We start from the raw sequence: 55,459 nt of genomic DNA, 5'->3' as shown, positions 1-55,459 counted from the left end.
AAGCCGTTATTTGCAACGGGTAGGCATATATCCGGCACGCCGCTTTTAAGTCCGGCCGCCTTTAATATTCCGCCATTGCTCCTTTTGCCCTCGTTTGGCACATGGTACATCAACGCCAATTCCGGCAATATGCTTTCTGTCCGCTTCGCCCAATTGAAAAGGGCTATTTGCTCCGTTGTTTCGCTTCTCTTCATGTTCTGCATACTCATGTTTCATATTCCGCCTTTTCTTTCCGGTATTTGCAGTAATGCCACACGCAATTTACCTTGTATTGATTTTCGTTGTATTTCTCGCTTGCACACGTTCCGTTGTCCCTGGAATAAATACACCTTTTGCAATAATCCGGGTGCGTGGGGAATAATATAATTTTCCCCATACCCGTTTAATCTTCCTCTAAGGCATATTCACGTTTACGGCGTTTGCAATCTTCCAACATCCGTTCCAAAATGCCCGTTTCCTCTTCGGAAAGATAGATATAATATTTTTCAAGCATTTTTACGGCGTGTAATTTCTTGGCATTTGCCTTTTCTTCCTCGGATGTGTCGGTATCTGACACATTTTGTTCCTTGGCTATGTCCTCGGCGGTCTTACGCTTCTTTTTCTTCTCCTCGGACATCTGTTTTATCTCTTCGCTCTTTATATCCGCCCCGGCTTCAACTGCTGCCGCAACCTCTTTTTGTGCATCCTCGGATAATCTGCTTGTTTCATAGGCACTTGTAATTTTCATATTGCCTTTTTCAAACTGCTCTTTTACCTCTTCCGTGGCATTGTTGTTAATTGCTTCCAACTGTGCAATCTTGGTTGGTTTTTCCCCCAGGACTGCCGCCACATAATCCCTAACCCTTTTTCCCTCTTCCAGAACTAACAATTTTTCCTTTCTCGCCTGGGTCAATACCTCTTTCCAATCTGCCGCCTGGTTCATCAAATCGTAATCGGTCATTTTTCGGTTAAAGGTATTGCCGATTAGCAAGGATAATCTAAATTGCGTTTCCGTCATGTCCTTAAAGCGGCACGGGATGTTCTGCGTAATCTCCGTGTGTCCCTCGTTCTGCAAAATAACAAGGGCTTCACGCCGTCTATGTCCACCGGAAAGAAGATACTCCCCATTTACCCGGCCAATGATTAACGGCTCTTGCAATCCGTCCATAAGAATTGATGTTGCCAATTCTTCCAAATCGTCCATGCTATAACGGTTGTGCTTCGTAACTTTGATTTCGTCCAGGTTAAGGGTTATTGCTTCGTAGTTGTCTACGCCCTCAACTGCTGCCCTGGTTGCTCCGTTCATAAGGTCCATAATATTAAAGCCCATGTTATCCCCTCTCTTTCTGCTCTGCTACCATGTGTGGTTTATTCATGTATTCCAGGATGAAATTTTTATATCCTTGTGCCGCTCCGCTTCTCACGCAATAGGCTATTGGCGTTTTGTGGTAAAATGTACTGTCTTTTACTTTCTTGGAATGGCGTATGATTGTATTAAATACGGGCAATCCGCTTTTTTCTCTCAACCATGTTTCCGCCGCTTCGCTTGTGTCTGATTTCTCATAGTCCGTAATAAGCACCCCGGCAATGTGGGCTTTGCGGTTCAACTGCCTAACATTGTTTACCTGGTCCACCAATTCTTCCAATCCGTCCAGGGAATAGCAATCTAAATTCACGGGTATAACAATTTCATCCGCTGCCACAAGGGCGTTTATTACATTCATGCCTAAATCCGGGGCGTTGTCTATGATGCAGTAATCATAATTTCCAAATGGCGGCGTATTTTTTAATTCTTCAAATGCCCGGCGGTATCTGTCATGTTGTGGCGTTTCCGTGTCCGCCTTAATCTCCAATTCCGCCAACTCCATAAAATAATTGCATGGTACAATGTCCAAATTCTCAATTTTCGTGTGTCTTATTGTGTTTCCCCGGAATGTGGCTCTTTTTAATACTGCTGCCGCCGGGGCTTCTGTGTCCCCCAGGTATTGATTAAATAAGCGGCTTGCGTTTCCTTGCTTGTCATTGTCGAACAAAAGGACTTTTCCCGGCTCAACTGCTCCACGCTTTGATTTAAACCCGGTTGCTAATAATTCCGCCATACTGACCGCCGTTGTGGTCTTGGCACATCCGCCCTTTAGGTTTAGTGTGCAAATAATTTTCATGCTTTGTTCCCTCGCTTTCTTTTTTGTGGCTTGCCTTTCGGCTTCTCGCCCTTTTTAACCATACGGGCGTATATGTAAAAGGCTGCGTTTACTCCGTTGTGCTTTACCTCTGCATCCAGGAACGTAAAGCCCGGATATGCCTTTTCCATTTCTGCTTGTAACACGCTACTATCAAAGGCCATTTTCTCCACCTTTGCTTTTCTGAATTTTGAGTAACTGCGTTTTGGTTCATCCGGTTTTTTCAAATTCTTGGACGGACACCAACGCTTTGTTCCGTGTGGGTTCTGTGTTATGTATGTAGCAAGTCCGGTTAATAAAAAATTCTCGTCCGGGCTTATGTTCCTGGTGTTTGGTCTATCGCACTTTCCCCACATTCTTTCTAACTCGTCACGGTCTATTCCGCCGGATATGAGTAAATGAAAATGTGGGCGTGTGTATTCCTCAAATGCGATTATGTAAATATACTTTGCATTTTCTAACCCTAACTTTTTACGCTTGCGGTTTATGCGGCGTATGAAATTAACCACATCTTTTTTTGCATCCTCGTAGGTTTCCGGCAATAACCCATTATTCCAACCAAACGTAGCCCATATATCCCCTTTTCCAAAATTGATATTGGCTAAACGGATTAAATACCGTCTTGCGTTCTTATCGTTGAGGTTTGATTGTGACGGGCTTGTTTCTCTCTTCTTTTCCGTCTTTGGCATATCTGCTTTGAATTTAAAGGACGGGTACACCATACTTTCAAGCAATGTTGTGTTGCTCTCTGTATTGGTGCTTTTGTATGTGGATGTTCTGTATAGGCAGTTTACCCACCCCTCTTTCATCCACCTTTCCATTTCTGCTTCCTCTAACTTCTTGCACTGCTCCTTGTATGCTTCCTCATAATCGTAATTGTCATAATATCTTTTACCCATTGCCCCACCTTTTCACTTATCTATCTAAAACCCACCTATCCAGGCAGATATAAAACATATATTTCTATAATGGTTGATATGTTAAGGCCCATTACAAGGACGGCTAAACCCGGTTGCACCGTCAAAAAAAATTAAAATCTACGGTCCCAATCTTCAAAAAGCCACGCCCACGCCTGGCGGACTTTCAAAAATCCTATGAACCATAAAGCAGCAAGCGTGAAAAATCCCGTTGCCGTAACTGCTGCAATTATGGTAATAATCCTTACGACCATGTAAAACCAACCTTTCCAATGCGGTTTCTTCCTATATATAGAAAAACCGCATTTACAAACACTATATATTGTGCTATACTCTCTTTGTTGAGTTCCAACCCCTATTGTTTTAGGTCCCCACCTTTGCAATAGGGGTTCGCTTTTTCTATGCTTCCGGTATTTCTTCAAACTCTGTTTCGTAAATATCCGGTGCATATCTCATTAAAAGGCTTTTTGCTTCCTCTTCTGTTATGGCGTGTCCTACTTTCTTGTTGTAGTCCTCTGTATGCGTCAAAAGCCAATTTCCTTTTTCACTTCTCCACAATTCACAATCGTATGTAGTTCCTACTTCTCTATTTCCGTAAATTGCCTTAACAAGTGGGCTATTGGTTTCATACCATTTCTTCACATTCGCTATTTTCTTCATTTTATCCGTATCGTACTTTAATCCCTGGATAACAAACTTCATTACTGCACCCCTCTTTCCGCCTTTTCCTCACATCTCCAATAATATTTATTGATAACCAACATTTCTTTGGATAAAAGCATGGATAACCCTAAAGGAACGGTTATAAATGCTATTGTTGCATCCCCCTCTAAAATCTTGATTGCTACGGCCGTGAAAATCAGCAACGCAACGCCGTTTAACTTCTGCATGGCAAAATACTTTTTTCTTTCCCGGCGTTCCCTGGCGGCTCTTCTGCGGCTTCTCTCCTGGTTCATGGCATCCGTGTAGCCTATCATATAGGCCCGGTCCAACATTGCTTTATATGGGCTATTCTGTTCGCTTATCTTCTGTACTGCTGCCGTCTGCATCATGTTGTGTTCCCTCGCTTTCTGTTTCTTCCGCTCTGCTTTTGTCCCCACATAATGGCAGAATTAGTAATTTGCTTAATATTGCGTTTTCTGCTTCTCTGTTTTCTCTGATTACCCTTAATTCTTCAATCCGGTTTTTGCTTAAATCATCTATAAGCCTATGTAATCCGTCCGCTGCACTCTCAACGCCGTTTTCTTTCTCCCAGGCTTCAAAAATTGATACCACCGCCCCGGTTATCTGCTCATATTCCGTTCTAAATCCCGTTTCCTCTTCCTCTGCATCCAGGGTATTAAGAAAATCCGGCTTTTTTCCGGTAATCATTGCTTGGATGTAATACCCCGGCACTTCCGCATTGACCGCATTTGTGATTAACTCCGCTTTGGCTGCTTCTTTTGTCATTACGTAATAATCCGGCTGCTTTACCGTTACCGGGCTATCTGATGTAAAATTGTCCATAAATCCCATTTATTTATCCTCGCTTTCTGCATCTTCAAAAAAGAAACTTCCTAATCTATTTTCATTTCCCAAATCATCCGTGAAAATAAAGTCCGAAACATCCCCGTAGCCATTTACCGCATGGATTTCATAAACCTTTCCAATCGTCACATCTTCCACCTGGCTAAAGTTTGGCGTTCCGTCAAAAAACTTTCTTATGTACTCGGTGTTTTTAATTCTTGCTTTGAACGGCATTGATAGTTTTCTTAATCCCGTAAAAGGGTGTTCGTCCAAATCCATATAATCTTTAAACTGTCCCATGTTGTGTTCCCTCGCTTTCTACTCTGCCATTTCTTCCATAATCTCTTTTATTTGGTTCATGGTGCTTTCCGCTTGGGCTATTGTCATGTTCTTATCGTCTATGTAATAATCCGCATAGATTTTTCTTGTATCATTGCCCCACCGCTTTATCTGCTCCGGTAATGGCTCATTCACGGCATCAAATACAATCCCTTGCAATCTGCACCACTCCACGGCATTTTCCAGGTCTGCCCCGGCTCTGCTTGTCCATAATATTATTTTGTGTCCCTGGGCTTTTACCGTTTTCGCAAAAGCAACCATTTTTTTATTGGGGGCTATGATTTCCGGGAAACGGGTAATAGCCAACGTGTTATCAAAATCAATTGCATATATTGCCATTATTCGCCCTCTCTTTCTGCTGCCAGGTTAAGGCTCATTTCATATTTCATAAGCATAGCGGCCGTCTGTACGGCTTCGCACGCAAGGTTAATTGCGTAATCTGCAATTTTAAGCGGTGTTATCTCTTCTTTCAGATAACGAGGCGTTTCTTTCCCTCTCACATCATCCCATAAGCACTTAAAGGATGCTTCTAACTCTTCAAGGGCTTCTTTGCTCTCTTCCAATTCCTCATAGGCAACCGCCACGCCCTCATGTTTTGATGTAAATAACGGGAATTGCTCATTTGCCCGGTTTAATTCTCTGTTGGCTGCTGCCGTGATTTCTTCTTTTAATTTCTGCATCATGTTGCGTTCCCTCGCTTTCTGTACTGCTGCACCCTAAACCATGTAAGGGGCTGCAAATTCATATACCGGCCTATCTGCTGCCGGGTTCATCTGCTCCGGTTTGGTATAAAGTTTTAATGTGATTGCCGGGTTTCCGTCTGCATCCGTTCCCCGTGGGTTGAAATTGTACTTAAATCCCAAATGGCTATTCATGGATGCACCTTTTAAGGTAAAGGCAAAATTACTTAATTCCCTTGCCCCAATCGTCACGCCCTGGGTGTTTAAATCTCTCCACCGCTTAAAGGTGCTTTTGATGTGTTCTAAAAAATCCGGCTCAATCTGATTGTTAATAGGCATCATTGTTTTTTCTTCCATGTGTTATTCCTCACTTTCTTTGTCCTTGCGTGATTTCTCCAGGCACGCCGCCTTTGGATTTTCTCGTACCTCTTCAATAACCTTTGGATTTTTGGCATATCCAAAACGGTAATTTCCAATTTTCCAATTTCTGCCACGTCTTATTCCTCACTTTTCAATATGATTTCCCGATATATAGTCAACTGCAAATCCGAAAAACTGTAATTTGGTGTTTCTTCCGGGTGTAACGGCTGCATTAGCCCCAATTCCTTATACCTTTTATGGGTTATGTCCACTTTTTCTTTTATCCGTGTGACCTCTTCCGCCATAAGTGCTTCATATTCTGCCATGTGTACCAAATTACCCAAATATCCGGCAAATAATTCCACTCTGCCTTTTGTAATCCGCACACGGTCCGGGCCGGACATAACGCCCACAATGTCCGCCAATGTCATACGCCGCACCTACCTTGTGGCTTCTACAATGGCGTTGTATAAATCCGGTGTTCTTTCTCCGGCTTCCAACCGCTCTTTTAATGGGGTAAGTAATGGATAAATGATTTTCCCCATATATCCGCCCGGTGCATATTTTGAAAGCATATCATTGACGGCGTTTTGTGCCGCTTCCCAATCTCTCAATATCTCTGGTGCTTCCCCAATCGTCATTCCGTCCAATTCCTCTTTAATGTGCTTTGCAAACATCTTTTCTGTTTCATCTGTCACGCACGCACTCGCTACAATTCCACTATCAAGAAGAAAATGTAACATCCCGGCGGCTAATGCGTCCGGCGTTATGGTTTCCTCTGCCGGAATTGCAGTTTTAGTTGTTTCTTCCTGGCTTGCTGCCGCCTGGGCTTCTGCTACCGTCAAAACGCTTTCCGCCGTTGGCTTCTCTTCCGGTTCATTCATCCCGGTAAAATTCTTGTTTTCTGCTTCCATGTTTTGTTCCTCGCTTTCTTCTGCTGCATAAATGCTTTTTGCTATCTCTTCCGCTATTGCGGTAAATACCGTTGTGGTTACTGCATTGCCAAATTGTTTATATGCCTGGCTATCTGAAACAACTTGTTTCCAATCGTCCATAGGGAACGCTTGTAAAATTCCGTATTCTTTAGGGGTCAACTTTCGCACCCTCAACCGCTTTGTATCAAATATTTTCACTTCCCTTTGCCCCCCCACCCGGATGTTGTAAGGGTTGGTGCTATTCCGTCCACGGAATACACCCGGCGGCATTGGTCTTGTCCTTTTATGTCAAGCATCCCCACCATTTGGCAACCCTGGTTATTGGTTCTTTCCATTGTCTTGTTCCTTTCGCTTTTCTATCACTAACGGCGGTTGTTTATAGTCTGATGAAAGAAGAGTTGGTGCAACTGCTACAAACGTGCCGCATCCGTTCTTTTGCGCTTGGATTATTCCGTTTTCAAACGGACATTCTCTATTGTCATTACTTTTATCCCCTCGCCCTTGTTGGTTGTAAGCGTTGGGGCTAATCCCTCGGCAAAGTATACGCTTCCGTTCATCCCATGACCGGACGGGTTTGTGTTCGCAACATTTATTATCTGTGGTTGTCTGCTGCCCCCCCCCCCGTGCTTTCCTCTTTTTTTTATCTTCCAGGATGATAACGCCGTGTAAATCCTGGGCGGTAAGTGTAAACATTGGCTCGTCCTCTGCCTTTGCCCTCGGTCCGTTCTGCCGCTTGTTGATACGGTCCGGCGTAATGCACGCATGGCACTTTCCCATTTTCTCTAATTTCTCCATTGCCTGGGCTATAATGGTTTGTGCTTTTTCATCCGGCAAGTAATATTTTTCCGGCACGTCTTTTTCCAGGTAATCCGATAATTTCGGTACAAATTCGTGTTGCTCTTTTGGAAATGTAAATGATAGGTTCTTTTTGTTCCTGGTCCCTACTACTGCGTAACGGTCCCGGTTCTGTGGCACGTTCCAATATTTGGAATTAAACATTTCAATATGTGCCGTGTACCCGTGGCGTTCATATTCCAGGCGTAACACTGGCAGATATGGGCGTAACCCTCGCACATTCTCCGCAATGATAACGGCCGGCATGGCGTGTTCTCTCTCTCTCTGTTTCTTCAAGTAATCGCATCATTTCAAAGAAACATCCGCTACGGCTCGCCGCCTTAAAATTGTTACTGCTACACTTGGGGCAAATGGTGTTGCCCGTGTACTCTTCCGGGTTTATCTCTATTTCCTCGCCGCAATCCTCGCATTTTAAAATCATGCCCCGTTGCTTTCCGGCAACGCTCAAATCCTGGCAAGGAAAGCCAAACGCCCACACATCCGCTTGTGGTATGTCTGCTTGGTGCAATTCCTTTATGTCTGCTTTCTGTACATGGTCCCCTACGTTTGCCCGGTAACTCTCCACGGCGTATTTATCAAAGTCCCATGCCCCGGCTATTTCATACCCGGCATTTTTAAATGCAATACCCATTCCGCCGCATCCACAAAAGAAGTCATTAACCTTTAATTTTCTTTTCATCTGCTGCCACCTACGCTTCCCGGAATAACGGTTTTGCTTCTACTGCAACCATTGCTGAATACTCCACCTTATAACCCGTTACCTTATCCCCTCTCATCTGCGGCACTACTGCCGTTTGATATTGAACCGTTGGCGTATGGAAAAATGATTTTACCTTTTCCACCTCTTCCAACTGCTTATTTATCTTTTCTTCCAATGTTTCCGGGTCTGTCCCTCGTAATATCCACACTTCCATGTTGAGTTCCTTTCTATACTGCTGCCGCCTGGCATTTATAAACTTCTCTGTGCTACTTCTGCCCGGTATGGTGTTCCCCCACGCTTCAATTCGTTATAAATCGTTGCTCTGTGAAATCCAACCGCCTTTGCAATATCTGTAACCTTTGCCCCGGTTCGCTCCATTGCTTCAATCTTCTGTCTGTCGGCGTATGTAATACGCTTATCTCCTTTTTTCACGTTTCCGCCCACCTTTCCTTAAAAATTGGCAAAATAAAAGTGCTACAAGAGTTTTTAATTCTCTTGTAGCACTCATATTTTCCACAATAAAAAATCAAGTGCGATAGAGCTATTAACCCTTGTCGCACTTGATTTTACAACTTAGCCAAATACAAACCACCATATCCGGTACCTGTCTTCCCACAGTTCAGAAAACCTGCTTCCCCCGGAGGTGGGAGACAATTACGAAAACGAGCTCATGGAATATAACCGGGCCTATCTTCCTGTGGATGAATGGGAAGAAACTACCCGTCTTATGAGCCTTGACAATGTAATAAAGGAGCTGGAACAAAACAAAGAATACATCCTTTACTCCCGAACCATCCAGAATGGTATCCTCAGGGATAAAAAGCTGCGCTACAGTTACTACAACCGTCAGCGGAAGATCATCCTTCTGACCCGCTCCGACATCACGGAAATCAGGGAGGAAAAACGCCAGAAGGAGCTTTTGCAGGATGCCCTCAACGCTGCCCAGGTGGCCAACCAGGCCAAAAGCACCTTTCTGTCCAGAATGAGCCATGATATCCGCACCCCCATGAACGCCATCATCGGGCTGACAGCCATCGCTGCCTCCTGCGCCGATGATCCGGACCGGGTGATAGATTGTCTAGGAAAAATCACCAGTTCCTCCAAGCTTCTTCTCTCACTGATTAATGAGGTTCTGGACATGTCAAAGATAGAAAGCGGGCGTATCGTCCTGTCTGAGGAGGACTTTCTTCTGGATTCCCTCTTTAAGGATGTTATCTCCATGATACAGCCAGACTTAAAGCGCAGAGGCCACACTCTCAATATCCATATAGAAACACTGGAACACGAGGCTGTGTGCGGTGATATGCAGCGGCTTCAGCAAATCATCAATAATCTTCTGTCCAATGCCATCAAATACACGCCCCACGGCGGGACCATTACGCTGGAGCTGTCAGAAACACGCAGTCCGCAGCAGGGTTACAGCACCTACCGGCTGGTATGTGAGGACAACGGGGTGGGAATATCGCCTGAATTCATAGAGCGCGTCTTTGAGCCTTTTGAAAGAGCTGAGGATGAACGAATCCGGAGTGTTCAGGGAACCGGCCTGGGTATGGCTATCACCCGCAACATAGCCAGGATGATGGACGGCGACATTTGGGTAGAGAGTACGCCCGGCCGTGGTTCCCGTTTTACAGTTACCTTTAACCTGAGACTGAGAAACCAGATTCTGCCAGATTCCTCGGTCCTTACCGAGCTCCCGGTCCTTGTGGCGGATGATGACAGAATCGTATGCGAGGAGACATGCCGGTGTCTGAACCAGATTGGCATGAACAGCTCCTTTGTGACATCCGGCAGGGAGGCTGTCTCCAGAGTGGTTTCCGCCCACCGTGACCTAAAAGGATTTTTTGCTGTCATCGTGGATTTGCGTATGCCTGACATGGACGGCATCGAGGTGACCAGACAAATCCGTGCCCAGGCAGGCTGTCACGTTCCCATTATCGTTATCTCAGCCTATGACACTGCTGAATACGAGGCCGCCGCAAAAGAAGCCGGAGCCAACGGATTCATTTCCAAGCCCCTGTTTCCCTCCAAGCTCATATGCATGCTGCGGCGCTTTGCCCTCCATGAGGAGGAAGAAACCGCTGCAGCCTCCCTTCCCGGGCTTCCCAACGCTGATTTTTCCCGCAAGCGGATTCTGCTGGCGGAAGACAATCCCCTGAACCAGGAAATAGCCATGGCTTTCCTGCAGAACACCGGGGCCCATGTAGAGACAGCCATGGATGGCCGGGAGGCAGTTGAAATGTTCGCGGCCTCCTTTACAGGATACTATGACCTTATCTTCATGGATATACAGATGCCCCACATGGACGGTTACCAGGCCACCCGGAGGATTCGTGCCATGGAACGTTCGGACGCAGCCTCCATCCCCATCGTGGCTATGACTGCAAATGCGTTTACCGAAGACATTAAGCTGGCTCTGGAAGCCGGTATGAACCAGCATATGGCAAAGCCCATTGATATCCGACAGCTGGAGACCATCATGTTTCGCTGGCTGGGCTGAGAGCTCACACAAAGGCAGAGAGGCTGTACCCGCAAAGTCCGGCAGCCTCTCTGTTTTTTCGTATCCAGCTTATTTTCATATCTGGCTCTTATAATGTTATTTTCTGAATATATCCACATCCACGTTGCCTGTGGAATAGATCCCGGTCCGTTTCTCAGCACTCCTGAAGCCGGCTGCCATGGCAGCCTCTGTTATTTCATTCTTCTTCACTCCAAGGTTATATCCCTGCATATTATACGGAAGCCAGCCCAGCATCATGTCCCATGGTCCGGAGCCATCCCGCTCGATTCCCTCTGAATAGCAAAGCAGCACGCCGCCCGGATTCATGGCCTTGTAAAGTTTCTTCATCAGGCCGGCCATCTCCTGTTCAACAAAGCTTAAGGTGGCAATGGCCAAAACCAGGTCATAGCCACTTCCTATATCATCCGTCAGATAATCTCCTGTCATAGGTACCGCTCTCTCTTCCAGGCCTGACAGACGGATGGACTCCCGGATTGCCGGTTCCATAGCTGGCCGGTCATAGAGGATACCGTACACATCCTCCCGTTCTCCAATCACGCCAAGGCCCAGCAGTCCCGTTGCACAGCCTAAATCCAAAATCTTCCGGATTTCCGGATATTCCGGAAGTTCCTTTACCATTTTCTGTATCTCGGTCTGGCGGAAGCCCAGTTGGGAATCCCGCATGTTCTGTACGTACTGCTCAAAGGCCAGCTTCCCCTCCGGTTGGCTGTCTCCGCCGGGCCCCTCTTCAACCAGCCTCTTAATATCCCTGCATCCCATACAATCCTCTGCGCAGTGAAAAGCCAGATGTCCTCCGATGTATTCCGGTCTGCCTTTTACAAGATAACGGTCCGTTTCCCTGCAGTTGCAGTACATTCCATCCCTTTTCCAAATAAATCCAAGACAGTAAAGGGCGTCCAGGAAATACCGCGTGTTATCTTCATTCCACCCTCTCTCCTCTGAAAGCTCCCTGACGCTCTTACGCTGGGTAAGGTCCGAAAAAACGTCCAGCTCTACCGCCGCGTTCAATACTCCCACATACAGCGGGAGATAGGGAAGCCTGATAAGCCTCCGCAAAATCCCTTCTGATGAAAATGAATCCATAGGCATTGATTTCCCCTCCAATCCCCCATATACAGTTTATGCTGATTCCCTCCTCCATAATAGTATATGTCTGTATCTTCGGATTGTCCTACTGGCCTGACGGTATATAGGCTCCCAGCACATCCCTGGATTTTCTGACCACCAGGCCGCTTCCTCCGGCATTCTTCACATCTTCCACCATGCTGACCATAAGAACCGGCTTCTGTATGTCCTTATCCGCCGTGTAAACGGCAAACCATCCCAGTTCCGTGCCGCTTGTATCTTCCTTGGATGCTTTTATCTCAGCCGTTCCTGTCTTTCCTGCCAGAGTAATGTCTGAACGCATGGCTGCATGTCCTGTGCCGTGTTCCGAACTGATTACAGCCTTCATTGCGTCCTCCACGGTCTCTGCTGTTTCCTGTGTACAGGCGTCCTCAATCCAGATCTCCGGCACCGGTGTATCCTTGTATATAAGATAGGGTTTCAGAACCTTTCCCTGGTTGGGGAACATGGTATAAAGGGATGCCAGATGGATGGGATTCACCAGCACCTGGCCCTGACCGTATCCGCTGTCCGCCAGCTGGATTTCCGTTTCAATCCGGTCAGCATTGGAGTACTGGGATTCAGCCACCGAGATTTCAAAGGGAAGCTTCTGGTTAAAGCCCAGCCGGTCCAGTCCTGCCATGAAATCATCATATCCGATTTTCAGGGCTGCTTTAGCAAAATATATGTTATCCGAGTAGATATAGGCATTTTTAAGGTTGACCGGACTGTAACCGTGAAGGGTGGTAACGTGATAGCCGCCCCAGCCGGCATCCTTCTGCCAGCTTAGTCCTGCTGCGTCCTCCCCAAAATTCTCATCCGGCGTAAGGACGCCTGCTGTAAGGCCGATAACGCCTGTGATGGGCTTAAAGGAGGAGCCTGGGGCAAAGCGCTGCCTGAAACGGTTTAACATAGGCTTTCTCTCATCCTCATTCAGTCCGGTCCAGGTTTCCTCCGACATGCCCAGGATAAAGTCATTGTTATCATAGCTGGGCGTGTTCACCAGAGCAAGAACCTCTCCTGTGTAGGGATTCATGGCCACGGTGCAGCTTTTACTGTCCCGGAATGCATCATACACCAACTCCTGCAGGCTGCTGTCTATGGTGAGGGTGATATCCTGACCGTCAATTCTGGGAATGGCTGCCAAAACCTGCTTTTCTTCTCCCTGGGATGTAACAATGGATATAATGCGGCCATTCTGTCCCTTTAGCTCCTTCTCAAACAGACCTTCCATGCCGCTCCTGCCGATGACGCTGTCCGACAGGTATCCTTCTCCCTTGTGCTCCTCAAGATCCTCTGCCGTTACATTCTGTACATAACCCACCAGATGGGCAGCCTTTTCGCCCAGGGGATAATATCTGACAGGCGTATCTGTGATCATGACGCCCGGAATGGTCAGAAGTTCGTCCTGAAGCGCCCTGTTCTGTACATTCTCATCCTCAGGGAGAGCGGATTGGAGATTGAGCTCATCCACCTTCTTTAATGTTTTAATGGGAACAAGGGAATCATCCTTCACCCAGTTAGCCGACAGCTTTTTGCGGATACTGTCAGCGGAAACACCTAAAAGCTCTGAAAGCATGTTTATTTCGTCCTCTGAATAATTGTCTGCCTCACGGCTCATCTTTCCCGGCACAAGTCCCACCATGGACGCGCTTCCCTTTCCGGCCAGCATAATACCGTTTCGGTCCAGGACGCTTCCCCTTACGGCCTTATCCGTGGTGACCCTTACCTTATCGTTCCAGCTCAGGTTGGGAAATATGACGCGGTCGTTCCAGATCAATCTGTATTCTTCGTCTTTTGCTTCCTTCCTTTTCTTTCCTGCCTTTTCACTGTCATGGCTGTCTGTCCCGGCAGCCCCTGAGGATGCCTCCAGCTTAAAATCCGCCTGGTTGAAAAAATGGATGGTGCCTGCCAGGCTCTCCATGCTGGTCTCATAGCTGACCGTCTGAATACCCTGGTCCTCCTTTTCCTCCACTCCGGTAATATCCACCCGGATGGAGGAGGCGCCGATGCCCTCATATATCTTCTTATTCCTGGTGATAAAATCCTCCTGGCTGATGTCCATTCGGCTCCCGGAATCCAGCATCCGGTACATGGCTTCGTAATTCCCCTCGGTCAGATATCCTGTATACTCCATGAACCGTTCATCCGGCGCAGCCTGCCTTACACCCGCCTGTCCCTTTGCAAACCATAAAAATGCCATGCCCGCAGCAGCGGCCATAAGACACACCAAAACCAGGGGAATGATAATAACCGCCCTTGATCTTCTCCGTCTCCTTCTGCTTCTCATTTTATGTTCCTCTCTTAAATATCCATCATGATAACGGCCCAGACATACTGCCGCTGAATCCATCTATAAATTATTGCACATGAAGCAGGCAAAATCAATAGCACAACCGGATAATTAAGAAAAAAGGAAGAAGATTCTGCAAACAGTCTCCTCCTTTTTATCCGGTCACATCTGTACCGGCAGTACAAACTCCTGGTTCCATCCGTAGGTGGGCCTTTGAAGCTGCAGACGGATTACAGATTCCCCCTCCTCATATAATGCCTTGAACCCGGCCAGCTCACCTGCGTTATATTTATCTGCCCCCGCCATATCCGCCAGTGCGTATACGGTTTTTATGGGATCACCGGAGCTGCCCTCCTGGCCTTCCTCCGGCTGTACTGCATTTACGTAGTACAAATTCTTATCCGCATCCCTCATCTCTGCCCTGGCATTGATGTAGACCATATGCCTGGTAAGAGGGTCTCCGTTGTCATCCGTACCATATTCATAAAGCTCATCCATGGGACTGATGCCGGTCAGATATATCCTGCAGTCCCTGAATTCCACCACCATATCCAAAGGCTGCCGCTCTCCGGGAATGGGAATTTCCAGCACACTTCCCTGTTCCGGCGATATGACAACAGGTTTCTCTGCATGCAGGGATGCTTCCGTAACCACAGTACCCTCCGGTCTCCTGTAAAGTGTCTCCTGGATGCTTCTGGGCTGTATGCCGGACAGCTGGTCCAGGGATGTGGTCAGCTGTTCCCCCAGCACAGGGACCAGTTCGGCAGTCCTTCCGTCTGACAGTGTAGCCATCAGTTTTCCGCGGCTGAACCCAATCCTATATCCATCTTCTGAGTAGGTATAGGTGGTAAGCCTGAGTCCGTCCTCCTCCACGATTCCCTCTGCCATCCCATAAAATCCTTCATGGTTCACCATTCCCTTTATATCCTCCAGTGAATCATAGGCAGGCGCTTTTTTAAAGACGATTTTTATGGGGTCTTTAAAGCCGTTCAGCCAGAGTTCATAGACCCCCTCCGGTTCATCCAGTGTAAACCTGTCCTTACCTATGGTATTCTCTGACACTTGGGATATATAGAAGCCGCCTTTTCCATTGTCTTTGTAAGATGTGCTGTTCCTCTGCCGGGTAAAACCCAGTCCGTCTATACCCTTTCCTTTAATCCGGTCAAAGGTAACGGCCCTTGCGCCCTGCGCCTTCTGCTCTTTCTTCTCCGCCCGGATTCTGTCCTGAAACGCACTGCGGCCGTAAATGTTCTTTTCGCTGTCAATACAGAAATAACTGTCATCCCATTGTACGCTAATTCCCTGATCCTGTTTTTTCCGGTTTTCCTCCTCCTGTTTCAGAATCTCCTTTACCTTCTCATCCGGTATCAGTGTCACGGTATCATCCTTAAATTTCACCCTGACGCTGATTACATTGTCCTGAAACACCGCAGAAAGAAGCCTGGCGCTGACTCCTTTCTCATCTGTTTTCATCTGGCTTGCGTCCATGTCCAATACATACAGGACTGGTTCTCCCTTTTTGCATATGCCGTATCCAGGAACCATCTGCCACTGGTCCGCTGTCATCAAACCGTCCTCCCCCTGCTGCTCCGCGGCTGTCTCCTGTCCGGCTTCCATATCCGGTGTATCCGGTACAACTTCCTGCCCCCGGGGTGTCCCTGTGTCCTGGGCGTTTTCTCCTTTTGCGGCATGATTCTCCTGGTCTGTCTGTCCTGCGCCGTCCTGTTCCCGGACAGCCGCGATGTTCTCTTTCTGTCCCCCGGTCCCGCTGTCCGCTGATTGGCAGGCCGCCAGGCTTACAGCCATGAACACAAGACATGCCGCAAATCCCGGAGCTGTCATTCTGTGAATTCGTATTTTGCAGATTCTTTTTCTGTGAGTTAATATTTCATGGATTTTTTTCATATTAATCCTCCTCGTTTAGAACGCTGCGCCACGTCAGAAAACGTCCGGCATAATTCCTATCCTAATTCTACCATATCCCCATTTTCCAGTGCTGAACTTTTCTTTAATAATCCTTACAATTACGCCGACCGCTTTGTTATGCTAAAATTTTAACGCCCTATATGTCTTGTCACATGTAAATATATGTGTTATACTGTTGCGGACGTAAACAAAAAGCCAATTTAAAAAGGCCGGCGCTGCAATACCGGCAGAACAGGGGAAATTATGACTAAGCAGGAAGAAATAAAACAGTTAAAAGCAGAGCAGGATGCCGTCATCCTGGCCCATTATTATGTGGATCCCCAGGTACAGGAACTGGCGGATTACATAGGAGATTCTTTCTATTTGAGCAAGGTGGCGGCCGGTCTTGAAAACAGAACGCTTGTGTTCTGCGGAGTCTCCTTTATGGGCGAAAGCGGAAAGCTCCTGAGTCCCGACAAGGTGGTCCTGATGCCCGACGCCCAGGCAGACTGCCCCATGGCCCACATGGTAACCAAGGAGGAAGTGGAGCAATACAGAAAAGAATATCCCGGCCTTGCAGTGGTCTGTTACATCAATTCCACAGCCGAAATCAAGTCCTGGTCCGATGTGTGCGTCACATCTGCCAATGCGGTACAGATTGTAAGGAACCTGCCAAACCAGGACATCCTTTTCATACCGGATAAGAATCTGGGCCGGTACGTGGCCAGCCAGGTACCTGAAAAGCATGTGATGCTGGTAAAAGGCTGCTGCCCTGTCCACGACCAAATGTCCCCCAAGGAGGTATCCGGCTTAAAGAAAATACATCCAAATGCCCTGGTACTGGCCCACCCGGAATGCAATGCCCAGGTGCTTGAGCTGGCTGATTATATCGGTTCCACCACCGGGATTCTCAAATATGCTGCCGGCAGCACCTCCCGGGAATTCATTATCTGCACAGAAATTGGCGTGCGTCATGAGCTGGAACAGCAGAATCCGGACAAACAGTTTTATTTTCCTGATACAGAACCAATCTGCCGGGATATGAAAAAGATAACCCTGGACAAAATCATCCATGTCCTGCGCACAGGGCAAAACCAGGCATTTGTCCCCGAAGCCTATGTCCCGTCAGCCGGCAGGGCGCTGGAGCAGATGCTTAAGCTTGCACGGTAGCTGCCGGGATGCAGATTTCAGGCAGCCGATTCCAGGTAGCCGATTCCAAAAGGAGGCATAGGAAATGACAAAACATATATACTGTGATGTGGTGATTGCAGGCTGCGGGGTGGCAGGATTATACACTGCCCTGAACCTGCCGGAGGACCTGCATGTCCTGATGATATGCAAGGAGGATATGGATACCTGTGATTCCATGCTGGCTCAGGGAGGCATCTGTGTGCTCCGGGGAGAGGATGACTATGAGCCGTACTTTGAGGACACCATGAGAGCTGGCCATTACGAAAACCGGAAGGAAAGCGTGGATTTGATGATACGCACCAGCCCCGGTATCATCCGGCATCTGTTAGAGCTTGGGGTAGGGTTTGACAAGAACCCGGATGGTAGTTTAAAATATACAAAGGAAGGCGCCCATTCCAGGCCCAGAATCTGTTTTCATGAGGATATCACCGGTAAGGCCATCACCACGGTACTCCAGGAACGGACAGCCGCGCTCCCCAATGTGGATATCATGGAATATACCGTTATGACAGATATTCTGACCGCAAACGGAGCCTGTGCCGGCATCCAGGCCAGGACAAGGGACAACAGCTCCCTCTTCATCCATGCCCGTGACACGGTCATGGCCACCGGAGGCATTGGAGGGCTCTATCAGCATTCCACTAATTTTCCCTGTCTCACAGGCGACGCACTGACCGTTGCCCAAAAGCATGGCGTAAAGCTGGAACACCTGGATTACGTCCAGATTCATCCCACCAGCCTTTACACGGAAAAGCCCGGCAGGTCCTTTCTCATCTCGGAATCAGCCCGCGGCGAAGGGGCTGTGCTCTTAAACGGCAAAGGCGAACGCTTTGTCAATGAGCTGCTGCCCAGGGACGCGGTATCCCAGTCCATTGAAGCAGAGATGAAAAAAGAGGGAAGCTGCCATGTATGGCTGTCATTTGCGCCCATACCCCAAAAAACCATACTGGAACATTTTCCCCACATATATGAAACATGTCTTGAGGAGGGTTATGACATCACAAAAGAGCCTATCCCGGTGGTGCCTGCCCAGCATTATTTTATGGGAGGCGTGTGGGTGGACCTGGATTCCAGAACCTCCATGGAGCATCTGTACGCAGTGGGTGAAACCAGCTGCAACGGGGTTCACGGAAAGAACCGCCTGGCCAGCAACAGCCTGTTGGAAAGCCTGGTGTTTGCCGGAAAAGCCGCAAAAAGAATAGAGAACAGCCAGAAAGGGAGAATACATTATGAATCCAATTACCATGCAGCTTATTGCTGACAAATACATACGTCTTGCCCTGGAGGAGGATATCAGCAGCGAGGACGTATCCACCAACGCAGTCATGCCTGAGTATAAAAAGGGTCAGGTACAGCTTATCTGCAAGGAAGACGGCATCATTGCCGGGTTACAGATTTTTAAGCGCGTATTTACGCTTCTGGATCCTGAAACCAAGGTGGTATTTGATGTCAGGGACGGAGAACAAGTAAAAAAGGGCCAGCATCTGGCCACGGTCACAGGAGATGTGCGCGTCCTTTTATCCGGCGAACGGACCGCGTTAAATTATCTGCAGCGTTTAAGCGGCATTGCCACTTATACCCATACGGTTGCAGGGATGCTTGAAGGGACCCGGACAAAGCTTCTGGACACCCGGAAAACCACTCCCTGCATGCGTGTTTTTGAAAAATATGCTGTCCGGATTGGCGGCGGACAGAATCACCGCTATAACCTGTCTGACGGCGTTCTCTTAAAGGATAACCACATTGACGCAGCCGGAGGCGTCAGGGAGGCGGTTGCCGCTGCAAAGGCATACGCTCCCTTTGTCCGTAAGATTGAGGTAGAGACAGAGAACCTTGACATGGTAAAGGACGCAGTGGATGCAGGCGCCGACATTATCATGCTGGATAACATGACTCCGGAACAGATGGCTGAAGCCATACGCTTAATTGACGGCCGGGCCAAAACCGAGTGCTCCGGCAACATGACAAAAGAAAATATCCGGACCGTCACGGAGCTGGGCGTGGATTATGTATCCAGCGGCGCACTGACCCACTCTGCCCCGATTCTGGATATCAGTTTGAAGCACTTGAAGGTGCTGACGGATTAAATCGTAACTATGTTTTGCAGGAGGGAATGAGAAATGGAAAATGCGATGAACGGAACGCAGAGACGCAGGAAGCTTCTGGATATGATGAGGCTGGCTTCCGCCCCTTTATCCGGCGGGGCCCTTGGCAGGGAAACAGGTGTCAGCCGCCAGGTGGTGGTCCAGGATATTGCTCTCCTGCGCACCATGGGGTATCCCATTCTCTCCACTGCCCGCGGGTATGTTCTCAATGTATCCAAGCATGCGTCACGTTTTTTTAAGGTCTGCCACACCAATGAGCAGACAGAGGATGAACTGGTCACCATCGTGGACCTGGGCGGGACCGTGGTGGATGTCATGGTCAATCACCGGGTATACGGAAAAATGTCAGCTCCTCTCAACATCAAGAACCGCCGCGACGTACAGCTGTTCATGAACAATATAAAAACCGGAAAATCCACCCCGCTCATGAATGTCACTTCCGGCTACCACTTCCACCATGTCTGCGCCGAGCAGGAGGAGATACTGGACGAGATAGAGGAGGCTCTGAGGAAAAAGCACTATCTGGCAGAGCTGCTGCCCTATGAGATGTCCGATGATGAGTAAACAGGAGCCTGATATGCAGAAAAAAACACATGCTGTAAACCCATTTTACTGCGGTCTTACCGTACACCGTTATACGGAATACTCTAAAAAGATTACAAAACACCTGCGGGCAGCGCTGATAACAGATCTGCACAGCACCATATACGGCAGCGCCCAGGAGCCGCTTCTGACGGCCGTACACAGCCACAGCCCCGACCTGATTCTCATGGCAGGCGATATTGCTGATCACAAAGTCCCCCACAAAGGGACTTTACTGCTTTTAGAGGGTTTAAAGGGACAGTACCCCTGTTACTATGTTACGGGAAATCATGAGCATTGGATTCACCAGATACCTGACATCAAGAAAATGTTCACCGGATATGGGGTCACTGTCCTTGGAGGCCGGACAATCCGAACAGCCATCAAAGGGCAGCCTCTGATCATAGGAGGAGTGGATGACCCTCATGCATTTACCGACTCCCACCACTCCGTTAAACTGGACTCCCGATGGAAGGAACAGTTCTGGCGCTGCTGTTCCCGCACCTCCCCTGACATCTACTCCATCCTGCTGTCACACCGGCCGGAGCTCACCAAATATTACAGGGACAGCGGGTTTGACCTGATTGTGGCCGGTCATGCCCATGGGGGGCAGTTCCGCATGCCCGGCTGCCCTGGCGGGCTTCTGGCGCCTCACCAGGGCTTCTTTCCCCGATATGCAGGGGGACAGTATGCCCTGGGTTCCACATCTCTGATTGTCAGCCGGGGGCTGTGTATCAACAGGCTGCCCCGCATTTATAATCCTCCGGAATTGGTCCTGGTGGACCTGAAGCCCATTTCATAGAACGCCCGCCCGCTCCAGTCCCATTCCTTTGGAACTGCATCCATGAACCTCTCCCCGCCATGCTGGAAAAAACCAGTGACGCCTGCATATGGTTCGCACTGGACCACATTCTCCATGAACACCTTGGAAGAACCTGCTTTAGTCAGCCTCACAAGATCAGGCGCCTCCTGAGAACTGCCGCAAAATGCAAAATATTCCTCTTCTTTGTCTCCCGACACAAACAAGGTTCCCGGACAATAGTCATCCCAATTGCATATCCCTCTGCCGCGCATTCCGAGAGACTGCTGAGCTTATTGTCTGTCAGAGCAAATCTGTACATACGGCTTTCGGCCGGCTGGAACACATCGTCCACCTTTGCCACCGTCATATACTGAGCTCCGATTCCCTCTGTCATATACCAGGAATATTCCTGACAGCGGCACAGGGCCTGTCCATCCGTATTTTCACCCAGCCTGGTAAAGCAGAAACTCTCACCTTTTTGTACAGGATAAAAGCCATAGATATTAGGAACAGCCAGTTTCTTTCCCTCCCCGGGCCTATAGGAATAGAGATTGATTTTTAAATTCTCCGAAAAGATATCCCCTGTATCCGGCTCCTGAATAAACAGGGTGCTGCCGCACATGTCAGTAACCGCATCGCCCTCCATGATAATCTCTGTTCTCCCATCTTCTTCCCTGACAGAAATCAGTTTTTCGTCAAAGGCATCCGCTGCCAGCTGTGCACATCTGGTTCTGCGTCTCTTGTCCTGGATGATACGGGTCCTTTTCCTCATGTTCTTATCTCCCCGGAACGGCAGATTTTATTAAGGTTTTTCTAATTTTTCTTACAGTTGCCTCAGGCATCTTTACATTTTCCAATGGGATGATTACTATACAGTTTAAAGGAGGAGAACCTATGATTCAAATGATGAAACGCGATTTCCAGCTGTCCCTGTTCTGCTGCTGCCTTGGAAAACTGACCATGGCCAGCTGGCTGTTGACAAATACCATGTTTCTTTTGGCCAGTCATGTGCCCTTTGTGACATTGGACTTTGTGAGACAGATTTCACTGGAAAGCTTCTTGGGCATCTGGCTCGGAATCTTTCTCTGCATGGCCATTCCCTATGTACTTCCCTGCGGCCGCTCCCGGATTCATTTTTCCCTGACTCCCAGCGTGCTCATGTACATTGCCACTCTGATGATAAAGGAAACATTTATACTATGATAAAAACCATAGAACAATGGCTGACCGGCAAAAGGCTGCTGATAATCCTCACCATGGCAGCGGCTGTCTGGTTCTCGTTCACCGCCGTCATGACCGTGCTGCGGTACCGGCTGAATTACGCGTCTGCTTATGATTTCGGAATCTTTTCACAGATGTATTACTACATGGATAAAGGCCTGTCTCCTCTTACCACATGTGAGCGCGACGGGCTTTTATCCCATTTTGCGGTCCATCTCTCACCTGTCTTTTATGTACTGCTGCCCTTTTACAAATTAGTCCCCCGTCCTGAGACCCTGCTGGTGCTCCAGTCCCTTGTTGTCATAAGCGGAATGGTTCCCTTGTGTCTTTTGGCCAGGACATTTTGCTTCACCCGCCTGCAAACCCTGTGTTTCGGTCTGATGTACTGTTTTTACCCGGCGTTTATGGGCGGATGTTTTTACGATTTCCACGAAAATAAATTCCTGGCCGTCATCATTCTCTGGTGCATGTACTTTTTGGAAACAGGCCATTTTAAATCCATGCTGGCCTCTGCCGCACTTCTCCTTATGGTGAAGGAGGATGCTCCTGTCTATGCGGCCTGTATCGGACTTTACCTGTTCCTTTGGAAAAAACAGTACCGTTGGGGAGCCATTGTCTTTCTTGCGTCATGCGCATATTTCTGCATGGCTGTCTGGTATATCAACCGGTTTGGGGACGGGGCCATGATTAACCGGTTTGACAATTTCATATCGGACAAACGTCTGGGCTTGGCCAGCATGTTTAAAACCATACTGGTCAATCCTGCCTATGTGCTGTCCCAGATTGCGGTGAAGGATAAAATCATGTTCTTCCTTGAAATGCTCCTTCCGCTGGGTTTCCTTCCGCTCATGACAAAAGACTGGCAGAAATGGACACTGCTCATCCCCTTTGTACTCATCAACCTGATGTCCAATTATATATACCAGCACTCCATATACTTTCAGTATACCTACGGTTCAGGAGCCCTGCTCATTTATCTGGCGTTGGTGAATTTCCGGGATATAAAAAATGCACCCGGCCGCAGGCGCAAAGGAGGTGACGGGTATGACGGACGGCTTCCGGCCACTGTCTGTGCCTGGGGCCTGCTGTGCGGCCTCGTCCTCATGGGAGGCGTGATGTACAGTAAGTCAAAATATGCCGTCCTGTATCACCGCCATCATGAGGAAGCTGCCCAGGCCAGGACTCTTCTGGACCAGATTCCTCCGGATGCCTCTGTAAAATCCTCCACCTTCTTCCTCCCCCAGCTTTCCATGCGGGATGAAGTCTATCTTCTCACAAGCAGCCATCCGGCTGACTATATGGTGGTGGACTTAAGAAAGGGTTATGAAAAGGACCTGGAACAGATTCTGGCAGACTGCCGGGAACAGGGATATGAGCCCGCAGGAACCGTGGACGGCTATGTGGCCCTGTTAAAGCAGGATGTGGAATGATGGTTCAATTTTCACAGGTTCCTTTTTACGGGCAGCGGGTGTGAGGGAGGGCGGTCCCATCCGGCCTGCCCACGGTCCCCCATGCCTTTAAAATACTGCCGCTTTCTCTTCTCATACTTTTTTATATAGTAGTCTTTGCCTATAGTCGGGCATTCATATATCAATGATTCTGCCGGTGTATCCGGTCTGCTGCCGCAAAAACAGCAGTCCGGGTCACCGCATTTTTCATCAATCCATTGGTTGCATTGGGGACAGCAGACAGCATCGTATCTGAAAATAAGGACAAGCGGCTGATTGCAGCATTCACAATGTCCGCCTGCATAGACACCGGCCCGCAGCCATCTCCTCAAATATCCCTGTCGGCGGCGCTTCGGGTTCTTCATAATGCATCACCTTCATGTTTTGGACCTTTTACAGTCATCCGTCTTTACTCATCGGTTACAGGTATTCCATTTCAGATATTCCGTTTCAGGTATTCCGGCTTTACACGTTTTGTCAGCCATACCCCGTTTTGTGATATGTAAAAATGTTCACCATCCCGGCTCATGCGGCCGGAGTCCACCTCAAATACCACCGGATTTCCATGCCTTCTTCCCACCGTTAATGCTGTCTTGGCATCCCCGGACAAGTGTACATAAAGACGGCTCATAGGCTTTAAGCCCTGTTCCAGAATGGCCTGCTCAAAACGGCTGGCAGTCCCATGATAAAGGACCTGAGGCGGTGCTGTCTCTGTCAGCTCCACATCCACTGGTATACTGTGCCCCTGGTTGGCGCGTATCAGAGTCCGGTCTTCATTGAAACTGTACCGGCCCTTTTCATCCGTCCTGACGATATCCTCCAGCAGCTCCATATCCATCGGTCTGCCTGTGCCGCTGATGCCCTGAATCAAATCCTCCACATCTGCCCATCCGTGTTCGTCCAATGTGATACCGGCTGCTTCCGGCTGATGCCGCAGCACAAGACTCAGGAATACGCTCAGCCTTTCTTCGCTGCTTCCTGCTTTTTTATTTCCCATATTCTCTCCTGTTTTTCAAATGATTATAAACCGGCAATCCCCTCTGTCTTCTATTTCCACCAGATAACGTACCCTGTACATCTATGCTTTCCTCATTCCCTGTTCCTCATTCGGTACACCTTACACTGAAAAAAATGTCCTGGTGGTTTCCAAGGCAATCTTCTTCACAGTCTCCACATCCACTCCCTTGATTTCAGCAATCCGTTCCGCCACATACACGATATTGGAGGGTACATTTCTCCTTGACAGGCCCCGGATATTCAGAGGCGTAAGATAGGGCGCGTCTGTCTCTATCATCAGCCGTTCCAAAGGAATCACCCTGACTGCCTCCACCACATCCCTGTTCCTCCGATCATCGCATATCCATCCTGTGATTCCGATATAACAGCCAAGCTGCAGGTACCTGTAAGCGGTCTCCCTGGTGCCGGTAAAGCAATGAACCACGGATCTCCTGCACAATTCACGGCGGTTCTTCAACAGCCTGATAAAATCCTGCTCCGCTGCCCGCTCATGCAGAAACAGCGGGAGGTCCAGGTCACCGGCCATCTCCAGGATATCAGAAAAACATTTCTTTTGGTTTTCCCTGGCCGAAAACATCCTGTCATAATCAAGTCCGGCTTCTCCCAGCGCCACGATGCTCTGGCGGTTACGGCGAATCAGGGCTTCCAGCTTGCTGCGGTAATCATCATTCCATCTGTCGGCATTGTGGGGATGGATACCGCAGGTACACCAGGTTTTCTCAGGCATCTTCTCCCCTATATAGTCAACCGCTGCCTGGTTTGATTTCAGATCAGTACCTGTTATGATTAGCCCCACTCCCTCCTTAAGGGAATCACGGACCACCTCCTCCCGATCCTTGTCAAACTGTTTTCCCATCAGGTTCACACCTATGTCTATATAACGTAAATCCATATTACCATACCCCTATCCGGCGCGTTCTGGCGCCCTGTCTATTGCTTTTAAAAATCTTTATCCCCATAGCTAAAAACCGTAATTTGTGTGTAAATCCCTTCACATCCGCGAAGCGTTGGTTTCCCGTTCGCTCTTTAAATGATATTGTACCATTTTTCTCCATTATACCAAATCCATTTACAGAATTCCATTGAATCGTACCGATAATTCCCACATCACTTTATACGGCAGGCCGCCGCAGCTCCTGTATGGCCCATGATTCCCCTTCCGAGTTTCTGCGCCAGATACAGAATCAGCACAATGCATGCCCCGCCTGCCAGACAGAGAAGCCTGTTTTCAATGGCCGTGGATGTATCTAAGAGCACCAGAGACGCGTTGATGGCGCTCACTGCATTGACAATCTGCTTATATTTATATTCTGAGGTAAAAAAACTGATATATCCCAAAAACAATACCATGCCAAAAGCCCAGCTCTCAGGCACCAGCATGCGGAATACCACCACAAAGAACAGAATGCCCAGGACATTTCCGAGAAAGCGGTGGCGTATGCGCTCCAATGTTTCATGGTAATGCAGCTGAGTCAGGGACATTACCACAATACTAATCCACAGGGGCTTTCTCAGGTGAAGGACCATACCTATAAACATAGCTGCCGCTATCCCCATAGACATCCGCAATATATAGCCTTTCCGTACCGTGCACAGCCTTATCTGTTCCTTTAAACCGCGTCCTTCCTTCCCGTGTCCCTGCCAATACCACTTGATAACCGTAGTAACCGCCACCGCTGCAGCACCTGCTGCTGCGCCTGCCAGACGCATAGGAAATGCCGCTGGCGGTACAGGTGTGGACTGTGCGAACACGAAGCACAGCAGGAAACTGATAGCTGGTTTGTACATGGTGGGTTCACAGGTCAGGGCCATAATAAGAAGGACAAAAAGAAAATCAATCACAAGGGCTGCTGCCGGCAGCATCAGGGCTGTCTGCCCGGCAATAACACAGCCGCAGTACAATCCTATGATAATCCCCGCCATGGTCACGGGCCTCACCCCGATATATCCATCCGGGAACATGGTCATGCCCACACTGATAGCCACCCCCGGAAGCACATTCTGTACACCAAATATGGATTGAAATATAAATACAAAGGCCAGGTTAAATGCAAAATGGAGCGCATTTTCCACGGCCTGTTCCCATAAAGTTCTCTTTTTCTTTTCATTTTCCGCCATTCTTATCCTTCTTCCCCTTGATTCTGTTTTAAAAATGTTGTAATCTAAAAGCAGTCATTAAGTACACTTTAATAGATAGTCCACTTTGGTTTACTAATTATTATAAACATATCCAGTCTGTTTGTCAATGACCGGATAAGGCGGCCCTATCCGGTTGCGCAGGATGGCTTTATCCCGCCGGCTTTATCCCGGCCTTCAGCAGAATGGCTGCAGATGGATCAAGGAGGTCAGAAAATGAATAACAAAAACTTCACCGAGGAACTGCTCCGTCTGCTCCCCTATTGGCATTACAGGATTGATAAACCCTTCAAGGCATTTATGAAGGATAAGATGAGTCTGGAAACCTATTACTGTCTGCAGGTACTGCTCCGCAAAGGTCCCATGACCATGACAGAGCTCACCCGGCACTTAAATGTCAGCAAACAACAGGCAACCAAGCTCATAGAAATCCTGTGCAGCCACGACTTTGTCAGAAGGCTTCCAACAGAACACGACCGGCGCTGCATCGTCATAGAAGTGACTGAACGCGCCAAGGATTATATGATAAATACGATTTATAAAGACACCTCTTTTGCAGATAAACTGAAACAGGAACTGGGGTCTGAAGATATGGAGCGGCTGGAGCAGGCTGTGCTGACACTGTCAGACGTGCTCTCCAGGCTGGACTGACACGCTCAGCTGTACTCCCAGGCTGCCGGAAACCACCAGCTCCAGACACACACTACAGACCTTTCACATACTCAATGAATGCGTCCAGCGGCAGAGGCCTGCTGTAATAGTATCCCTGGTAAATGCTGCATCCCAGCTTCTCCAGCATCTGAATCTGCTCCGGCGTCTCCACGCACTCAGCCACTGTGCTGACTCCCAGAATCCGGGACATGTTCATAATGTTGCCCACCAGTTCACATGTCTGGGTATGTTCCGGCAGGCGCCGGATAAGGGATCCGTCAATCTTAACCTCGTCATAATGGGCAGAATTCAGATAGTTAAGGGAACCATGGCCCATTCCAAAGTCATCCATGCTGATACGCACCCGGGACTCTCTCAGTTTCTCCAACTGGCGTTCCAGATTGGGGCCGGGATTCAGCGCCACCTGCTCTGTCAGTTCAATGGTCAAATTACTGCCCTCCACACCGGTATCCTTCAAAATTCTCAAAACATGATCTGCAAAGGACGGATCCTCCAGCTCCAGAGGCAGGATATTTACGGAAAAGGATACCGGGCAGCCTGCCTGAGTGTGCGCCCCCGCCATGTCACGGCAGGCCTTCTCTACAATATACATGCCCAGAGATCCGATGAAATCCCCCTGGACAGCCAGCGCAATGATAAGGGGCGGATACACAAAGCCCTGGCCCATGTAGTTCCAACGCAGCAGTGCCTCGCATCCATAGAGGGTTCCGTCACGTTTCACCTGGGGCTGGTAGTATAACTCCAGCGCTCCCTTGGACAGGGCATATTCCAGGTCTGACGCCAGCAGCTTGGCTGTCTGCTGGTTTTCGTAGGTATTCCAGCGGAAATCCCTGACCCAAACCGAGCGTTCATCCTCATTCATGGATGCCTCCAGTCTCTTGATTTTTCCCAGAAATTCACGGTCCTGGACCCGTTCGCTCTGTTTAATAAAGGGAATATAAATCATGGTACCCACAATCAGGTTAAAGGCTTGTAGCAGGCTTCCGCTTACACTTCCTGTTGCCAGATAGCCGCTGGCAAGCACCGGCACAGTCCATTCCACACTCCGGGAAGCCACGGGCACCAGGCCAAACCACATGGCAAAACTGCTGATGACCGACAGAACCATAGGAGTCAGTATAAAAGGCAGAATCATATCTGCACTGAATATGATGGGAAATCCAAACAATACCAACTCATTGATATTGAATACAACCGCAGGAAGGGAAAGTTTGGCCAGTCTGCGGTTATTATTCTTCCTGGCAGCAAGAAACAGGGCCAGAACCATGCACAGGGCACATCCGCTGCCTCCGATGAACACAAAGGTATCCAGAAACGTTTTGCTGAACATATGGGTGGGCTCCAGCCCCTGGGCTGCCATAGCCTGGTTGGCCGTCACCTCTGACTCAAACAGCCTGCGGGATACAGCCTCCAGCGTATTGGTCCCGTGTATTCCAAAAAACCACAGCACATGGGACAACAGGATATATAAAAGTATGGAAAACAGGCCGTTTCCCATCTGGCCGAACAGCTTGAGAAACAGATAAGAACCGAAATTCATGATATTCACATCGTCAAAAGCCAGACTCAGAACCAGGCCGGAAAGCCCGCACAGCCCAATCGTGACAACAGCAGGAATCATGCTCTGCATAGAGGCGTTGAAATTATAGGCCACTCCCATGGTATACAGATGACGGTATCCCTCCACCCAATGGTAAATTCCGGTCAGGAGGAAGCAGCTGATGAGGGTAATGCATATGGCCGTAAAGCTCCACTCCGGCCCCCATATGGACAGCCCGCCTGATGGATAGGTAAATGCAATGAATGAGCACAGGGCCACTGCCGGGAAAAATATATGGGTATTCTTATACACAGTCTGCTCTTCCCCGTAGGAGTAGGATATCATTAATGCAAAGATAAAGGAAAGGGAGCCGAAGGTGGCCTGGTACACAGCCATGAGCAGCAGCTTCACACTGCCCCCTGCAAACCCAGGCAAAAGCTCCTGCCAGGCCTTCAGCGGAAACTGCATAATGACCATGGAAAAGGAGCCGAGAATCAAAAATGGAATGGTCAGCAAAAGCCCCTGACGCACTGAAAATATATAAATATTCTTATTGAGAAATTGACGGATTCTCTCCATGTCTCCCCTCCCCTGAGGTCTTATTGTTCTAAAAATGCAGCTACGTAATCATTATACAGGCTTTGGAAAGATTTGTTAAGGATAAGTTAAATATTAATTTATTTATAGTACTTGACAATACATAGTAGTATGTATAATATAGTAATCACAAGGAGGGTTACTGACCATGAATCCACAATTTAAAAAAGGAGTCCTTGAGCTGGTGGTCCTTGAATCAGTACGAAAAAGGGATATGTATGGCTATGAACTGGTAGAGGAAGTATCCAAGGTCATTGATGTCAATGAAGGGACCATCTACCCTCTCTTAAAGAGACTGACCAATGAACATTATTTTGAAACATACTTGCGGGAATCCACGGAAGGGCCTCCCAGAAAATATTACCATCTGACTGCCGCCGGCATCCTGTACCGGGATGTTCTGGAGCGGGAATGGGACGAGTTCCAGCAGAAAGTATGTACATTTTTAAAGGAGCATGGAGATGAATAAAACAGAGTTTTTAGATGAACTTAAGAACGGCCTGGCTGTGCTGGAAGAAAAGGAACAGCAGGATATTCTGGAGGAATACACCCAGCATATTGACATGAAGATGGAAAGGGGCCTCAGCGAGGAGGAAGCCATCGGGGATTTCGGTGATCTCGGCCAGCTGGCGGCAGAGATTCTGGAGGCATACCACGTAAACCCGGATTATAGCGGAAACCGGACCCTATCCCCCGTTTTGAGAGTCAGAGACTTAATCCGCAGGGCCCGATCCGGCTTTCTGGGTATTGCCCGGGCAGCCGGACGGTTCTTACATAGAATAGCAGCGGCAGCCGTGCAGAATACCGGTGTCCTGATAGGGAAAACACGGACCTTCTTTTCACGGATTCCGGCCCGCCGGCCCCGCTTCCTCCGTCATCTCAGGACAAAGATGGAGGTTGTAAATATAAACGGAGCAGACTTCACACCATCATCCGAACACTCCCAGACAGGCGTTCCCAGGATACCGCCTGTTCCAAGGACAGACCATGTCCATGACCAAAGCACTGTCCAAAATACGGTGCGAAACGCATTTAAACGCGCCGGATCATCCATATGCCGCGTGATAAAGGGTATGTTATGCGGTCTGGGAGTTCTTTTCTCCTCCTGCCTTTCCCTGGCCCTGTGGTGCATGTACTTCTGCTTGCGCTGGACCTGGAACATTCTGCTTTTTATCCTGACATTGTTTAATGGATGTCTTACCCTGTTTTCATTATATCTTCTGGCAGTATTTCTGGTATGGACGGTTCAGGGATATCCCTTTGCAGGCCCTGCCCTGCTAAGCCTGGGTGTTGTTCTCTGCGCAGGCTCATTTTCCATCCTGTGCATAAGCCTGTTAAGGCTCCGCCGCAATACCGGGAACACCGCCCTTTCCACGGACATGGACCAGAACGCTTCAGAGGAGGTGCAGCATGCGTAAACTGCAGTCATATATGATAGCCCTGTTCTGCACAGGCGTTTTCGCCGCAGGCCTGGGCACCGGAATAACATTTTCCGAGTTTTCATCCTTTACCTATATGGGCGATGCAGATGCAGGCCCTGTTGACATGAAAACAGAGATATTGGATTATGATATGGGCCAGTCCCATCACTCTGAGGAGACATCTGAACTGGAATCCCCGGAGGATACCTGTCTGGATATTATCCGGACAGACCGCCTGCCTGAATCAGAAGAGGATATTGTGGCCGATAACTCCGTTCCCCGCGGCATAATCCGCTTTCAGGTCACCTATAACGCTGCCGCTGTCCGCCCCTATGTGGAATACTCAGAGGGCAGCTATGTGGGTATAGACAGTTATGATATATCCGATGACTTTGAACGTTTTATGAGAAACAAAGACCTGTTTTTAAAGGATTTAAAGGCACGGCAGCTTCATTCCTATAAGTCCTCCGGCATCACACAGATTAAGGTGCTGGTGCATCCGGAAGACAGAGATATGCTGCGTCTTCCGTAATTGTTTCAATCCGCGACCGGCACTGCCGTTAAGTTTGTTTCCTGCAATTCATCCCTCCCCCTTTACAGGCGGGAGGGATGTTTCTTTTGTTAAATCAGGAAAGAACAAACCAACGCTATGCTTCTGCAAACGACCTGGCAATCTCTATAAGAAGCTCTGTTATCTTTTCCATGGACTGTACCGGAATAAATTCATATTTTCCATGGAAATTATGGCCTCCTGTGCACAGGTTCGGACAGGGCAGCCCCATATATGACAGTCTGGCTCCATCCGTGCCTCCCCGGATCGGAACCACGATTGGCTGGATACCCAGCTTCTCCATGGATGCCTTGGCCTTATCAATCAGGTCCATATGAGGCTCAATTTTCTCTTTCATGTTATAATAGGAATCCTTCACCGCTGCCTCCACGGTTCCGGAACCATATTTCTGGTTCAGAAATCCCGCTGCCTGGGAAAACAATTCCTTCCTGCGCTCAAACTTCGCCCTGTCATGGTCCCTGATGATGTAATCCATCCTGGCTTCCTCCACACAGCCTGTCATCCTGTCCAGATGATAAAAACCCTCATACCCTTCTGTATACATAGGGTTCTCATTTGCCGGAAGCAGTGACTGGAACTCCATTGCCATGAGCAGGGCGTTTCTCATACGTCCCTTGGCCGTGCCCGGATGGATATTGGCCCCATGGACCGTCACCCTGCCGGAAGCGGCATTGAAGTTTTCGTATTCCAGCTCTCCCAGCGCTCCGCCATCCACAGTGTAGGCCACATCAGCCCCGAAGCCATCCACATCAAAGCCGTCTGCTCCCCGGCCCACCTCCTCGTCCGGTGTGAAGCCGATACAGATTGTTCCGTGTTTTACTTCCGGATGTCCAAGAAAATAGGCGGCCATGGTCATGATTTCAGCGATACCGGCCTTATCGTCTGCTCCCAGCAGCGTGGTCCCATCCGTAGTAATCAACGTCTTGCCCTCATATGCCTTCAAATCCGGAAAATCCGCTGTCCTCATCCATAGGTCCTGTTCCCTGTTCAGACAGATGTCCTGTCCGTCATAGTCCCGGATGAACTGCGGCTTTACATCCTTGCCCGAGAAGGAGGGAGCTGTATCCATATGGGCGATAAAACCCAGGGAGGGACATGTTTTTCCCTCCTCCAGATTGGCGGGAATACATGCGTACACATATCCCTGCTCACTTATCCTCACCTGGGATGCCCCCAGCTCCTTAAGCTCCCCGGCCAGCTTATGCGCCAGTTCAAACTGCTTCTTGGTGCTGGGAATGGACTCCCTGTCATCCTCTGACTGGGTGTCGTATAAAACGTAATCCAGCAGTCTCGCTGTAACCTCCGATATTTCTGCCACCTCTCCATTACCTCCTGCGATTTTCATTATTATATTACCGGCATTATATTACCAAGGCGTGTCTGTACTTCCCCTGTTTCCCGCCGCTAACGGTTTGCCAGTTCCTCCGTGATTTCCTCCCATGTAATGCCGCGGTCCGCCATGAGTACCATCATATGGTAGAGAAAATCCGAAATCTCGTATTTGATTTCTTCCGGGTTAGGGTTCTTGGCCGCTATAACAATTTCCGTAGCCTCCTCTCCCAGCTTCTTAAGTATCTTGTCAATTCCCTTGTCAAACAGATAATTGGTGTATGAGCCTTCCTTCGGATGCTCCTTACGGTCCAGTATGACCCCAAATACCTCCTCAAATACCTTCAGGGGATTGGTTTCCTTATATTCCTTCTCCGCCAGCGTGGTAAAGAAACAGGATCGGTTTCCGGTATGGCAGGCAGCTCCCACCTGCTTTACTGACGCCAGAATGGTGTCGTTGTCACAGTCAATCTTCAGGGATTTTACATACTGGAAGTGGCCGCTGGTCTCACCCTTCAGCCACAGCTTCTGCCTGCTCCTGCTAAAATAGGTCATCCTTCCTGACGCCAGTGTGGCCTGAAATGATTCCTCATTCATATAGGCCATCATCAGAACCTCCAGGGTCTTATAATCCTGGACAATGACAGGGATAAGGCCGTCACTTCCCAGTTTGAAATTCTTCCATTCCAGCGAACTCTCAAAGGTGTCCGTGACAATACCCGCACCTTTTAAAATCTGCTTCAGCTCCATCACCTTGTCCAGGTTATCCTCCGCCAAAGTCAGGACAGCGCCCTCCACCTGGGGACACCCCAGACTCAGCTTCAGATCCCCGGCCATCTCCTGGACATTTTCATGACCGCCGCAGAAAATAAGGCTTCTGCAGGATATCTCCCCGATTTCACCCAGCTCAGCCAGGGATAAAACCGGACCGGATGCCCTGCATATCATCACGGACGCGCCCAGCTGAATGTATTCCTCCACCCGGTTCAGATAGGACAGGTCCGGCATATAGGCATAAATCTTTTCACTGCCAAACCGGTCTGCTGCCTCCTTCATCATATCTACGTTGTCTTCATAGCTCACATCCAGGAATACGGCGCTGGCTCCTGCGTAGAGGTACTTTTTCACATCCTCCAGGCGCCTGATTCGTCCTCCCGCCAGTATGGGTTCATCCACGGTGCGGGCGGTTTCCTTGATGGCGCCTATGACAGCCTCATGGTCCTCATCTGAAAAAGAACGGTCGCAGATAAATATTTCATCTGCCCCGTTGTCACAGGCTGTCCTGGCAAGCTCCTTAAGCCCGCCCTCATACTCAAGCTTTCCGTTCCAGGAAAAAGTCTTTCCATTCCTGTAACCAAATCCCATAATCAGCTTCTTGCAATCAGTCATTTGAATCTCTCCATTTTCTCTGGTACTTAAGCCTCATAAAGCCTTACAGCCTCAGCAAGATCAATCCGGTTCTCATAGAGGGCCTTTCCGATGATGGCTCCCCTGATACCAGCCTCATGCAGGCATTTTAAATCCTCCATACAGGATACCCCGCCGGAGGCTATGATGTCAAGTCCTGTCTCCTCTGTAAGCTTCCTTGTAGCCTCCACATTAGGGCCGGACAGCATGCCGTCCCTGGATATGTCGGTATAGACAATGTGCCTGACACCGTATTCCTTCATGGTAAGACACAGGTCCGAGGCGGTAAGGGAGCTGACTTTCTCCCATCCTTCCACTGCCACCATGCCGTCCTTCGCGTCCACGCCTGCCACAATGGCCTCCTCGCCAAATGTTCTGACCATATCCCTGAGAAATTCCGGGTGTTCCGCTGCCTTGGTTCCGATAATAACACGCCTGACCCCCAGGTCCAGCATACGCTCCACTGCTTCTTTGGAACGGATGCCGCCGCCAATCTCAATGGGTATGGAAACCGTGTCCGCAATCCTTCGTATGACCTCTTCATTGACAGAATAACCTGCCAGGGCGCCGTCCAGGTCCACCAGATGCAGGAAGGATGCCCCCTTCTCCTGCCAGTGGGCAGCCACCTTTTCAGGGGCGTCCGAGTATATGGTGATGTCCTTAAATGCCCCCTGTCTTAACCGGACACACTGTCCGTTCTTCATATCAATAGCCGGATATAACTGCATATGAATCTCCTTTTATTCTATTATTTTCTCCATGTCTTCGGACGCAGGCTCCGGGGGACAGGGCAGGCATATCTTCCATCCTAAAGACTCCCCTTGGTGGAAAGCACGCCTGAGAGACGGGGTTCCGCGGCCACTGCGCCGTCCAGGGCCTTGGCGAATGCCTTAAAGGCAGCCTCAATGATATGGTGGTTGTTTGTCCCTGAAAGCTGCTTCAAATGAAGGTTCATCTCCGCCCCATAGGAAACCGCGTAAAAAAATTCCCGCACCATCTCAGTCTCCAAATCCCCCACCTTTTCCCGGTCCAAAACCAGGTCCCAGACCAGGTAGGGCCTTCCGCAAAGGTCCAGGGCACAGAGCACCAGGGATTCATCCATGGGCAGGATTTGGGAGCCGTAGCGCACAATCCCCTTTTTATCCCCTACCGCCTTCCGGATAGCCTGTCCCAGCACGATTCCCGTATCCTCTATGGTGTGGTGGGTATCCACCTCCAAATCCCCCTTTACCGCAAGGTCCAGGTCAAAAAAGCCGTGGCGCGCAAAGCTGTTTAACATGTGGTCAAAGAATCCGATGCCTGTGTTGATATTCCCCCTGCCGGAGCCATCCAGGTTAAGGCTCATGGATATCTGTGTTTCATTGGTGTCCCGGGTGATGGATGCAATCCGTTCCATAACTGTCATACCTCCCTGCTATTGTTCAAAACGCACTCTGACGGAATTCGCGTGAGCTGTCAGGTGCTCTGACTCGGCAAATGTCTCTATGTCCTTATGGGCTGCCTCAAGGGCCTCCCTGGAATAATAGATAATGCTGGATTTCTTGATAAAGTCATCCACGCCCAGGGGCGAGAAAAATTTGGCTGTCCCATTGGTTGGCAGGATGTGGTTGGGGCCGGCAAAATAGTCTCCCAATGGTTCTGAGCTGTACTCACCGATAAAGATGGCGCCCGCGTTCTGAATTTTGGTCATGACCTCAAAGGGATTCCTGGTGACGATTTCCATGTGCTCCGGCGCAATGCTGTTGGCTGTCTCCACTGCCTTTTCCATGGATTCCGCCACCAGGATATAACCGTAATTGTCCAGGGATTTTTTAATGATGTCGCTGCGTGACAGCACCTTCAGGAATCCGTCCACCTCGTCGGATACCTTCCTGGCCAGTTCCATGCTGGTGGTAACCAAAATAGAGCTGGCCAGCTCATCGTGTTCTGCCTGGCTTAACAGGTCCGCGGCCACAAAACGCGGATTGGCGCTGTCATCGGCTATCACCAGGATTTCGCTGGGGCCTGCTATGCTGTCAATGCTCACATGGCCATAGACAGCCTTTTTTGCCAGGGCCACAAAGATATTGCCCGGTCCCACGATTTTATTTACCCTGGGAATGGATGCCGTGCCGAAAGCCAGGGCCGCCACTGCCTGTGCCCCGCCTGCCTTATAGACCTCTGTGGCTCCTGCCATGTAAGCCGCTGTCAGAGTCACCGGATTTACCTTTCCGTCCTTACCGGGCGGCGTCACCATGGCGATGCGCTTCACCCCTGCCACCTCAGCCGGAATAATATTCATCAGGACGGAGGAAGGATATGCCGCCTTGCCGCCGGGCACATACACTCCCACACTCTCCAAGGCAGTCACCTTCTGGCCCAGGATGGTGCCGTCAGGCTGGGCGTCAAACCAGCTGTTCTGCCTCTGCTTCTCATGATAACGGCGGATATTGTCCATGGACCTCTCCATGACCTTTAAAAGGCCCGGTTCCACCTGTTTCATGGCCTCATCAATTTCCTCCCTGGTCACCCGTATACTGCTCCCATCCAGGGACGCTCCGTCAAACCGCTTTGTATACTCAAACAGCGCCTCGTCTCCCCTTGCCTTTACATCGTCCACAATGGCCTGTACGGTCTGGGTATAGCTGTCGTAATTATTGGGGTCCCTTTTCAACATGTCCGCCAGAATATTCTCCATGGACTTATTATCTAATGTCACGATTCTCATGCCTAACATTCCTCCGCTTTCCTGACTTTGCTCCTGTACCTACCTTCCGGCATTCTCCTTAAGATATGCCTGGAATTTCTTGATAATGGCCGTGATGCGTTCATTTTCCGTCTTCATGCTCACCTGGTTTACCACCATCCTGGCTGACAGGCTGCACACTTCCTCCAACACCATAAGTCCGTTCTCCCGCAGGGTGGACCCAGTCTCCACAATATCCACGATTACCTCGGACAGACCCACGATGGGGGCCAGCTCAATGGAACCGTTCAGCTTAATAATTTCCACAGTCTGATACTTCTGGTTATAAAAATAGTCCTTTGCTATGTTGGGATACTTGGTGGCCACCCGAATCAGCTCATGGTGCTCCAGCCTTTCCCTGGCTGATTCAGGTCCGCAGACGCACATCCTGCATTTTCCCACCCCAAGGTCCATGACCTCATAGAGCTTGCGGCCCTCCTCCAATATGGTATCCCTGCCCACTATTCCGATATCGGCCGCCCCGTACTCCACGTATGTGGGCACATCATTGGCCTTTGCAAGGAAAAAACGCACTCCCAGGTCCTCATTTACAAAGATAAGCTTCCTGGAAGCCTTATCCTTCATCTCATCACAGGAAATGCCGATTGCCTCAAACATCTCCATGGCTTTGTCCGCAAGCCTTCCTTTGGCTAACGCTATGGTCAAATATCTCATCTTCTTCACGGCCTCCCTGCGTTTACTCGTAAGCGGTAATGGGTATCTGGTCTGTATTCCCGTTCACCGTGTCCATGGCTGTCACTACGGTCCCGTCCCCCTTCAGGTACAGGACATTGCGCATGCCCCTCTGTATTGCCATGGCCTTGTAATCCTCAAGCGCCACCTGCTCCTTCTTCTTCATGGACTGGACGGCCAGCCCCTTGTCCCTGAAATAGCTGCCCAGCCACAGGGCCCGGGATCTGGCCGAAGTCTCATAGAGTATCACCGTGTTCACCAGCGTCACAGGAACATCAATCTGCTGCCTGGAAAGGGCAGCCATCAGCTGGTCCACAACAATCACAAATCCCACAGCAGGCGTATCCTTTCCAAACTGCACCAGCAGCTTGTCATACCGGCCTCCTGTAACAATATAATCCCCGGTTCCATAGGTATATGCCTTAAAAATAATACCTGTATAGTACTGGTATCTGCTGAGCATCCCCAGGTCATAGGACACATAGGCTTCCAGTCCCCTGCTCTCCAAAATGGAATGTACCTTCTCCAGCCGTTCAATGGCAGCCAGTGCCCCCGGATTGGCGGTAAGCTTTTTCGCCTCCTGCATCTGCTCCAGGGAGCCGAACAGCTCCGGAAGCTTCAGAAAAACCTTCTTAAGCCCTTCGTCCACGGGCTGGTTCTTGAGCAGACCCTCCACGGCAAAATAATTTTTATTTTCAATGTACTGATTCAGCTCTTCCTCAACTTCCTCCTCCAGCCCGGCCTCCTTAAGAAGGCTTCTGTAAAAGGCCACCTGGCCCAGCTCCACCTGGAACTCCTTAAGGCCGGCCTGTCTCAGGCTGTCAATGACCATGGCAATCATCTCGGCATCCGCATCCTCGGAATCATCCCCAATCAGCTCGGCCCCTGTCTCAGCCCGCTCCTTAAGGCGGCCCTGATAACTGCTGTTATTCTTAAAAGTGCGTTCCAGGTAGCAGAGTCTAAGAGGCATGGGATCGTCCATAAAGTACTTGGCCACACACCGCGCAACCGCCGGCGTCATATCCGGCCTCAGCACCAGGGTGTTGTTGTCCCGGTCAAAGAACTTAAACATCTCCCTGTCCGGCACGCTTCCCCTGTCCTTGCTGAAAATATCAAAATATTCAAAACTCGGAGTCTGGATATGCTCATATCCGTACAGATAAAAGGTATCCAGAATCTTGTCCTGAACTGCCAGCTTTTTCCTGCATTCTCCGTTATAACTGTCCTTTACGCCCTCCGGCGTATGAATCAAACGATTATTCCCTGCCATCCTGTTCCCTGCCTTTATGTTTTCTCGCACATTTACCCCGTTTTGCTTTTCTATGGTAAAGTGCTAATTCATTAACGTGATTGTTTCATTATAGAGGAAAACCATGGAGCTGTCAATCATATTTTCGCGTCCCCAAAGCAGTTTTAAAATTCCATTCTGCCCATCGTGCAATATACCTTATTATACTTTTATTTACAGGGCTGGTCAATGAAAATGTACCTGCGGGGTGGTATGCGGGGTGGTACGGAAGATGGGGCTGAAAGGAGCGCATAAAAGAAGGTGTGAAAACAGGATTAGAATACAGGATATGAAAAAGACGTACGGACCAAGAAAGGACCTGCACAGGCAGCATGGAAGGCGCGGCGCTTCACGCAAAACCTCCTATGACCTTCTGTCCAGGTCTTTTTGTATTTCTTCCAGATAATGGACCAGAAAGCCGGCATGGGAACGGACCCGCCAGCTCTTGTCCACCTCGTCGTAGGTAAAGCTTTTGCGCCCTCCCTCCTCCATCCGTTTCCAATATCCCTCTATCTGTTCAAAAGGCAGATAATATATTTCATCCAGGCCGGTAAAATAGAGGATGATAAATGCAATTCCGCCCTGTTTCTCAAATTCCCCCATAAATTCAATCTGGTGGGGATGGATATTTTGAAGGGGAAATGTCTTTACCGCGCATTCCTTGGCATCAAAACACACCGGAATCCCCTGTACGGCCCCGATATAATCCACGGTACTCTTCTGGTCAAAATAGGCCAGGGTGATGTGGCGGCTGGACTTGTCAATTTCAATGGGGGTGATGGGGGTCGGTATCTTCTGTATCAGAGCCAGCTTCTTTTCCCTGTACAAATCGTTGGTATGGTTAATCAAATCTTCAAGGGTAGAGCCCCTTAAACCTCTGGAATTCCAGGTACCCATGTCAGTTCATTCCTTTTATGTATTATATATTTACAGGACAGTGTGTCCAATGTGTCTTAATCCTGTACGTCAGATAAGTATACCAAAATCAAGGATATTTCACAAGCACAGCAGATTTAAAAAATGAAAAGCAGATTTAAAAAATAAAAACAAAAATAAATGAAAGGATTCCGGCGACTCAATCGTATTAATAGTGAATGAATCAAAAAAGGAGATTGAAAAACATGAAAATCAGAACTATAATGGCAGCAGCAGCCACAGGCATTCTCTTAACCGCAGCGGGCAGCAGCCTTGCATGGGGTGCTGACTGGACTTGTCCCAGAGGATATGCTGACTGTACGGACTACGAATACTGCAGGAGCCATGAACACGGAGACTGTGAAGGCCACTGGTCAGAGGACGGGGATTGGGTATGCCCGGACGGGAACCATGGACGGACATCCTCATCGGACCCCTCAGGGTATGGATGCCATAGCGGAAACAGCCATCATGGCAGACGCGGCTGCGGTTCACATCACAGATAGGGAAAACAGTACTGCACCTGGCAGTACCGGACATATGGAGCGGCTATGCGGCAGGAATCAGATGTAGAGCAGACCATTGGGCAATACGCGGATATGGTAAAACATATCTGCTTTGTCTATATGAAAAATGAAAGTGATACAGAGGACGTGTTTCAGGATGTGTTTTTGAAATACGCCCTTTTTTCTGAACCCTTTGATTCTGAGGAACATAAAAAAGCATGGCTGATTCGTGTGACCGTAAACAGGTGCAAAGATTTGCTCCGCAGTTTCTTCCGGACACACACCTGCTCTCTGGAAGAGGCCATGTCCATGGCTGATACAAAAAGCCAGGACCTGTCCCATGTGCTGGAGTCCGTGATGAATCTTTCTGATAAATACAGAATCATCGTGTATCTGCATTATTATGAGGGCTATTCAGCCGTGGAGATTGCAGGTATTTTACATAAAAATGTCAATACCGTATATACACATCTGTCAAGGGCGAAAGCCGAGCTTAAAAAAATGCTGGGAGGTGATGAGGGTGAAACAAAGTATACATGATGCGTTTGATACAGTCAGCTGTGATGAGGTCTTGAAGGGACGGACCTGCGAATATGTGATAAAACACATGCACCGCAGCAGAAAGCCGGCGCCCCGCAGAATGAAGTGGGCGGTATCCCTTGCCTGTCTCCTGCTCTTTGCCACCAGCGGCCTGGGCGGTTACAGCCTGTACTACACGGAAGCAGCCGTCATCAGCATAGACGTAAATCCCAGCATTGAACTGGACATCAACCGCTGGGGAAAGGTGGTGGACCAGACCACCTACGGTGAAGAAAGCGAAACTGTCCTGCAGTCCCTTTCGCTTAAACATCTGGAATATGAGGAGGCACTGGCGCTCCTGCTGGCCAGCGATGCCATGCAGCAGTATCTAAAAAAAGACGCCCTGGTCTCCATCACGCTGGAAACAAAAGACGGCGACCCGCAAATGTTCTCAAGCCTTCAGGAGTGTGTAAACACAGCCTTAATGCAGTGCCATGGCGTAAAGGCAGAGTATGCCAGCGTGGACAGCCATATGTGTGAGGAAGCCCATGAACACGGGATGTCGCTGGGAAAGTATTACGCCATACAGGAGCTTCTCACCGCGGACCCCCAGGCCACGCTGGATGAATTCAAGGATAAGAGCATGAAAGAGATAAAGGTCCACACGGAACACTGTGAACACCGGCAGCAGAGAATACGTGGGGAACTACAGGGGCAATCCCAGGCGGAATCTCAAGCGGAATCATCCCAGGCAGAATCATCCCAGGCGGAATCTCAGGAAGAATCATCTCAGGCGGAATCGCAGGCGGAATCATCCCAGGCAGACTTCCAGGGTGAATCCCAGGCAGATTTCCAGGATAAGTTCCCTGACAATTCCTCACAGCCTGCCAAGCGTTCCCACAGTCAGACAGACAGTCAGGAAACCGGCTGTCACGGCAGCCGGCATCACAGCCGCCGGAACTAGATTTTCCTTATATCTTTAGCAGGAACGCCTGCCACAGCCGCGTGGTCCGGCACATCCCGGATCACGACGGCTCCCGCTCCCACAGTGGCCTCCGTTCCAATCCTGATTCCATCTATGATGGTGCAGCCAATTCCCAAAAAAGTTTTCCTTCCCACAACCGTATGACCTGCCATGGAGACCTTGGGACAGACATTCACAAAATCCTCCACCACACAGTCGTGCTCAATATCTGCCTGAGTATTTATGATGCAGCCTGTTCCTATGGATGCATAGGCGTTTATGACGGCATAAGGGTGTATGGTGCAGCCTTTTGCTATCCTGGATAAAGGGCTTATGACTGCCGTGGGATGTATGATGACAGCAAGCGGAATTCCCAGGGATACAAGCATGGATATTTTCTTTTCGCGCAGTTCATTGCTGCCGGTGGCAACAATGACCTCATCATAGGATTTCAGGATCTGGTCCAATCCATCGTCTTCCCTGCGGATCAGATATTCCGGAATGGCACGGTGTCCCTTTTCTTTCAGTTCCATAAAATCAATCCGGCTATACCGGTTCATGGCCAGCGCGCAATCCAGTGTTACAATTCCCTGGTCACCTGCGCCCCATATGAGCAGGCGTTTCACCGGTTCCCCGGTATTCCTGACTTTCCTTTCACTGCCTTTTATTTCACTATCTTTCATTTCATCATTTTTCATTTCACCATCACCCATTTTCCCATCCTCCATTCCTTTTTTCTCCCTTTCAATCTCCCTATTTCACCATCGCCATTGCTTAACCTACGTTCCGCAATTTTTCACACCATCAGCTCAAATAGTAAACCAGATATCCCTTTTTAGAGGAAAACCCCATCCTCTCATACATACCAAGTGCCTGTTCTGAGGAATTGAGGCACACCATTTTGGTCTCTCCCCTGGCCTCCTCCATCAGCCTCTCCACCATGCGGGTGGCAATGCCCTGACGTCGGAATGCCTCATCCACCCATACATTGGTTATCTGTCCCACTCTTCCACTGGGATTCTCATTGGAAGGCAGTACATCGTAAAAATACAGGGTAGCCGTGGCCGCCAGCTCCCTGCCCGCATATGCTAAAAGCGTACGGCAGGCATTTTCCTTCATTTTAATTTCATAAAACCTTCGTATGGCATCCTCCAATTTTGTTCCTGCCGCACATTCAGAAAACATCCTCAAATCCCTTATCCGCATACGCACAAGAAAATCCAATTCATCTATGTCGGCAAACCGGTATTCCAGCTCCATATTAACCTCCCTATCCTCCCTGTGGTTCCTTATCCATATTTACATCTCCTGGCTGACAAATCTTACATATCTTCGCAGGGCATATTCCCCGTCATGTGCCTCTCCCGCAAATGGCGATGACATGGTTCCTGCCCTGGTAATACGCGCCACGCCGCCGGACGCCAGAGTCTTCATAAGCTCAGGCCGCCTGTCCTCCCTGCAAATCAGTCCTGCTGTCTGGAGGTGCCTCTTATGGCGTCTTAAGCAACCAAACAGCTGCCCCTGCGGCAGGCGCTTTACCAGACAGTTGCCAAACATGGGAGACAGCTCCAGCTCATGATCCCCGCAGGCCGTAAGGCTGCAGCCCTTTCCCGGATACAGCTTCCTCATTTTCTTTTTTCCATACGCCATCTGTTCCATCCTGTCATTATGCTGCTGAAGCGCCAGGGCTGCCTCTGCCATATTCACAGAGCCAAACCGGGATTCCACGGGCCGGACCGTGGAATCTTTCTGTAAAATGTCCGGCTGGAACAGTGATACATGCCCCGGGCAGGAAAGAACAGCCCTCTCCATATACGGAAGAAATTCCCGGCAAAATTCATTCACATCATCCATACGCTCCGTATCCAGAAATATAGTCTGACAGGAACTGCACAGCAGCTGCCGTGTGGACACTATATGCTCAGCCAGAGCAGACAGCTCCTTATCCTTACACTCATAACCGGAGATATATACAAATCCAAGCTTATGCCCCCATTCAATGAGTCTGGTTCCTGGCGGCGCGCTTCTGCGCACAGCAGCCACCGCCGAATCTCCTCCCCATACCACAATACCATCAGCCATTTCTTCCAGCCGCCTCATGGCAGGCAGGTCCCCGGACGAGGTGTCAAAGACATAAATGTAATCCGCCAGAGCGGGTTCCAGACGGATAAGACGCAAAATAATATCCATGGACAGTCCTCCATCATTGCCCGGAAGCTTTAATATATTCACATTTCCGGTAAGCAGTCCCTCCACAATGCTGAATACAGGCAGCCCTTCCATATTTCCGGCTGTTATGTGCAGGAGCGTCCCCAGGGGGAGTATATGAGTCTCCATTTTTTGTAATTCCGTATAATGATATACTTCATGGCTAGGGCCAGGTTCGCACTCTGTACTGCCTCCCGGTTCACTTTTTCGCCCTTTGCCTGCCTTTACTCCCAGTTCTGTTTCTATCTTATATTCCAGCCATTCCCGGCTGAGAAACCGGGTCAGACATCCCAGCCAGGCCGGTATCCACGGGTTTCCGGCTTCTCCGGCCGTCTTTCCCGGCGCAGCGTTCTCCAGTTCCTCTCTCAGCTCCTGCCCCAACCGAACCAGCCCGCGAATGACCCTTTCCTGCTCCAGTCCGCGTCCCAGCCTGGTATCATTGATTCGGGCTTCCAACTGCCCCAGCAGTTCTCCCTGAAGCATGGTATCATATACCCTTCCCTGAAACAGAATCACCTGGCAGCCTCCTTCCCATATGTGCCATTCAGGATATCCTGGGCCCCGGCCGCGCAGGTCTTAATACCGCTTACCCCTGCCCGCCCCAAAAGCTCCAGATAAGGAGCGTCAATCCCGCAGCCGCACTCCTTTCCCACATGGAGCACTCCCACATCATCCGTCATCACACTCAGAACCGGAACCGCCTTTATCATAGGCGTGATAAGATTGACCAGACCAGGCCTGCCATATCCCAAAGGCTCCATGGTCTTTATATCCCGTATGATGACCTGGCTGTACACCGGAACATGAAAATGATGGTTCCTGCAATCACAGTACAGCACCGGATGTTCCGCCGCGCTGAAAAATTCCGCAACATCCTTGTCCTCTATTCCAAGCACACGGCGCGCAAGTCCATAGAGAACCTCCTTGTTCACCTTCTGTCCCTCAAACTGTTTCCAGCCGCCGGAAAGAATCATTTTGGATCCCCCCGGCAGCGTAAGGTGTATTCCCCGCTCCTCCATCTGCTTCAAGGCAAAATATGCATAAGACGGAAAGCCCAGTATCCTCACAGGCACGGCCCCATGGCTGTACCGGCAAAGCCGGTCCATGACATGCTCCAGATTCGGGATATACTGTCCCTGACGGTATATCAGGGCATAATCCCTGCTGAGAGGCGGTGCGAAAAAAGTGGCCCCGAAAGTGCTTCTGGCAACCGCCGTGCGGTTATCTCTGTGGGGTTCATAGCCGAATATAACGTAACGGGCCGGTCTGAGAGACAATAATCCCCTTTTTGATACAGTGCGCGCCACCATACCCAGACCGCACAGCAGAGCGCCGCCGTCAAAATTCACCTGGCTGGCAGTTCCTGAAGTCCCGGAGGATGTGGTTTTAAGCCAGGTACACTCCGGGGCAATGGAGTGTATGTCATGATGTTTGAAAAACAGGGTGGGCAGAACGGGAATTCTCCCTATATCCCGGCTGCTTTCCAAGTGTCCCGGCCGGAATCCTGACCTTTTAAGGATTTTGCTGTATTCCCGGCAGTGCCTGTAATGGTAAGCACAGTTCTCTCTGACTGCGGAAAAAAACATCTGCTCTGCGCCCTGTCTGTCATAGATATTCTTTGTCCAGAAAAGCCGGTATCTGCTTAACCTGCCTCTTGTGATTCCGTATCCTTCCATATAGCCTCCCAATATCCTTGCGGTACATTGTTCTTTCCTGCTGCCAGCCCAGCATCCCCTGGCGCTCCCGTATTTTGGACACGGTACAGAACTCTGCCAGCGTTTCCCTGTATCCGCCGTCCCCGTTTTCCCGGTTTTCGCTGTGTGTTCCCATCCGTTCTGCAGTATACCCGGTATCCGGTATTCCCGGTCCAAAGCAGCGTATATCATAGATCCAGGAATCCGCGCCCCTATCATCCCTCTGGCTGTTTTTCCTGTAATCTAATATGCGCAGCTCAGCGATGAGCTCATTATCCTGCATCATCCCACGCACTAATTCCACTTTCACGCCATCCTTACTGACAGCATATCCATTTTCATCCTCCAGAACATATACAGGATACGGTGAATGGGCTATAATTCCAAATCCCGGGGCAAACTGATATGCAGGTACGGCTCCGGATACGTCCTGTGCGTTTTGCCGTCCCTGCCCGCACCCGCCGCACCCCAGGAAAACCCCAAAGATTCCCGCAAGGATTCCCGCCATAACGCCTGCTCTCTTGGCCCGTTTTCTCCCCCAGCCACATTGCTTCACAATATTCCCTCCATTCCCCTCTGCCCAAATGAAATTTACTATATTATCCAGTATATTGGACCAAAGAAAGCAAGTCAATGGAGGGCTCCAGATATTAAGGATATCTTCATAAAATGGAATAAAATCAAACCGTATGTATTTATGTTGACACATGTTAACATATCAGCTATACTATATATTAACACACGTTAACATGGAGAAATGTAATATGAATACAGATATAGGCGGGAAAAAACCATATCATTTTGGTAATTTAAAAGAAGCACTCATTGAACAGGGAATTGCGTTAATCCATGAGGAAGGAATTGAAAAGTTTTCTCTGCGAAAGGCGGCAAAGAAAGTAGGTGTATCAGCGGCTGCCTGCTATAATCATTTTGGAAACATGGACGATCTGCTCCGGGAAATGTATTCTTATGTGATTGACAGATTTGCAGCCGCTCTGAAACAGGCGGTTGAAGATAATCCCTGCCATCATGTTACAATCTCAATGGGCGTGGCCTATGTGGAATTTTTTGCAGAGTATCCGCACTATTTTAATTTCTTATTTGACAGTGAATATCTGGGCATACAAATAAAAGAAACAGAAATCACATGGAACAGCTCTTTTACTCCGTTTGAAATTTTTGTAACCGGCGCGAAAAGAGGAATGAGGGAACTAAACATTGATGAAAAAGAATTAAGAGATGACCTTTTGGTAATGTGGGCAGCCGTACATGGCCTGGCAGCCATGGCCAACATGAAGGGGGTCCAGTATGACAGCGGTGATTGGGGCGCTCTTACAGAGAGGTTACTGCTCAGCAAAGTAATGCTGTGACATATGTTAAAGGAGGAGGAACATATTATGACGGAAATAGAAGCAATCAGAGCAAGGCACGCAGTCCGGAATTATACGGCGAAACCGCTCTCCCCTGAGATTATTGATGAACTACGCCAAGAAATTGAGCAGTGCAACCGGCAGGGACAGCTGCACATCCAGTTAGTTACGGAAAATGAGGAGGCGTTTAAAACCTTTATTCCCTTATTTGGGCGGTTTAAAAATGTAAAAAACTATATTGCTCTGGCAGCCAAAAAGCAAGGCGATTTTTACGTGAAATGCGGCTACTGCGGAGCGCGGCTTATGGTTAAAGCGCAGCAGGCAGGCCTTAATTCATGTTGGGTCACAAATACATACAATGCAAAAAAATGTCCGGTTACGTTAGCTCCTGATGAGGAACTGGTTGGTGTCATTGCGATTGGTTACGGCACCACTGACGGTACGCAGCATAAGTCAAAAAGCATGGAACGTTTATGTAAGCCATGCAGTGATAAATGGTTTTTAGATGGCATGAATGCGGCTGTACTTGCTCCAACCGGTCTTAACAGACAGGATTTTTTTATCGAAGCAAACGGGAATACCGTATCCATCCGCACAAAGGACAATCACCCTATGTCCCAAATCAATACCGGAATTGTGAAATACCATTTTGAGATTGGCGCCGGAAGGGAGAATTTTAATTGGGAATAATTGAAACACATATTTTTGCAGGGTAAATCATGTGGATGCATCAGAATGGATACAGGGAGACGGCAAGCCTTTTGCCGTCTCCCTGTCCTCTATTTTTTCACAGGGAAGAAAATTTCTGTCTCCCACTCTTCCGGCGGAAGCTTGTCAAACTGGGTCTTGCGGTAAATCTCGTAAGGCATCCCATTCATATGATATCCATTGGCGTTAATCCAGGCCACAATGGCGCCATAGGCATCCGGCAGTCCTGAATAGGCGCCCTTGTGGATGGTAGTTGCACACAGACAGCCCGGCATGACAAAATCAGCCTTATCCCGCTCTGTGATTCCCACTCCCAGCTCGATATCGCTGTAAGCCGGGTCAAATTCCTGGTCATGGTAGATGGCCATTACCACTCCGTTTATGGTCATGTGTTCCCTGGCAATCTTTTCATATATCTTCCCGTAATATGTGCCGAATTCCTCCACTGACATCTTGTTTCTCCGGGTAACGAGAACCTGTTCCTCTGCTTCCTTTATCTGAATCTCATAATTGTTCTGATAACTCATAATGTCACCTGTCCTTTCAAATTCTTCCAGATGATACCCCATTTCCCTTATGGTTATGGAAATATGCTCCATCTGCCGCTCCAGGCGGAATCTTTGTTTGTACAGCTGCCGCAGCAATTCCCTGCTGTCCGGGATGGTAAGCAGAGCCTGGATTTCCGTAAGGGAAAAACCATACCGTTTCAGCCTTCCAATCAAAAGCATGGTGCCAATCTGAGGGTCCTCGTAGTACCGGTATCCGTTTATCTCATCTATTCTCTGGGGCTTTAAAAGGCCTATCTTATCGTAGTGACGCAGTGTTTTCACACTCACCCCGCACACTTTTGACATCTGTCCTATGGTCAGCATGGTCCGCTCCTCCATTCATGTTCTGTTTACCTGATTCGAATCTGTTCCAAGTATAAGCTCTGACCTAAGGGCAGAGTCAAGAGGTTGTTTATAAAAAACTCTCTGAGCCTCATCCCTGTCTTTCCTCAGATTCATAAATATACAGCCCGTATGATGCCGGATATCACCACAGCCAATAATACCATGAAGATCAGGATATAAAGCATCCTGTCATTCTTTGGCAGGTCCGCTGTTTTATCCAATCCGGCCCACTTTACCCCCTTATCACGGCAAAAGTCGAGAAATGCATCCATCTCCCCCAAGTCCTTAAACACCCACTTGGGAACCGGGATACACTCTATCCCGCGTGCTGTCTCTGTATTCAGGAAAAAGAATGTGTCCTCTGTTTCAGCCAGGCAGTTATAATCCTCCCAGCTGTACTCTGTAAAAGCCAGCCCTCTTTTCATGCGGATTCCATTTACCCCAATCGAAATTTCCCACCTTCCAATCCCGTCTGACGGCATCCATCCGCTCATCATCTGTTTCTTGTAAAATGACTCGGACAAACCATGGCCCCTCATATAGCTCAAAAGAAGCATGGTCAGAAAAACCGCTGTCAGGATGGCGCTGTCCGCTATCATACCAATGCTCATTCCGCATAAGGCTGCCACGATTCCCGTTACCCGGAGCACTTTTCCTTTCTTTGCACCGTATAATTTTTTTACCCGAAGTCCCATCTGCATCCCCTGAATCCAGGCATGGGACCAGGCCCTCTGGTCCATAAAAAAATAAAAGTTAAAAATGCCTTCAGCAACATGTCCGTCATCCTCCACTGCCTGGGGATCTGTAAATTGGTCCAGAAACCGGTCCATGGTTTCTCTGTCCGGAAACATACGTTTAGGAACAGCCAGAAACACATAGTTTTTTCTTGCAGCAGGCCTTCCCAAAATCAAAACCCTGGGAGTTTCAGCCCGATATGTATACCAGGAACACGGAATCCTGCTTTTGTCATTTTTACAACACAAGTATCCTTTTTCCACCTTGTATGCCCTGGGTTTCAGGAATCCCAGCCTGCTGCATTGCCAATACAGAAGAATACACGAAACAGCCAGTATTCCGCCAATTCACCTTTGGTCATCTGGAATTCCAACCCTGTTTCAACCTTCTCTCCTTCCATCTCTTTCCCCTCTTTCTATGTCATGCCTTTGGTTTTCAGTTAATGCTTTCCTCCATTGTACCATTTAACGGAAAAAGACCCCAGCACTTTCTGCCGGAGCCCTTCATCCATTTATCTCTTATACTTAATCTGCTTAATCCATCTCAGCCCTGAACCGCTCAGCCTGTTCCGCAATCAATTCCTTATCCTCGAAGTAATTGATCTTCATGGCCCTCTTCATCTCAGCCAGGGTCTGGGCTGCCTTCTGCTCTGCCCTGCGGCTGCCTTCTTCCAGGATACGGTAAACAGCAGGAATGTCCCTGGCAATTTCCTTGCGGCGCTCACGGATGGGCCTCAGTTCATCCTGAAGCACGCTGTTGAGGAACCGTTTCACCTTCACGTCTCCCAAACCACCTCTGGCGTAATGGGCCTTCAGTTCATCCAGGTTCTTGTAATCCGGCAGATATGCTGCAAAATGCTCATCACGGCAGAACGCATCCAGATAAATGAACACAGGATTTCCTTCCACCTGTCCCGGATCCTCCACCCTCAGGTGATTGGGATCCGTAAACATGGACATGATTTTCTTCTTTATCTCATCCTCGGAATCAGACAGGTATATGCAGTTTCCAAGGGATTTGCTCATTTTAGCCTTGCCGTCTATACCGGGCAGGCGCAGACACGCCTTATTGTCCGGCAAAAGGATATCCGGCTCCACCAGGGTATCCCCGTAAACACTGTTGAACTTATGGACGATTTCCCTGGTCTGCTCAATCATGGGCGCCTGGTCCTCACCTACCGGAACCGTGGTCGCCTTAAAGGCAGTAATGTCCGCTGCCTGGCTGATTGGGTATGTGAAGAAGCCCACCGGAATGCTGGCCTCAAAGTTGCGCATCTGAATCTCGGATTTTACGGTAGGATTGCGCTGAAGCCTGGATACGGTCACTAAATCCATATAGTAAAACGTCATCTCGCACAGCTCAGGCACCTGTGACTGGATGAACAGAACGGATTTCTCCGGGTCCAGTCCGCATGCCAGGTAATCCAGAGCCACCTCTATGATGTTCTGACGCACCTTTTCCGGGTTGTCCGCATTGTCTGTCAAAGCCTGGGCATCGGCTATCATAATATAAATCTCATCAAACTCCCCTGAATTCTGCAGCTCCACCCTGCGTTTTAAAGAGCCTGCATAATGTCCTACGTGAAGCCGTCCTGTGGGGCGGTCACCGGTCAGTATAATCTTTCCCATCTGATATATCCCTCTCATTTCCTCAGCATCAGGCCATCGCTGGTCTGAACGCTGTTTTTTACTTGTACAGAACATGCCTGAAAATCCCCTTAAGCCAGCCGTTCTCCCCACGGGAAAAACAGCAGCAAAAAAATGGCAATTTCAAACATTATCTAGCATAACCCAAAGATGAATTCCTGTCAAGAATTCCCTGCTCCGGTCCGGGACAAACCTCCATGGTCCGGGCCTGGTTAAATGCCCTGGCTTTCGCAAGGCAGCCCAATCCCCTCTCCTTCCATAACCGTATTAAAAATCACCGGCAGCCTGGCGGTAAATTCCTCTCCCCTCAGATGCTTAAGGGGCGCAGGAAGTGTTTCCGGCATGACAAGCCGCCAGGAGTGAAGGAGCTGGGACCGGACCGCGTACTTCTTTTTTACTGCATCGTTTAAGCTGCGGCTGCCATACTTATAATCTCCCACAATCGGATGACCAATGGACGCCAGATGGGCGCGAATCTGATGGCTTCTTCCTGTAATCAGGGTCACCTGCAGCAGTGTGAATGTTTTGTTGCCGGACAGCGGCAGATATTCGGTCATAATGGGGACGCTGTCCTCCACTTCCAGAGGAAAAATGCTTACGGTATTCGTGCTCTCATCCTTTTTCAGAAAACCTGCAATCAGCTGCTTCTCCTTTATCTCGCCGGCAACCAGACACTGGTAATATTTGTGTATGCTTCTGTCCTTAAATACCTCATTCATCACCTGGAGGCCTGCCAGGGATTTTCCGGCCACCACCAGCCCGCTGGTATTTCTGTCCAGCCGGTTGCAGATAGACGGCTTAAAGGTGCGCAGCTGGGATATGGGGAGTTTTCCTGAATCAATGAGATAATTAAGAATATATTCGTTCAGGGACATGTCGCTGTCCTTTGCCTTCTGCGACAGCATGCCGGACGGTTTGTTCACCACCAGGATATGCTGGTCCTCATAGACAATGTCCAGACGCCGTCCTCCCTCCCGGTCTCTGGAACCCTGGTGTTCACCGCCTTTTCCCCGGGCCTTTTCCCGTTTCTCATGGGAGGATGCTCCTGTGCTGCTTTGGTCTCCCGGCTGTTTCTCATATCCGCCCATATCCGGGACAGAAAACTTTTCTATGGTCTCATCCGAGAGGAACAGCTTTACCTGGTCTCCCTCTTCCAGCCGTTCGGAACCATCGCATTTTTTGCCGTTCAGCGTTATGTTCTTTTTACGCATCATTTTATAGATAAAACCCTTGCCGGCCTGGTTCAGATATTTTGTGAGAAGCTTATCCAGCCGCTGTCCGGCCTCATTCTGGGTAACTGTCAGTGTCTGCATATGGCGGCACTCCTTTGTAGGTAATTAATCATTCATGAAGCTCATGACTGCCAGAAGCAGGCGGTGGGGCATCATCTTGCACAGCAGCCGGAACGCCTTCATGGTAATGCCGTAGACCGAAATCTCTCTGCCTGCAATGCTGTCCCGGATGGCCTTTTGAACCACCCGCTTTGGATTTGCCATGACCAGCCTCTTATAGAGAGGAATCACGCCTGTGGATTCGGCAATGTCAAAGAACTCTGTTTTTACCGGTCCCGGACACACCGCCGTCACATAGATTCTCCGGCTTCTCAGTTCCTGGTTCAGGGCCCTGCTGTAGCTGAGGACAAATGATTTTGTAGCCGCATAGATGGCAAATCCGGGCTGAGGCAGGAACGCCGCGGAGGATGCATACTGGATGATTCGGCTATTGCATTCCATATAGGGCAGCACCATGCGGGTTACGGCGCACAGGGCCTCACAGTTTAAGGCCACCATGTCTGTCTCACTCTTTAAGCCCAGCTCCTCCACCTGCCCAATCATACCAAAGCCTGCTGCATTGACCAGAAACTTTACCTGGGGCTTCCTGGCACTCAGTGCCCGCAGGAGCACGTCCCTGTCACGCTCCCTTGTAAGATCCAGTGCAAATTTGCGCAGGGGCACCCCAACCTGGCGGTCCAGTTCATCCAGGCGCTCTCTTCTTCTGGCTATGATCCAGATCTCGTCAAAGCCCTTGAAATGTTCCCACAGCTGGATGATGGTTTCCCTGCCCATACCGGAGGACGCTCCGGTCACTACAGCAATCTTCATACCTGTCACGTTCCTTTCTTTTTGTGGATGTTGCGTATGGTTTTCTTAGGCCTTCTGGCTTCTCCTGCTCCCTGGCCTGCCGCTTTATATCCGTTGCCTCTCGCCTTTCCTGCCGGAGCGGCTGTCCCGCCGTCCCTGTTACCGTTCCTTGGACGAATCAGGCATTTTTTATCATATCCGATTAAATCCGTGCGCCCTGCGATTTTAAGGGCTTCCGTCACCAAATCATAATTCCTGGGATTCCTGTACTGAATCAGAGCCCTCTGCATGGCTTTCTCATGGGGATTGACCGGTACATAGACCTGTTCCATGGTCCGGCAGTCATATCCCGTGTAGTACATGCAGGTGGAAACCGTGGAGGGTGTGGGGTAGAAATCCTGTACCTGTTCCGGCATATATCCCAAATCCCTGAGATACTCAGCCAGTTCCACCGCCTCCTTCATGGAAGAACCCGGATGGGAGGACATGAGATAGGGCACCAGATACTGCTCCTTGCCCAGCCTCTGGTTCATCTCCTTATACTCCTTCACAAACTGGCGGTAAACGCTGTTCCTGGGCTTTCCCATGCGGGTCAGCACCTTGTCCGCCACATGCTCCGGCGCCACCTTAAGCTGACCGCTGACATGGAACTCACACAGTTCCTTTAAGAATTTCCGGTTGGAATCCGCCAGCACATAATCAAACCGGATACCGGAACGGATAAATACCTTCTTTACTTTTGGAAGAGCCCTCAGCTTTCTAAGCAAAGCAATATAATCGCTGTGGTCCGCCCGCAGGTTCTTACATGGTTCAGGAAAAAGACACTGGCGGCCCGGACACGCGCCGCTTGTCAGCTGTTTTTCACAGGCAGGGAAACGGAAATCCGCGGTGGGGCCGCCCACATCGTGGATATAGCCCTTGAAATCCGGTTCCTCGGTCAGAAGCCTTGCCTCCTCCACCAGGGATTCGTGGCTTCTGGCCTGGATGATGCGGCCCTGATGGAAGGTCAGGGCGCAGAAACTGCATGCCCCGAAACATCCCCGGTTGCTGATCAGGCTGAACTTGATTTCCCGGATGGCGGGCACGCCTCCAAGCTCCTCATAGGAGGGATGGTAGTTCCTCATGTAAGGAAGAGCATATACCTCATCCATTTCCTCCTGGCTCAGTGGCTTGGACGGAGGGTTCTGCACCACAAACAGCTGATTCCCATAAGGCTCCACCAGACGTTTCCCGGAAAACGGGTCCGTATTGCTGTATTGGACATAGAAGCTCTTTGCATACTCCTTCTTGTCCCTTAAAAGCTCCTCATAGTCAGGAAGCATCTTATAATCATAGACAGATTCCAGGCTTTTTGTCTTATATACCGTACCGTCTATAAATGTAATATCCTTCACGTCCAGCCCGCTGTCCAGGGCATCGGCAATCTCCACAATGGACCGCTCTCCCATGCCATAGGATATCAGATCCGCCTGGGAATCAAGCAGCACGGATCGCTTCAGCTTATCAGACCAGTAATCATAATGGGCAAGGCGGCGCAGGCTGGCTTCGATTCCGCCTATGATGACAGGCACATCCTTATACGCGGACCGTATCAGATTGCAGTACACCACCACGGCATAGTCGGGCCGTTTGCCCATGACGCCGCCCGGTGTGTAGGAATCTTCCTTCCGCCGTTTTTTGGACACGGAATAGTGGTTCACCATGGAATCCATATTTCCCGCCGATACCAGGAAGCCCAGCCTGGGCCTTCCCAGCACTTCAATGCTCTTTTTATCCTTCCAGTCCGGCTGGGAAATGATTCCCACCTTATATCCGCGTGCCTCCAGCAGCCGGGATATGATGGCCGTGCCAAAGGAAGGATGGTCCACATAGGCGTCGCCGGACACATACACAAAGTCGCACTGCTTCCATCCTCTGATGCTCATATCATTCCGGTTCATGGGTAAATAATCGTTTTTCATCCTGCCGCTCCATCCAATAATTCATAATAATCCCTGATATAGTAATCTGCCAGCTGTTCCTTCTCCGCCTTCATCTCCAATGAAAATGCATCCTCCACAGCAAAGACAGTCATGCCCGCATTTTTTCCGGCCTGGATGCCGGCAGGCACATCCTCAAAAACCACACAGTCCTCCGGCGCCACCTTAAGGCGCTCAGCCACATTCAGATATATATCCGGGGCAGGCTTGCCGGCAGCCACC

64 protein-coding genes (2 of these 64 cut by a window edge) are annotated in these 55,459 nt (G+C 49.4%); 17 read left to right on the top strand and 47 right to left on the bottom strand.

Features of this window, described 5'->3' with window-relative positions; all coding sequences use genetic code 11:
• From CGC65_RS14540 to CGC65_RS14460, 17 genes are all read right to left on the bottom strand, one after another.
• Positions 1-209 carry the 5' portion of a VRR-NUC domain-containing protein gene (locus tag CGC65_RS14540; protein WP_007037251.1) on the bottom strand. The gene continues 541 nt to the left of window position 1, outside the view, so the window shows 209 of its 750 coding nt (coding positions 1-209); the start codon lies at positions 207-209; its stop codon lies off the left edge, out of view.
• A 173-nt stretch (positions 210-382) separates the two neighbouring features.
• Positions 383-1,309, bottom strand: coding sequence for a ParB/RepB/Spo0J family partition protein (locus CGC65_RS14535; RefSeq protein ID WP_007037253.1), 927 nt, complete (start codon positions 1,307-1,309; stop codon positions 383-385).
• Between the two features lies 1 nt (position 1,310).
• Positions 1,311-2,141 (bottom strand): ParA family protein, encoded by an 831-nt coding sequence (locus CGC65_RS14530; RefSeq protein ID WP_007037254.1) that lies wholly within the window; start codon positions 2,139-2,141, stop codon positions 1,311-1,313.
• Positions 2,138-3,058 (bottom strand): hypothetical protein, encoded by a 921-nt coding sequence (locus CGC65_RS14525; RefSeq protein ID WP_007037255.1) that lies wholly within the window; start codon positions 3,056-3,058, stop codon positions 2,138-2,140. Before CGC65_RS14525 ends, CGC65_RS14530 begins: the two co-directional genes overlap by 4 nt.
• A gap of 417 nt (positions 3,059-3,475) precedes the next feature.
• Positions 3,476-3,778: a hypothetical protein gene (locus CGC65_RS14520; RefSeq protein WP_007037258.1), complete on the bottom strand. Its 303-nt coding sequence runs from the start codon at positions 3,776-3,778 to the stop codon at positions 3,476-3,478.
• The gene (locus tag CGC65_RS14515) at positions 3,778-4,128 is read right to left on the bottom strand and encodes a hypothetical protein (protein WP_235622231.1); all 351 of its coding nucleotides are present in this window, start codon (positions 4,126-4,128) and stop codon (positions 3,778-3,780) included. The genes CGC65_RS14520 and CGC65_RS14515 overlap by 1 nt, the downstream gene beginning before the upstream one ends.
• A complete protein-coding gene (locus CGC65_RS14510) occupies positions 4,085-4,591 on the bottom strand; it encodes a hypothetical protein (protein ID WP_007037260.1) in 507 nt (168 codons plus the stop codon). Before CGC65_RS14510 ends, CGC65_RS14515 begins: the two co-directional genes overlap by 44 nt.
• Entirely contained in the window at positions 4,592-4,882 is a 291-nt protein-coding gene (locus CGC65_RS14505) for a hypothetical protein (protein ID WP_007037261.1), read from the bottom strand.
• A gap of 18 nt (positions 4,883-4,900) precedes the next feature.
• The gene (locus CGC65_RS14500; RefSeq protein WP_007037262.1) at positions 4,901-5,260 is read right to left on the bottom strand and encodes a hypothetical protein; all 360 of its coding nucleotides are present in this window, start codon (positions 5,258-5,260) and stop codon (positions 4,901-4,903) included.
• Positions 5,260-5,604 carry a hypothetical protein gene (locus CGC65_RS14495; RefSeq protein ID WP_007037263.1) on the bottom strand — a complete coding sequence of 115 codons (345 nt, stop codon included), beginning with the start codon at positions 5,602-5,604 and terminating at the stop codon, positions 5,260-5,262. The genes CGC65_RS14500 and CGC65_RS14495 overlap by 1 nt, the downstream gene beginning before the upstream one ends.
• A gap of 33 nt (positions 5,605-5,637) precedes the next feature.
• The gene (locus CGC65_RS14490) at positions 5,638-5,958 is read right to left on the bottom strand and encodes a hypothetical protein (RefSeq protein ID WP_007037264.1); all 321 of its coding nucleotides are present in this window, start codon (positions 5,956-5,958) and stop codon (positions 5,638-5,640) included.
• A 140-nt stretch (positions 5,959-6,098) separates the two neighbouring features.
• Complete coding sequence (locus tag CGC65_RS14485) at positions 6,099-6,392, bottom strand: hypothetical protein (RefSeq protein WP_007037266.1); 294 nt, start codon at positions 6,390-6,392, stop codon at positions 6,099-6,101.
• Positions 6,393-6,401: 9 nt separating this feature from the next.
• The gene (locus CGC65_RS14480) at positions 6,402-7,094 is read right to left on the bottom strand and encodes a DNA cytosine methyltransferase (RefSeq protein ID WP_235622232.1); all 693 of its coding nucleotides are present in this window, start codon (positions 7,092-7,094) and stop codon (positions 6,402-6,404) included.
• A gap of 120 nt (positions 7,095-7,214) precedes the next feature.
• Positions 7,215-7,997 (bottom strand): DNA cytosine methyltransferase, encoded by a 783-nt coding sequence (locus CGC65_RS32725; protein ID WP_148552220.1) that lies wholly within the window; start codon positions 7,995-7,997, stop codon positions 7,215-7,217.
• The gene (locus tag CGC65_RS31830) at positions 7,924-8,430 is read right to left on the bottom strand and encodes a DNA cytosine methyltransferase (RefSeq protein WP_007037270.1); all 507 of its coding nucleotides are present in this window, start codon (positions 8,428-8,430) and stop codon (positions 7,924-7,926) included. The genes CGC65_RS32725 and CGC65_RS31830 overlap by 74 nt, the downstream gene beginning before the upstream one ends.
• A gap of 10 nt (positions 8,431-8,440) precedes the next feature.
• Entirely contained in the window at positions 8,441-8,665 is a 225-nt protein-coding gene (locus tag CGC65_RS14465) for a hypothetical protein (protein ID WP_007037271.1), read from the bottom strand.
• Positions 8,666-8,700: 35 nt separating this feature from the next.
• Entirely contained in the window at positions 8,701-8,883 is a 183-nt protein-coding gene (locus tag CGC65_RS14460; protein ID WP_021938450.1) for a helix-turn-helix domain-containing protein, read from the bottom strand.
• 238 nt (positions 8,884-9,121) lie between these two features.
• Between CGC65_RS14460 and CGC65_RS14455 the strand changes: the two genes are divergently transcribed.
• The gene (locus tag CGC65_RS14455; RefSeq protein ID WP_235622233.1) at positions 9,122-10,951 is read left to right on the top strand and encodes a hybrid sensor histidine kinase/response regulator; all 1,830 of its coding nucleotides are present in this window, start codon (positions 9,122-9,124) and stop codon (positions 10,949-10,951) included.
• 96 nt (positions 10,952-11,047) lie between these two features.
• Here the strand turns inward: CGC65_RS14455 and CGC65_RS14450 are convergent, their stop codons facing one another.
• The 3 genes from CGC65_RS14450 to CGC65_RS14440 form a co-directional block, all read right to left on the bottom strand.
• Positions 11,048-12,061 (bottom strand): class I SAM-dependent methyltransferase, encoded by a 1,014-nt coding sequence (locus tag CGC65_RS14450; RefSeq protein ID WP_002573626.1) that lies wholly within the window; start codon positions 12,059-12,061, stop codon positions 11,048-11,050.
• Between the two features lie 82 nt (positions 12,062-12,143).
• Positions 12,144-14,366, bottom strand: a complete 2,223-nt coding sequence (locus CGC65_RS14445) for a penicillin-binding transpeptidase domain-containing protein (RefSeq protein WP_002567595.1) — start codon at positions 14,364-14,366, stop codon at positions 12,144-12,146.
• Between the two features lie 165 nt (positions 14,367-14,531).
• Positions 14,532-16,274 (bottom strand): hypothetical protein, encoded by a 1,743-nt coding sequence (locus CGC65_RS14440; protein ID WP_002567594.1) that lies wholly within the window; start codon positions 16,272-16,274, stop codon positions 14,532-14,534.
• Positions 16,275-16,538: 264 nt separating this feature from the next.
• Here CGC65_RS14440 and nadA point away from each other — a divergent pair, with 264 nt between their 5' ends.
• The 5 genes from nadA to CGC65_RS14415 all read left to right on the top strand — a co-directional run bounded on the left by nadA (position 16,539) and on the right by CGC65_RS14415 (position 20,954).
• Positions 16,539-17,444, top strand: a complete 906-nt coding sequence (gene nadA, locus CGC65_RS14435; RefSeq protein WP_002567593.1) for a quinolinate synthase NadA — start codon at positions 16,539-16,541, stop codon at positions 17,442-17,444.
• A 64-nt stretch (positions 17,445-17,508) separates the two neighbouring features.
• The gene (locus CGC65_RS14430; protein ID WP_002567592.1) at positions 17,509-18,726 is read left to right on the top strand and encodes an L-aspartate oxidase; all 1,218 of its coding nucleotides are present in this window, start codon (positions 17,509-17,511) and stop codon (positions 18,724-18,726) included.
• Positions 18,695-19,552 (top strand): carboxylating nicotinate-nucleotide diphosphorylase, encoded by an 858-nt coding sequence (nadC, locus tag CGC65_RS14425; protein ID WP_002567591.1) that lies wholly within the window; start codon positions 18,695-18,697, stop codon positions 19,550-19,552. Before CGC65_RS14430 ends, nadC begins: the two co-directional genes overlap by 32 nt.
• Positions 19,553-19,585: 33 nt before the next feature.
• The gene (locus CGC65_RS14420) at positions 19,586-20,134 is read left to right on the top strand and encodes a transcription repressor NadR (RefSeq protein WP_002567590.1); all 549 of its coding nucleotides are present in this window, start codon (positions 19,586-19,588) and stop codon (positions 20,132-20,134) included.
• A 13-nt stretch (positions 20,135-20,147) separates the two neighbouring features.
• Positions 20,148-20,954 (top strand): metallophosphoesterase, encoded by an 807-nt coding sequence (locus tag CGC65_RS14415; RefSeq protein WP_002567589.1) that lies wholly within the window; start codon positions 20,148-20,150, stop codon positions 20,952-20,954.
• Here the strand turns inward: CGC65_RS14415 and CGC65_RS14410 are convergent.
• Together CGC65_RS14410 and CGC65_RS14405 are read right to left on the bottom strand one after the other, a co-directional pair.
• Positions 20,906-21,106 (bottom strand): hypothetical protein, encoded by a 201-nt coding sequence (locus CGC65_RS14410; protein ID WP_038281727.1) that lies wholly within the window; start codon positions 21,104-21,106, stop codon positions 20,906-20,908. The genes CGC65_RS14415 and CGC65_RS14410 overlap by 49 nt on opposite strands.
• Entirely contained in the window at positions 21,103-21,726 is a 624-nt protein-coding gene (locus CGC65_RS14405; RefSeq protein ID WP_002567588.1) for a hypothetical protein, read from the bottom strand. Before CGC65_RS14405 ends, CGC65_RS14410 begins: the two co-directional genes overlap by 4 nt.
• A 122-nt stretch (positions 21,727-21,848) precedes the next feature.
• Between CGC65_RS14405 and CGC65_RS14400 the strand changes: the two genes are divergently transcribed.
• Together CGC65_RS14400 and CGC65_RS14395 are read left to right on the top strand one after the other, a co-directional pair.
• Entirely contained in the window at positions 21,849-22,157 is a 309-nt protein-coding gene (locus tag CGC65_RS14400) for a hypothetical protein (RefSeq protein WP_002567587.1), read from the top strand.
• Positions 22,154-23,605: a DUF2079 domain-containing protein gene (locus CGC65_RS14395; protein ID WP_002567586.1), complete on the top strand. Its 1,452-nt coding sequence runs from the start codon at positions 22,154-22,156 to the stop codon at positions 23,603-23,605. Before CGC65_RS14400 ends, CGC65_RS14395 begins: the two co-directional genes overlap by 4 nt.
• 11 nt (positions 23,606-23,616) lie before the next feature.
• On the opposite strand, the gene CGC65_RS14390 is transcribed toward CGC65_RS14395, so the two are convergent.
• From CGC65_RS14390 to CGC65_RS14370, 4 genes are all read right to left on the bottom strand, one after another.
• Positions 23,617-23,988: a hypothetical protein gene (locus tag CGC65_RS14390; RefSeq protein ID WP_007037279.1), complete on the bottom strand. Its 372-nt coding sequence runs from the start codon at positions 23,986-23,988 to the stop codon at positions 23,617-23,619.
• A gap of 71 nt (positions 23,989-24,059) precedes the next feature.
• Positions 24,060-24,620 carry an RNA 2'-phosphotransferase gene (locus CGC65_RS14385; RefSeq protein ID WP_002567585.1) on the bottom strand — a complete coding sequence of 187 codons (561 nt, stop codon included), beginning with the start codon at positions 24,618-24,620 and terminating at the stop codon, positions 24,060-24,062.
• 120 nt (positions 24,621-24,740) lie between these two features.
• On the bottom strand, positions 24,741-25,532 hold the full coding sequence (locus CGC65_RS14380) for a TatD family hydrolase (RefSeq protein WP_002567584.1): 792 nt from the start codon (positions 25,530-25,532) through the stop codon (positions 24,741-24,743).
• A gap of 215 nt (positions 25,533-25,747) precedes the next feature.
• Positions 25,748-26,758: an FUSC family protein gene (locus tag CGC65_RS14370; protein WP_002567583.1), complete on the bottom strand. Its 1,011-nt coding sequence runs from the start codon at positions 26,756-26,758 to the stop codon at positions 25,748-25,750.
• Positions 26,759-26,992: 234 nt separating this feature from the next.
• On the opposite strand from CGC65_RS14370, the gene CGC65_RS14365 reads away from it, so the two are divergent.
• A complete protein-coding gene (locus CGC65_RS14365; RefSeq protein ID WP_002567582.1) occupies positions 26,993-27,427 on the top strand; it encodes a MarR family winged helix-turn-helix transcriptional regulator in 435 nt (144 codons plus the stop codon).
• Positions 27,428-27,479: 52 nt separating this feature from the next.
• Here the strand turns inward: CGC65_RS14365 and CGC65_RS14360 are convergent, their stop codons facing one another.
• Positions 27,480-29,567 carry an EAL domain-containing protein gene (locus CGC65_RS14360; protein WP_002567581.1) on the bottom strand — a complete coding sequence of 696 codons (2,088 nt, stop codon included), beginning with the start codon at positions 29,565-29,567 and terminating at the stop codon, positions 27,480-27,482.
• Positions 29,568-29,733: 166 nt separating this feature from the next.
• Between CGC65_RS14360 and CGC65_RS14355 the strand changes: the two genes are divergently transcribed.
• From CGC65_RS14355 to CGC65_RS14345, 3 genes are read left to right on the top strand one after another with little or no spacing between them, the layout of a single operon-like run.
• Positions 29,734-30,054, top strand: coding sequence for a PadR family transcriptional regulator (locus tag CGC65_RS14355; RefSeq protein WP_002567580.1), 321 nt, complete (start codon positions 29,734-29,736; stop codon positions 30,052-30,054).
• Positions 30,047-31,003, top strand: coding sequence for a DUF1700 domain-containing protein (locus CGC65_RS14350; RefSeq protein WP_002567579.1), 957 nt, complete (start codon positions 30,047-30,049; stop codon positions 31,001-31,003). Before CGC65_RS14355 ends, CGC65_RS14350 begins: the two co-directional genes overlap by 8 nt.
• The gene (locus tag CGC65_RS14345) at positions 30,996-31,538 is read left to right on the top strand and encodes a hypothetical protein (protein ID WP_002567578.1); all 543 of its coding nucleotides are present in this window, start codon (positions 30,996-30,998) and stop codon (positions 31,536-31,538) included. Before CGC65_RS14350 ends, CGC65_RS14345 begins: the two co-directional genes overlap by 8 nt.
• A gap of 115 nt (positions 31,539-31,653) precedes the next feature.
• On the opposite strand, the gene pepT is transcribed toward CGC65_RS14345, so the two are convergent.
• The 8 genes from pepT to CGC65_RS14305 form a co-directional block, all read right to left on the bottom strand.
• Complete coding sequence (gene pepT / locus CGC65_RS14340; RefSeq protein ID WP_002567577.1) at positions 31,654-32,895, bottom strand: peptidase T; 1,242 nt, start codon at positions 32,893-32,895, stop codon at positions 31,654-31,656.
• Positions 32,896-32,981: 86 nt separating this feature from the next.
• Complete coding sequence (hisIE, locus tag CGC65_RS14335) at positions 32,982-34,295, bottom strand: bifunctional phosphoribosyl-AMP cyclohydrolase/phosphoribosyl-ATP diphosphatase HisIE (protein WP_002567576.1); 1,314 nt, start codon at positions 34,293-34,295, stop codon at positions 32,982-32,984.
• Between the two features lie 26 nt (positions 34,296-34,321).
• Positions 34,322-35,041, bottom strand: a complete 720-nt coding sequence (gene hisA / locus CGC65_RS14330; RefSeq protein WP_002567575.1) for a 1-(5-phosphoribosyl)-5-[(5-phosphoribosylamino)methylideneamino]imidazole-4-carboxamide isomerase — start codon at positions 35,039-35,041, stop codon at positions 34,322-34,324.
• An 80-nt stretch (positions 35,042-35,121) separates the two neighbouring features.
• Positions 35,122-35,709 (bottom strand): imidazoleglycerol-phosphate dehydratase HisB, encoded by a 588-nt coding sequence (hisB, locus tag CGC65_RS14325; RefSeq protein ID WP_002567574.1) that lies wholly within the window; start codon positions 35,707-35,709, stop codon positions 35,122-35,124.
• A gap of 18 nt (positions 35,710-35,727) precedes the next feature.
• Positions 35,728-37,020 carry a histidinol dehydrogenase gene (gene hisD / locus CGC65_RS14320; protein WP_002567573.1) on the bottom strand — a complete coding sequence of 431 codons (1,293 nt, stop codon included), beginning with the start codon at positions 37,018-37,020 and terminating at the stop codon, positions 35,728-35,730.
• A 39-nt stretch (positions 37,021-37,059) separates the two neighbouring features.
• The gene (gene hisG / locus CGC65_RS14315) at positions 37,060-37,713 is read right to left on the bottom strand and encodes an ATP phosphoribosyltransferase (protein ID WP_002567572.1); all 654 of its coding nucleotides are present in this window, start codon (positions 37,711-37,713) and stop codon (positions 37,060-37,062) included.
• Between the two features lie 22 nt (positions 37,714-37,735).
• Positions 37,736-39,001, bottom strand: coding sequence for an ATP phosphoribosyltransferase regulatory subunit (gene hisZ / locus CGC65_RS14310; protein WP_002567571.1), 1,266 nt, complete (start codon positions 38,999-39,001; stop codon positions 37,736-37,738).
• Between the two features lie 381 nt (positions 39,002-39,382).
• Positions 39,383-39,916 (bottom strand): Holliday junction resolvase RecU, encoded by a 534-nt coding sequence (locus CGC65_RS14305; RefSeq protein WP_002567570.1) that lies wholly within the window; start codon positions 39,914-39,916, stop codon positions 39,383-39,385.
• Between the two features lie 224 nt (positions 39,917-40,140).
• Between CGC65_RS14305 and CGC65_RS14300 the strand changes: the two genes are divergently transcribed.
• From CGC65_RS14300 to CGC65_RS14290, 3 genes are read left to right on the top strand one after another with little or no spacing between them, the layout of a single operon-like run.
• Positions 40,141-40,440 (top strand): hypothetical protein, encoded by a 300-nt coding sequence (locus tag CGC65_RS14300; RefSeq protein ID WP_002567569.1) that lies wholly within the window; start codon positions 40,141-40,143, stop codon positions 40,438-40,440.
• A gap of 45 nt (positions 40,441-40,485) precedes the next feature.
• On the top strand, positions 40,486-40,980 hold the full coding sequence (locus CGC65_RS14295; RefSeq protein ID WP_002567568.1) for an RNA polymerase sigma factor: 495 nt from the start codon (positions 40,486-40,488) through the stop codon (positions 40,978-40,980).
• Complete coding sequence (locus CGC65_RS14290) at positions 40,955-41,923, top strand: anti-sigma-I factor RsgI family protein (RefSeq protein ID WP_007037289.1); 969 nt, start codon at positions 40,955-40,957, stop codon at positions 41,921-41,923. The genes CGC65_RS14295 and CGC65_RS14290 overlap by 26 nt, the downstream gene beginning before the upstream one ends.
• Here the strand turns inward: CGC65_RS14290 and CGC65_RS14285 are convergent.
• The 5 genes from CGC65_RS14285 to CGC65_RS14265 form a co-directional block, all read right to left on the bottom strand.
• Positions 41,920-42,636 (bottom strand): acetyltransferase, encoded by a 717-nt coding sequence (locus CGC65_RS14285; protein ID WP_002567566.1) that lies wholly within the window; start codon positions 42,634-42,636, stop codon positions 41,920-41,922. The genes CGC65_RS14290 and CGC65_RS14285 overlap by 4 nt on opposite strands.
• 91 nt (positions 42,637-42,727) lie before the next feature.
• On the bottom strand, positions 42,728-43,183 hold the full coding sequence (locus CGC65_RS14280) for a GNAT family N-acetyltransferase (RefSeq protein ID WP_002567565.1): 456 nt from the start codon (positions 43,181-43,183) through the stop codon (positions 42,728-42,730).
• A gap of 39 nt (positions 43,184-43,222) precedes the next feature.
• Positions 43,223-44,647: an acyl-CoA reductase gene (locus tag CGC65_RS14275; RefSeq protein ID WP_002567564.1), complete on the bottom strand. Its 1,425-nt coding sequence runs from the start codon at positions 44,645-44,647 to the stop codon at positions 43,223-43,225.
• Positions 44,644-45,807 carry a LuxE/PaaK family acyltransferase gene (locus tag CGC65_RS14270; protein ID WP_038281737.1) on the bottom strand — a complete coding sequence of 388 codons (1,164 nt, stop codon included), beginning with the start codon at positions 45,805-45,807 and terminating at the stop codon, positions 44,644-44,646. The genes CGC65_RS14275 and CGC65_RS14270 overlap by 4 nt, the downstream gene beginning before the upstream one ends.
• Positions 45,737-46,381 (bottom strand): hypothetical protein, encoded by a 645-nt coding sequence (locus tag CGC65_RS14265; protein WP_002567562.1) that lies wholly within the window; start codon positions 46,379-46,381, stop codon positions 45,737-45,739. The genes CGC65_RS14270 and CGC65_RS14265 overlap by 71 nt, the downstream gene beginning before the upstream one ends.
• A gap of 208 nt (positions 46,382-46,589) precedes the next feature.
• Here CGC65_RS14265 and CGC65_RS14260 point away from each other — a divergent pair, with 208 nt between their 5' ends.
• Together CGC65_RS14260 and CGC65_RS14255 are read left to right on the top strand one after the other, a co-directional pair.
• Positions 46,590-47,195 carry a TetR/AcrR family transcriptional regulator gene (locus CGC65_RS14260; protein WP_002567561.1) on the top strand — a complete coding sequence of 202 codons (606 nt, stop codon included), beginning with the start codon at positions 46,590-46,592 and terminating at the stop codon, positions 47,193-47,195.
• A 27-nt stretch (positions 47,196-47,222) separates the two neighbouring features.
• Positions 47,223-47,885: a nitroreductase family protein gene (locus CGC65_RS14255; protein ID WP_002567560.1), complete on the top strand. Its 663-nt coding sequence runs from the start codon at positions 47,223-47,225 to the stop codon at positions 47,883-47,885.
• A gap of 89 nt (positions 47,886-47,974) precedes the next feature.
• On the opposite strand, the gene CGC65_RS14250 is transcribed toward CGC65_RS14255, so the two are convergent.
• The 7 genes from CGC65_RS14250 to CGC65_RS14220 form a co-directional block, all read right to left on the bottom strand.
• Positions 47,975-48,775, bottom strand: coding sequence for a MerR family transcriptional regulator (locus tag CGC65_RS14250; protein ID WP_002567559.1), 801 nt, complete (start codon positions 48,773-48,775; stop codon positions 47,975-47,977).
• Positions 48,776-48,906: 131 nt separating this feature from the next.
• Positions 48,907-49,701, bottom strand: a complete 795-nt coding sequence (locus CGC65_RS31825) for a YcxB family protein (RefSeq protein ID WP_235622318.1) — start codon at positions 49,699-49,701, stop codon at positions 48,907-48,909.
• 363 nt (positions 49,702-50,064) lie between these two features.
• Positions 50,065-51,159, bottom strand: a complete 1,095-nt coding sequence (gene trpS, locus CGC65_RS14240) for a tryptophan--tRNA ligase (RefSeq protein ID WP_002567556.1) — start codon at positions 51,157-51,159, stop codon at positions 50,065-50,067.
• A gap of 230 nt (positions 51,160-51,389) precedes the next feature.
• Complete coding sequence (locus CGC65_RS14235; protein WP_002567555.1) at positions 51,390-52,490, bottom strand: RluA family pseudouridine synthase; 1,101 nt, start codon at positions 52,488-52,490, stop codon at positions 51,390-51,392.
• Between the two features lie 24 nt (positions 52,491-52,514).
• Positions 52,515-53,279, bottom strand: a complete 765-nt coding sequence (locus tag CGC65_RS14230) for an SDR family NAD(P)-dependent oxidoreductase (protein WP_002567554.1) — start codon at positions 53,277-53,279, stop codon at positions 52,515-52,517.
• A gap of 5 nt (positions 53,280-53,284) precedes the next feature.
• Complete coding sequence (locus CGC65_RS14225; protein WP_002567553.1) at positions 53,285-55,219, bottom strand: YgiQ family radical SAM protein; 1,935 nt, start codon at positions 55,217-55,219, stop codon at positions 53,285-53,287.
• A protein-coding gene (locus CGC65_RS14220; protein ID WP_002567552.1) for an HAD family hydrolase crosses the window boundary here: on the bottom strand, positions 55,216-55,459 show its final stretch. The gene runs 419 nt beyond the window's last position; only the last 244 of its 663 coding nucleotides appear in the window; its start codon lies off the right edge, out of view; the stop codon is at positions 55,216-55,218. Before CGC65_RS14220 ends, CGC65_RS14225 begins: the two co-directional genes overlap by 4 nt.

Source organism: Enterocloster bolteae (assembly GCF_002234575.2).
GTDB lineage: Bacteria > Bacillota > Clostridia > Lachnospirales > Lachnospiraceae > Enterocloster > Enterocloster bolteae.
The sequence above is the reverse complement of the archived record's forward strand: the minus strand, read 5'-3'. Positions and strand labels throughout refer to the sequence as shown.

Bases quoted from the DNA above. Each gene is read 5' to 3' on its own strand.
- CGC65_RS14535 (WP_007037253.1), bottom strand. From the start codon at position 1,309: ATGGGCTTTAATATTATGGACCTTATGAACGGAGCAACCAGGGCAGCA.
- hisG (WP_002567572.1), bottom strand. From the start codon at position 37,713: ATGAGATATTTGACCATAGCGTTAGCCAAAGGAAGGCTTGCGGACAAA.
- CGC65_RS14515 (WP_235622231.1), bottom strand. From the start codon at position 4,128: ATGATGCAGACGGCAGCAGTACAGAAGATAAGCGAACAGAATAGCCCA.
- CGC65_RS14490 (WP_007037264.1), bottom strand. From the start codon at position 5,958: ATGGAAGAAAAAACAATGATGCCTATTAACAATCAGATTGAGCCGGAT.
- trpS (WP_002567556.1), bottom strand. From the start codon at position 51,159: ATGGGAAAGATTATACTGACCGGTGACCGCCCCACAGGACGGCTTCAC.
- hisZ (WP_002567571.1), bottom strand. From the start codon at position 39,001: ATGGCAGGGAATAATCGTTTGATTCATACGCCGGAGGGCGTAAAGGAC.
- CGC65_RS14280 (WP_002567565.1), bottom strand. From the start codon at position 43,183: ATGGAGCTGGAATACCGGTTTGCCGACATAGATGAATTGGATTTTCTT.
- CGC65_RS14420 (WP_002567590.1), top strand. From the start codon at position 19,586: ATGGAAAATGCGATGAACGGAACGCAGAGACGCAGGAAGCTTCTGGAT.
- hisD (WP_002567573.1), bottom strand. From the start codon at position 37,020: ATGAGAATCGTGACATTAGATAATAAGTCCATGGAGAATATTCTGGCG.
- CGC65_RS14285 (WP_002567566.1), bottom strand. From the start codon at position 42,636: ATGGGTGATGGTGAAATGAAAAATGATGAAATGAAAGATAGTGAAATA.
- CGC65_RS14235 (WP_002567555.1), bottom strand. From the start codon at position 52,490: ATGCAGACACTGACAGTTACCCAGAATGAGGCCGGACAGCGGCTGGAT.
- CGC65_RS14505 (WP_007037261.1), bottom strand. From the start codon at position 4,882: ATGGGACAGTTTAAAGATTATATGGATTTGGACGAACACCCTTTTACG.
- CGC65_RS14370 (WP_002567583.1), bottom strand. From the start codon at position 26,758: ATGGCGGAAAATGAAAAGAAAAAGAGAACTTTATGGGAACAGGCCGTG.
- CGC65_RS14400 (WP_002567587.1), top strand. From the start codon at position 21,849: ATGATTCAAATGATGAAACGCGATTTCCAGCTGTCCCTGTTCTGCTGC.
- CGC65_RS14355 (WP_002567580.1), top strand. From the start codon at position 29,734: ATGAATCCACAATTTAAAAAAGGAGTCCTTGAGCTGGTGGTCCTTGAA.
- CGC65_RS14405 (WP_002567588.1), bottom strand. From the start codon at position 21,726: ATGAGGAAAAGGACCCGTATCATCCAGGACAAGAGACGCAGAACCAGA.
- CGC65_RS14250 (WP_002567559.1), bottom strand. From the start codon at position 48,775: ATGCTGACCATAGGACAGATGTCAAAAGTGTGCGGGGTGAGTGTGAAA.
- CGC65_RS14345 (WP_002567578.1), top strand. From the start codon at position 30,996: ATGCGTAAACTGCAGTCATATATGATAGCCCTGTTCTGCACAGGCGTT.
- CGC65_RS14225 (WP_002567553.1), bottom strand. From the start codon at position 55,219: ATGAAAAACGATTATTTACCCATGAACCGGAATGATATGAGCATCAGA.
- CGC65_RS14260 (WP_002567561.1), top strand. From the start codon at position 46,590: ATGAATACAGATATAGGCGGGAAAAAACCATATCATTTTGGTAATTTA.
- CGC65_RS14455 (WP_235622233.1), top strand. From the start codon at position 9,122: ATGGAATATAACCGGGCCTATCTTCCTGTGGATGAATGGGAAGAAACT.
- nadC (WP_002567591.1), top strand. From the start codon at position 18,695: ATGAATCCAATTACCATGCAGCTTATTGCTGACAAATACATACGTCTT.
- CGC65_RS14430 (WP_002567592.1), top strand. From the start codon at position 17,509: ATGACAAAACATATATACTGTGATGTGGTGATTGCAGGCTGCGGGGTG.
- CGC65_RS14510 (WP_007037260.1), bottom strand. From the start codon at position 4,591: ATGGGATTTATGGACAATTTTACATCAGATAGCCCGGTAACGGTAAAG.
- CGC65_RS14230 (WP_002567554.1), bottom strand. From the start codon at position 53,279: ATGAAGATTGCTGTAGTGACCGGAGCGTCCTCCGGTATGGGCAGGGAA.
- CGC65_RS14295 (WP_002567568.1), top strand. From the start codon at position 40,486: ATGCGGCAGGAATCAGATGTAGAGCAGACCATTGGGCAATACGCGGAT.
- CGC65_RS14445 (WP_002567595.1), bottom strand. From the start codon at position 14,366: ATGAGAAGCAGAAGGAGACGGAGAAGATCAAGGGCGGTTATTATCATT.
- hisB (WP_002567574.1), bottom strand. From the start codon at position 35,709: ATGGAACGGATTGCATCCATCACCCGGGACACCAATGAAACACAGATA.
- CGC65_RS14525 (WP_007037255.1), bottom strand. From the start codon at position 3,058: ATGGGTAAAAGATATTATGACAATTACGATTATGAGGAAGCATACAAG.
- nadA (WP_002567593.1), top strand. From the start codon at position 16,539: ATGACTAAGCAGGAAGAAATAAAACAGTTAAAAGCAGAGCAGGATGCC.
- CGC65_RS14290 (WP_007037289.1), top strand. From the start codon at position 40,955: ATGAGGGTGAAACAAAGTATACATGATGCGTTTGATACAGTCAGCTGT.
- hisA (WP_002567575.1), bottom strand. From the start codon at position 35,041: ATGCAGTTATATCCGGCTATTGATATGAAGAACGGACAGTGTGTCCGG.
- CGC65_RS14465 (WP_007037271.1), bottom strand. From the start codon at position 8,665: ATGGAAGTGTGGATATTACGAGGGACAGACCCGGAAACATTGGAAGAA.
- hisIE (WP_002567576.1), bottom strand. From the start codon at position 34,295: ATGACTGATTGCAAGAAGCTGATTATGGGATTTGGTTACAGGAATGGA.
- CGC65_RS14500 (WP_007037262.1), bottom strand. From the start codon at position 5,260: ATGGCAATATATGCAATTGATTTTGATAACACGTTGGCTATTACCCGT.
- CGC65_RS14380 (WP_002567584.1), bottom strand. From the start codon at position 25,532: ATGGATTTACGTTATATAGACATAGGTGTGAACCTGATGGGAAAACAG.
- CGC65_RS14440 (WP_002567594.1), bottom strand. From the start codon at position 16,274: ATGAAAAAAATCCATGAAATATTAACTCACAGAAAAAGAATCTGCAAA.
- CGC65_RS14270 (WP_038281737.1), bottom strand. From the start codon at position 45,807: ATGGAAGGATACGGAATCACAAGAGGCAGGTTAAGCAGATACCGGCTT.
- CGC65_RS14365 (WP_002567582.1), top strand. From the start codon at position 26,993: ATGAATAACAAAAACTTCACCGAGGAACTGCTCCGTCTGCTCCCCTAT.
- CGC65_RS32725 (WP_148552220.1), bottom strand. From the start codon at position 7,997: ATGCCGGCCGTTATCATTGCGGAGAATGTGCGAGGGTTACGCCCATAT.
- CGC65_RS14255 (WP_002567560.1), top strand. From the start codon at position 47,223: ATGACGGAAATAGAAGCAATCAGAGCAAGGCACGCAGTCCGGAATTAT.
- CGC65_RS14450 (WP_002573626.1), bottom strand. From the start codon at position 12,061: ATGCCTATGGATTCATTTTCATCAGAAGGGATTTTGCGGAGGCTTATC.
- CGC65_RS14415 (WP_002567589.1), top strand. From the start codon at position 20,148: ATGCAGAAAAAAACACATGCTGTAAACCCATTTTACTGCGGTCTTACC.
- CGC65_RS14350 (WP_002567579.1), top strand. From the start codon at position 30,047: ATGAATAAAACAGAGTTTTTAGATGAACTTAAGAACGGCCTGGCTGTG.
- CGC65_RS14360 (WP_002567581.1), bottom strand. From the start codon at position 29,567: ATGGAGAGAATCCGTCAATTTCTCAATAAGAATATTTATATATTTTCA.
- CGC65_RS14530 (WP_007037254.1), bottom strand. From the start codon at position 2,141: ATGAAAATTATTTGCACACTAAACCTAAAGGGCGGATGTGCCAAGACC.
- CGC65_RS14520 (WP_007037258.1), bottom strand. From the start codon at position 3,778: ATGAAGTTTGTTATCCAGGGATTAAAGTACGATACGGATAAAATGAAG.
- CGC65_RS14485 (WP_007037266.1), bottom strand. From the start codon at position 6,392: ATGACATTGGCGGACATTGTGGGCGTTATGTCCGGCCCGGACCGTGTG.
- CGC65_RS14395 (WP_002567586.1), top strand. From the start codon at position 22,154: ATGATAAAAACCATAGAACAATGGCTGACCGGCAAAAGGCTGCTGATA.
- CGC65_RS14390 (WP_007037279.1), bottom strand. From the start codon at position 23,988: ATGAAGAACCCGAAGCGCCGCCGACAGGGATATTTGAGGAGATGGCTG.
- CGC65_RS14305 (WP_002567570.1), bottom strand. From the start codon at position 39,916: ATGGGTACCTGGAATTCCAGAGGTTTAAGGGGCTCTACCCTTGAAGAT.
- CGC65_RS14495 (WP_007037263.1), bottom strand. From the start codon at position 5,604: ATGATGCAGAAATTAAAAGAAGAAATCACGGCAGCAGCCAACAGAGAA.
- CGC65_RS31830 (WP_007037270.1), bottom strand. From the start codon at position 8,430: ATGAAAAGAAAATTAAAGGTTAATGACTTCTTTTGTGGATGCGGCGGA.
- CGC65_RS14385 (WP_002567585.1), bottom strand. From the start codon at position 24,620: ATGGGAAATAAAAAAGCAGGAAGCAGCGAAGAAAGGCTGAGCGTATTC.
- CGC65_RS14300 (WP_002567569.1), top strand. From the start codon at position 40,141: ATGAAAATCAGAACTATAATGGCAGCAGCAGCCACAGGCATTCTCTTA.